The organism is Corynebacterium phocae, assembly GCF_008693075.1.
Lineage (GTDB): Bacteria > Actinomycetota > Actinomycetes > Mycobacteriales > Mycobacteriaceae > Corynebacterium > Corynebacterium phocae.
The window spans coordinates 112,375-170,045 of sequence record NZ_VXKJ01000043.1; the positions used below are offsets into that span (position 1 = coordinate 112,375).

Consider the following 57,671-nt stretch of genomic DNA (forward strand, 5'->3'; position numbering starts at 1 on the left):
TTAAAATTCCGCTATCCGAGGTCATCTTGGAAAACCGCTACCAGAAGGTCACCCACGCGGCACCGCCGCTGGAGCCAAAGATGTTTGCTGTTGTGCGCTTCCTCTGGGACCGCCCGAAGCTCTGGGATGCGGTCACCGGGATGGTTTCCCTTGGACGTATCATGGGCGGCTTCAACGGAACCATTGAGCACCTCCCGTTGTTCCTCTCCGGTTGGTCCGACGGCCGCGACACCGCCATCCCCCCAAAGCAGTCCTTCCGCGACTGGTTTGAATCCGAAGACGCTCAGGACCTACTGGCACAAGCCCGCGCCGAAGGCCTTCCCACCAACGCTCTGAAAGAGGAGAAGTAGATGTCCGCGAAACAAGAAATCCTCTCCCGTATCCGGTCCGCCCAAAAACAGGCTGGGCTTCCAACTCACGTCGATGTACCCCGTGAATACATAACCGAGGGAACCCTGGGGCGCGAAGAACTCAAAGAAATGCTCATCGACCGCCTGGAGGACTACAAAGCAGACGTCCGGGTCACCGATGAGGCGGCGCTGCCCCAGGCAATCGCGGACGTCCTCCGGGACCGGGATTGCCACGTAGTGCGCTACGCCCCGGGTATGGATCCAGGGCTCCTCGGTGAGTTTTCAGGCGACGTCAAGCCCGACGACGTGGAAGCAGACCCGCGCTTGCTTAACGAGGTTGACGCCGTGGTCACCGAATCACATGTCAGCTGCGCCCAAACTGGCACGATTGTCTTGGAATCAAACGAGCTCTGTGGACGCCGCGCCTTCACGCTAGTGCCAGACCGGCACGTAGTCATTGTCCGCGCTGAGTCCGTAGTCTTTGGCATTCCAGAGATGGTCTCCCGAATTGACCGCGTACGCCCCGCCACGTGGATTTCCGGTCCGTCCGCCACCTCCGATATTGAGCTTTCTCGTGTCGAGGGCGTACACGGCCCCCGTGACCTCATCTGCATCTTGGTCTACTAAGCCCCGGGGTCTTCCAAAGGCCACACCAACATTGTTGGCGTTTGAGGGGAATTTTACGCAAAAGCGCAGCCACTGATTTCCGGTGGCTGCGCTTTTTCGGCGTTAATCTCCACCGGTGTTGCAGCTAAGACGCTAGGAAACACCGGCTAACCGGTGATGAGTTTAAAACCGCTCCCAGGGCAATTGTAAATTTTGGAGTCCTTTGCGTTATGATAAATACTCGTTGCAGCAAACGCTAGCAGCTGAGCCCCCGTAGCTCAGAGGATTAGAGCATCGGTTTCCGGTACCGAAGGTCGCAAGTTCGAATCTTGTCGGGGGCACATTTTTATGTCTGAGGCCAGGTCCTAGGTCAGGTCCCGGCCAGGTCCTGGTCAGTGGTGTATCTAGCCCTATCTCCCGCTTCATGTACTCAAGACCATAACCCGCAGCGCTGGGGTAAAAGCAACGGGAAAACCACAAACAAACCCTCCAGCGCACTGGCTGGCGGGTTTGTTGAAAGAAAAGATACTCTCTAACTGAGTGAAGATAACCTCAGTTAGAAGAGGGTTCCCCACTCAATGTAGTGCATGCCCATTAGAGAGGCTATCCACACAACGGCGGTAATGAGAACCATGGGAACCGCGAAGATGAACTCGGATACCCAGCCGTCATCGGAATTGCGTACAGCGGCTTCCCTTTTTTCGATTTCTTGACGGTCGCGCATAGCTGTCCCGTGTCCTTTCTTAGAAAATCCTCATGGAAAAATGTGCCCGGAGGCCAATAACTTCTTCTACTCTAGCAGGCGGTGGACACCTTGACCCCCCAAATGGGAGCCTTCGAGGTCAAGATCTTTAGGTGATCTAGATCCCTGGATCCTCACCGGAAATTAATGCTTCAACAAAGGCCTCCCTTTGCGCAAACATCTTCTCAATTTCTTCTTCCGGCCCAGTAATCCACACATCTTCATCAGGGTCAAAGGTCAGCACGTTGTCCGGGTTGTCGTCTAAAACCTTTTCCACAGCCTCGATCTGTTCCTCAGTGAGGAAATCTGACTCCAGGAGATTTGGGGACTCCACCACAGCCCGTAGTTCGTCCTGCGGGGTGATCCCAAACAAGGGATACTGCCGGCGCGGGTGTTCAAAAAGTTCTTGACCTATCATGTCTCTAGATTCTAGCCCACTCCAGCGGCCCGCCACGTCCGGCCGGCAATTCAATGCCGGGCCAAGTAGTAAAATGAGCACCGGGTCAGTGGCTAGCAGGGTTCAACTGGGCCCCGCTGAGGCTGGTTATCCACCGGTTTATCTCACCGGGTTATTTACGGTAACCGGCCACGTTGTCCACGCTCATTACCCCGCTAAGAAAACGCTCCAGCGAAGCCTTATCGCTTTGTTCCATGTGGTCGAAGACCAGCCGCCGGACGGATTCCACGTGGTCTGGGACTGCCGTTTCCAGACGCAGTAATCCCTCCTCTGTAATCTGAACCAAGACACCCCGGGCATCGGATAGTGACTTAGTCTTGCTCACCAGGCCGCGGCGGGTCATGCGGGTGATCTGATGAGAGGCCCTGGATCTGTCCCACCCCAGCGCCGAGCACAAGTCACGGAGGCGGAGCTTTTGCTGTTCCGCCTCAGAGAGCGCTACCAGCACGGAGAACTCCGAGATTGTCAGCTCGCTTACTTCGAGGAGGGTTTCATCCATCCCGCGGTTAATCTTTCGCATAGCTCCTAGAAGCAAACGCCATAGAGCCTGTTCATCATCGTCGAGCCACCTGGTGCCGGAAGTCATGTAAACAACATTAACTGTTTCCCTGAGCCAAACAAAAAATAGGAGGTTTGGGGATAAGAATCCGCCCCGCAGATTGTTACTTGTTCCCCCAGGAAAGTTGGACTCAAAAGAACCTGTACTGACTTTTAGGCTATTTTGGGGAGTTGTTTCTGCAGGGCGGATCTGCCACAACAGGGCCTAGCTGCGGCTAGCTTTTAAGCGTCTCAATATCTAGGCTCACCCGCCCCGGAATCCGCTCGTAACGCTCCGGCATACAGGTCAGCACAATGACCTGGGAGGCTTTGCCCACGTCGTGGAAGAGCGTGGCCATCAAATCCAAGCGGTAGGAGTCCGTGGAACCCAGGGCGTCGTCGATAACAATGGGCACCGACTCCGCCGTACCGCCCGCCGCCTTGGTACCGTCCGGGTCCGCCACCAAGGAAGCAATGGCAAACCTTGTCAGCAAAGAAAGCTGCTCCTTGGCACCACCGGACAAGTCACCCAATTCCACCGTGGCACCCGCGCGGGTGCGGCTTTCCACCTCCAAGTGCTCGTTCAAGTTGAAGGAAACATCACTGCCAAAAACCACTTGGGCAAACTGGCTGAGCTTGGCTGCAAAGGGGGCGGCGTACTTCTCCCGCGCGGCCGTGCGGTGGCGGTCCAAGACCTCAGCTAAGTAGGCCACCGCCTCCGCGCGGCGGGTGACGTTGTGCAGCTGGTTCTCCGCCGCCTCCAGCTCGTTTTCCGCAATAGCCAGCTCTTCCTCCGCACCTTCGGCTTGGTCAATGTAGGACTGGTTGGATAGCAGCTTACGCTCGGCGTCCTGGATGGTTTCCTGGATGGACTTCAGGGCAGCTGCAGCACCGTCGCGCAGCTTGCTAGCTACCTCCGGATTTGCGGCCTTGACCTCCGCTTGCCGCTCAGCGACGGCGGACTTGTGTTCTTGGTATGCCTCCCGGGCGTCCTCGACTGCCTGCGCCAGGGCCTCGCGTGAAGCCTCTGCGTCAGCGCGGTTGATAAGCTCACGTGCCCGGGCCACGGCGTCTTCTGCGCCACGGAGTTTCTGCGCGACCTCTGCACGTTTTAGCTGCGCCTGGTTATCACTGAGCGCCTCAACGGATATTTGGGCGCGGTCAAAGGCGGCATCGGCAGCAGAAAGCTCTTCTTCTGCCGCCGCCAGGGCCGTGGTGGCGTCTTCTACTGACACCTGGGCGCAATCACCCGAGTCCGCGGCGAACTTCTCATCCAACGCCTGCAAGACCGCGCGCAGCTCTTCCAAGTCCTCCCCGCCCAAAGCCGAGCGAAGCTCCGCCTGCGCGCGGGTTAGTTCCTCTTCCACCGCGCGGTGGTTATCCCGGCGCGAACGCACATCCTCCAAGTCCTTAGTTCCCAGCTGGTCCATGAGGGAATCAAAAACCTGCTGCGCGGAGTCAACCTTTTCATTCCAATCCACCTTGATTCCGGCGGCCTGGACAAACTGCGCGGTAACATTGCCAATCTCAATGGTGGTGCCATCTGCTAGCGCGACAGTAGTCTCCGCGTCAGCCAAGACCGTAATCTCCTGGCCGTCCACGCCCACGGCGGTGGGCTCCGTGGCTGTCAGCAGCAGCTTGGCCGCAGCGGTATCCCGCTTGTGCTGGGCCAATTCCAGCTCATTGGCGGCCTTCTCCGCTTCTGTCACGTGGGCGTCCGTAACCACCACCGGCCCGCGACTAGCAGCGGCTGCGCGCTTTTTAACCACCACCTGGTGGAGCTTGTCCAACTGCGCCACCTTGTCCTGCAAGCTGCTGCGCTTTTCCCAATCTTTGGCTACACCCAGCTGCCTCTTGGCCTCCTGGACGTCCAGGCGCGCGGTGTCGCGGGCCTTACGCGCGGCCGCCAGCTTGTCCTTTGCCGCGGCCACGGACTGGGCTTCTTCCTTGGCTGATTGTTCAGCCTGCGCGTGTTCGGTAGCGAATTTGGTCTCTAGCTTCTGGGCTTTTTCCAGCTCCGTGTCCAACTCGTCACGGCGGGTGAGGTCTTGCTGCGCGCGGTCAAGGTCTTCTTTGGCCCGCTGGTAATCTAGTTGCGCTACCTCCAGCTTCTTCTGCACCTCCGCAGCGGCCTGCGCGGCCGTGGTCTTGGTGGCCAGGTCCTCCTCCGCCTCCGGAATCCTTGCCTTAGCGTCGCTCAAAGTCTTCTGTGCCCGCTCCACCTCATCTATCCGCGATTGCAGGTTATTGACGGCGTCCTGCGCGTCCGCGAGCGCTTCTTCCGCGTCTTCCACGCGCCCAATGGCCTCGGCGTACTCCTTGGTGGGGGTCTGCCTACTCTTGGTGAAGTACCGCAGATATTCAGCCTGCACCCGGGCCCCAAGCTCAGAATCATCCTCCTCCGCACTGTCGGAATCCAACCCCGTCGCGTGTTGGAGAGCCTGCTCCAAGGTCTTCAGCCCGGCGGCCTGCAGCGCCGCGTCTTCTTCCCCCTGGTGCATAAACAGCGAATCCAGCAGGTTCATCTCCACCGCTTCTTCCAAGATTTCCTCCAGGCGGGCCTCCGCCTGGGCACCGGTGTAGCTCTCCCGCCGGGGCTTATAGATAGTTAGCTCCGCAGCCTTACTCTTTTTAAAGCGCTTGAAAATTTTGAACTCATAGTCCCCCACCGCCATTTGCAGGGTAATTTCCGGGGCCTCATCTACATCCACCGGCGCAAGCCACCCCGCGCCGTGGTGCGCAAACGTCCCCCTGCTCCTTTGCGCTGAGGAATTATGCGGTTGGGTCAAGACAATCTTCAAGGCCTCAAGCACCGTGGATTTTCCGGCCTCATTGCCGCCGTGGATGACAATGACTCCGGTTTCCGGGAGCTCATCCGCACGCAGATGCCGCACGCCGCGGACGTTAGAAAGTTCAATACTCTTGATATGCATATTTCTAGGCTCCTTTGCCGGAAAGGCGGAAAAGTAGGTTGGCGGCGTCACGCGCCACCGGGTCATGTTCCATGTCTTCTACTAGTTCCTCTAGCGCGCTGTGGACGTAGCCGCGCAGCCCGAGGGTCTTAAGCTCCTCCGGCTCCGGCTCCAGCACCAACTCGGTGGTTCTTTCCCGGGGGTTGAGCGCCGCAAAGGTCTCTTTCCAGGACTCTAGGCCGTCCTCCAGCTTCCGCTGGCTGCTGAGGCTAATCGTGCCGGTCAAACCGTATTTGATAACCGTTCTGGACTTATCCGGGTACTTCGCCAGCCTCTCCAGGAAGGTATCTACGTCTTCTTCACTATTGAGGTGGGCGTGGATACTGTCAAAAGTCCACCGGCCAACCACGCGGCGCTCAACCTCCACGGTGGCGCGCCCATCCTCCTTGGTGATGGTTACCACCAAAGCGTTGCCGGAATCATTTTCTCCCTTATCGCCGTCTAACTCGTGGAAATCGGTGGTCTCCGGTGCGCCGGAGAACCACACGGCCCCGGTGTTGCCCAAGCAAACGGTGGAGTGGGTATCCCCCAGCGCTAGGTAATCAATAACCCCGTCCCGTAGCGCCTGTTCTACCGTGGGTAGGTCAATTAAGTCCAGGGGTTTTTCCGAGGACCGAGAAGATACTTGGCCGTGTGCCACCATCACACGGATATCCTCAGTAGGCTCTAGCTCCCGCAGCGCCGCCGCCACGATGTCGTGAGTGGCACGCTTGGTCACATACGGCGCGCCCACCACTTCCACGCCCGGGGATACCGCGATGGGGGTGGCGTCAGTGATGACATGAACATGACCGCCGGCCATCTTTTCCAAGATGGAACCGGCGGTAAGGGGGTCATGGTTGCCGGGCAGCAGGTACACCGGCACCGGAAGCGCCTGGAAGGCCTCCTTGGCGCGGGAAACCGTTTTGCGGCTAAGCGCGTTGTGTTCAAAAACGTCACCTGCCACCACAATAAAATCCGCCCCCGTCTCTTCCGCCAGTGCGCCCACAGCGGCGATGGACTCAATGCGGGCCTCCTCAAAGCGGGCTTGGGCCTCACCCTCTAGGAACCAGCGCTTCATTCCCAGCTGCAAGTCTGATGTATGGATAAAAGTTAGTGATTTACTCATAACCTTCAGTCTATCGCCCGGGGAGGACATTGGGGGACTACTGGCGGGTCAGATGATCGTACAAGTCTTCGATATCACTGATAGCGCGCAGCAGTTCAATATTGGTGTGGGAGACAGTCCGCAGCGCCCTTTTCAGCGCGTCCATGTCCGAATCTTCTAAAGCCGGCGCAACCTTGGGCTCCGGCAAGTCCGGGAGCGTCCGTCCGTTCCAGAAAAGCTCGTTGCGCTCATCAGGATCCACGCTACCGTCTTCCCTCGTAGCGTCCGCGGCTACTTCTGGAGCCTTAGCCATAATTAGTTGCTCTAGCTTGGCAAAGGTTATCCCACGCATCTCAAAAATCACTGCGGGGTCCGCGTCAATCTTTGCTACCAGGCAGTCCACCACAGCCACGATGTGCTTGCATACCCAGGCTGAGTCCGGGCAGTCACACCCAAAGCTAATATCTTGCGAATCTTCGGCCAGTAAGATGTCCACCACCTCGCTAGGGAGCTCCCCTTCCTGGGCGTCCCGGATGGCGTTGGTGGTGCGCGCCAGGATTTCTGCGACCTTGCCCAGCTCGTCATTACTACGGTACGGCAGCCTCACTAGCACCGCGAAGGGGTCATTTTGGGATCCCGCCACCTGGCCGTGGACCGCACCGTTGCGGACATCTATATCAACCACGTGGCCCTTGCGGGCGTAGTCCCGCCCGCGTTTCAGCCTGCCGGCGTCCGTGCGCCCCTCCACCGCAGCAACTAGACGTTGCCCCGCGAGGCTCACCCCGGTGCCCGGGCGGCCAGACTTATCAACCTTGGAAATCTCCTGCGGAGTAGCTCCCCTCCCCCGTGCGCCGAAGTTGACGTAGATGATGTTGTCATCGCGTGTAGCCATGTTTTAGTCCTCCCTTCCGCGGTAACTCATCAAATCAGCCAGCTGATCCGGGGAGAGCTCAGTGAGCCAGCCTTCGCCCTCACCGACCACCGCACCGGCCAGTTCAGTCTTGCCGTCCAAAATATCTTGGATGGATTCTTCCAGGGTTCCCGCCGTAATCATCTTATAGACCGCCACGTTCTTTTCCTGGCCAATACGGAACGCCCGGTCCGTGGCCTGGTTTTCCACCGCCGGGTTCCACCAGCGGTCCATGTGGACCACAATGTTGGCCGCGGTGAGGTTAAGCCCTGTACCGCCGGCTTTGAGGGAAAGCAACATCACTGGCGGTCCGCCCGGGGTCTGGAAATCCTCCACCATGGCGTCGCGTTTAGCCTTTGAGACACCACCGTTGAGAAACGGGATGTCCCTGCCCAGCTGCTCTTTTAGATAAGGCTGCAGAATATCACCGAAGGCCTTGTACTGGGTAAATACCAGGACCCTTTCTCCGGCCTCCGTGGCGGCGTCAATAATGCGCATGAGCTCCGCCACCTTGCCCGAGCGGTGCTTGCCGCGCAGCGTTACTGGGGAGCCGTCGCCTAAAAAGTGCGCCGGGTGGTTACAAATCTGCTTAATCCGCGTCAATGAGGACAGCACCAGGCCACGAAGCGCCATCCCTTGGGCCTCTTCTAACCGGCGCTGCAGGTCATCAACAAAGCCTTTATACAAGGCCGCCTGCTCGCGCGTCATTGACACGGTGACTATCTGTTCGGATTTCTCCGGCAGGTCATCAATGATGGTGGTGTCAGTCTTCAGCCGCCGGAGGATAAACGGCGCTACCAAGGTACGCAGCCGCTCCGCCATCTCCGCGTCATCTTGGCGCTCAATGGGCTTGGCAAAGTGGTTGCGGAAAAAGCTTGCGGAACCTAAGACGCCCGGGTTGCAGAAATCCACGATGGAGCGCATCTCACTCAAGCGGTTTTCCACCGGCGTACCAGTCAGGGCCACCCGATGCCGCGAAGGCAAGGAGCGCACCGCCTTGGACGCCCGCGTGGAGGAGTTCTTAATGGCCTGGGCCTCATCTAGGACCACCCGCTCCCAGTCCAGCTGGCCCAGCATCTGGAAATCACGCCCGGCCGTGCCATAAGAGGTAATGACCAGGTCCGCGCCGCGCGCAGCCGCAAAGAAGTCTTCATCGCGCAAACGCCCGGGGCCGTGGTGGACCACCACCTTGAAGCTAGGCACAAACTTATTGGCCTCACGCGCCCAGTTACCCACCACGGAGGTAGGCGCGATAACCAACGTTGGGCCCAGGCCTGGCGCTGCAGCTCCGGCCTGGGCCCCCGGGCCGGATACTGCGGCGGGCCCAGAGCTGGCCGCGGGTCCACTACTGGCGTCCGCCGCCCGTTTGTGCTCGGCGCGCGTTTTTTCCACCGCCAGCATGGTCAGCAGCTGCAGGGTCTTTCCCAGCCCCATATCATCAGCCAGGACGGCACCAATGTTGTTCTGCGACATCCAGTACAACCAGTCCACACCGCGCCGCTGGTAATCACGCAGCTCCGCGTGGACTATATCCGGGATCTCCACGCGCTCGGGCGCTACCGTGTCCATGCCTCCCAGGATGGAGTTAAACCACCCCGAGCCGGTGAACTCGATGGGCTCGTTGGCCATGGCTTCCAGCGCTAGCTGGCGCAGTTCCTCTAGGGTAACCAGGCCCTCACCGCCGTCTTCGCCTTGGCCTCCGCGGGCGTTAAACGCCTCTACCCGCTCGGAAACCTGGGCAAGCTTAATCTCCCACCCGGGCTCCCCCTGCTCTTTGGCGCGCAAGGCCTCGCGCATGGCTATGTCTAGCTGCTTTTTCTCCCTCGTCCGGGAGGTCTTGGCCAGCTGCTCCATGTATTCGCTGATTTTGCCCAGCGCTGAGGTATCCGCCATGACCCACTCACCGCGCAGCTGGATCAGCCCGGACTTGGACTGAACGAGCCGTTCCATTTCCTCATCGGTAAGCTCAGTGTCTCCCACTGAGAGCTTCCAGTCATAGGCCACCAGCTTGTCAAAGCCCAGATGGGACTTGGTAGCGGACTCCGCTGGGTCGCGGACTTCCCGGGTCTCAAGCTTGGCAGTGGTTTCCATGTGCGCCCACGCCTTGGGCAACATGACCGTAAACCCGGCTTGCTTGAGCGCCGCCACGCCTTGGCCCACGAACTGCACTAGCTGGTCGGTGGTCAGGTAGACATCCCAGTCCCCGGCGTTGTCATAGCGCATGGGTGCGGGCAGGGAGCCTTGCGGGTCCAGGAAACTGGTGATGCTTATTGCTTGCCGGTGCGCCTGGCGCAGACGTTCAGCACTCGCTGAATCCAACTGGCTAATGTTTACCGGCCGTGGGGCGTCCGTGCCTGAGCGCACCTGCACACGAACCGGCCAGGCAACCGCACCGGCGCCCTCCTCCGGCACGCCAGTACCGGATTCTTCTTCCCCAGGTTCATCTTTAGGGGGCTCTTCGACGATAAACACTAACTGTAGATCCACCTGGGTGATGGAATCACGCCATTCGTTTAAGCCACGAAGTAGCGCGGTACGCCCGCGCCTGACCGGGGTGGTGTGCAACACCGACTCAACAAATTCATGCCACGGATAAGGACGCATGGCGGTTTGGAGTTCCCGAAGCTCCGTGTAGGCAATCCAGTGGGTTAGCTCTCCGGCCAGATCATCTGCCAAAGAGCGGTTGTTGATAGACAGGATTCCCGGCGCGGCCGCGGTCATCTCCGCTAGCCATCCGCGTTCCTTCAGCCCTTGGGTCAGCTGCCACATGGGCAGCCACTCCCCGGCCTTGTAGTTTAGGCGCAGCGTCACGCGCCCGGCGCGGACAAAGCGGCACAGGCCTTGGTAGGCGCGGATCAACCACAACAAGTCCGGCGCCAAGGTAGCGCGCTGCTCCGGGCTTACCCCCGGGTTATGGGAATCAATCTGGGCTAGCTGGTGGAAAATCTCCACCGTTTCTTCTGGCCCGAACATGCCCATGGGGACCATGAGGGAGACGTCTTTACCCTTGGGCGTGCGCAGCGACATCCGCGCGCGGTTGCGGAAAGACTTCCTGCTGAGGATTTTCTCCACGGCTTCTGGAAAGATCCCCTCCGGTACCACGGAGGCGGTAATTATTTTGTGCCCGTCTGTTTGCTCGATCCACAAACCCAGGCCGGAGACCGGCAGCCAGACTCCATGGACGAGGTATTTAGACATAAAAGGCATTCTAACATTTACAAGGAATTTAACCTTGTTCGGAAAAACTCTTGCTTGCCCGCGACCAACCAAGGCCCCTGTCCATAATCACCGCCAAAACCCCAGCCACGATCCCCAGCAAGCGTTCCCCGCGAAGCTCCTGGCAGAATACGCCGCCAAAAGACCCTAGCAAGCAATGACAGCGGAGCCACACCCGGGGGAAGCCGCTAGCCGGTTGGCCTATTCCCCCGGAATTTCCCCCCATCTTTCTTCCCTCCATTCCCGGCCCGACGCCAACCCAGCTAACGGCAACGTTTTCTAGCTCTCAACTGGGATTAAGAGTGTACTGCGTCACTGTAAAATGGGACGTTTGGGTACAGAAATTTTTCCGGGAAAGCACACTTTGCGCACCGAACCTGCCCCAATATAGTTTCCGTCAATAAAAGGTTGCAGGTAGCATGACTAACATTCGTTTAACTGACAAACAATCTCTCAAATAAGAAAAGAGTGCACGTGGATTCCTCAACTTGGTACATCGTTGCCATCATCATCTATCTCTTTGCCATGTTGGCCATTGGTTTCTGGTCCTACCGCAAGACCAGTGAGTATGACCAATACGTACTTGGCGGCCGTGGCCTTAACCCCTTCGTTGCAGCCATGTCTGCCGGTGCCTCGGACATGTCCGGGTGGCTGCTCATGGGCCTTCCCGGCGCACTATTCCTCACCGGTATGTCCTCCCTCTGGATTGCCATTGGCCTAACCGTTGGCGCTTGGTTGAACTGGAAGTACGTGGCCCCGCGCCTGCGCGCATATTCAGAGGTGGCCAACAACTCCATCACCATCCCGTCCTTCTTTGAAAACCGCGTGCAGGACAAGTCCCGCCTGCTGCGTATTTTCTCCGCAGCAATCATCATCTTCTTCTTCACCTTCTATGTCTCCTCCGGCATGGTTGCCGGCGGCCGCTACTTTGAATCCACCTTTAATGGCTCCTACCTCACCGGCATGATGCTGGTGGCAGCAGTAACCGTTATCTACACCCTGGTGGGCGGCTTCCTGGCGGTGTCCTACACTGACGCCGTTCAGGGCGTGTTAATGTTCCTTTCCCTGGTCATCGTTCCGGTCATGGCCATCCTGGCTCTAGACAACCCCGGGGACATCTTCTCCTACGCCTCCAACCACCCCTACGGCACCGGCGGGGCCGTGGACAACCCTGATTACTTCAGCATGTTCTCCGGCGTTTCCCTAGCCGTTATCGTAGGCAACGTTGCCTGGGGCCTGGGCTACTTTGGCCAGCCCCACATCCTGGTCCGCTTCATGGCACTGCGCACCCCGAAGGACGCCGTAACCGGACGCCGTATTGGCATCTCCTGGATGGCGCTGTCCATCCTGGGCGCAGTATTTACCGCCCTTGCTGGCACGGTGTTTTTCACCAACCAGGACTACTCCATCACGGACCAGGAAAACTATGAGACCATCTTCCTGGATATGGCCCAGATCATGTTCCACCCGCTGTTCGCCGGCTTGGTCCTCACCGCCGTCCTTGCGGCCATCATGTCCACCATGTCCTCCCAGATGCTCGTGGTATCCTCCGCACTCATCGAGGATCTCACCAAGATCGTCTTCAAACAGGACCTGGGCAAAAAGAAGCTCATCAACCTCTCCCGCCTAGCGGTGCTAGCCATTTCCGTTATCGCCGCCGTGTTGGCTATCAACCCATCTGACTCCATCCTTGGCCTGGTGGGCTTCGCGTGGGCCGGTTTTGGTGCCGCCTTCGGCCCATTGGTCATCCTCTCGCTGTACTGGAAGCGCCTGAACTCCACCGGCGCTATCGTTGGCATGGTTGCTGGCGCGGCCGTCACCATCGCCTGGGGCATGTCCCCGCTGGGTGATTTCCTCTACGAGATTGTCCCCGGCTTCATTGTTAACCTCATCCTGACCTACGTGGTATCCGTAATGACCGCGGAGCCTAGCCACTCCGTGAAGAAGGAATTTGACAAGACCCTCGCGCTATTTGAGGTTGTCTCCCACAACGAGGACGTTGCGTTCGAGGAAGTTGACCTCAACAAGGTTGACCCTAAGCGCACCAAGTAGTCTCGACGCTTTTCCATAAGCACCGGCCCGCAGCCACCCACACCGGGTAGCTGCGGGCCTTTGCGTGCGGTGGCCACCCCTAGGGAGACCGGGGTTGGGAAAACCCTAGCGCCAAACACCGCCCGCTCCGGGATCTTCCTGCAGGTCCAACGATTGCCCGCACCCCACGGAACCTATCCTCCACGGCACCTGTCTAAAGGGGCATGGAGAAACACTCAAGAACCATCTTCACCTGGATACTAGTTATTGCCACGGCAGGCTACCTTGCCTACACCTGGCTACCGCCGCTGCGCCCCGTGGCACCGGACCCCCAACTCCCCGCCCTTGAAGTATCGCTTGGCTCAGTAGCAGTAATTGCCCAACGCCAGCGCGTGCTGGGCTATCAGCGTGAGAATTACGGCCAAGGCTGGGGGCCGGCACGCATACCAGGGATAGAGCACTGCACCGCGCGCGAGGCGGCGATTATGTCCCAAACAAAGTCCGGGATACCGTCCGTTGCGACCTCCCCGCCGTGCCAGAACGGGAGCCTTTACCTTTTTGATCCGTATTCGGCCTCGCAGATAGCTCTTAGAGACCGGACCCAGTGCGTAGAGATTGATCACGTCTTCCCCCTTTCGGCCAGCTGGGACATGGGTGCCTGGGCCTGGGATGAGCGCACCCGCAAAGCCTTTGCCAATGACCCGCTAAATCTTGTAGCAACCGGGAGCAGCCTCAATCAGGACAAATCAGACCAACTTCCCAGCCAATGGATGCCCCCGGAAAAAGCCACGAGGTGCTGGTACGTCCAACGGGTGGCTGCGGTGGCCGCAAAGTACCGACTCAGCCTTACAACTTCGGATGTAAAAACCATGCGGCGCGCGTGCCGGTTGGTCATGGGGCCTCCCTTATCACTAGGCTAAGGCGTTGACTCCAACGCCCGGGCAGCCAGACATTGCCCCCGGCGGTTATCATAACAATTTCCTAGCAACAGAAAGGCGTGCGTTTAGACACTATGTCATCGCTGCTAATCACCATCCACGTCATCGCGGCTATCGCCCTAATTGGCCCCGTGATGGTTTCCACGTCCATGTTCCCCGCCCGGATTGCCGGTGCCCAGGACGCCAGCCATGGCGGCTTAGGCTCCCTTCACACCTTGGCCACCATCACCAAGTCCTACGGTATGTTCTCCGCGCTAGTGCCTATCCTGGGCATCGGCGTTTTCTTGTCCGACCTTGACTACTATGGCAAGCAAGGACAATTCCACGCTTCTATCCTTCTGGCAATTATTGCCTGGGCGCTGCTGTTGTTTGTCATCGTGCCACGCCAGCAAAAGGTCCTTGAGGCTATCAAGGGCACCGCAACCGCCTTTGACTTCGAAAAATCCCGCAAACAGCTAGCCATGTTTGCCGGAATCTTCAACCTTCTATGGGTCATCTGCGCCGTCTTGATGTTCCTCTAGACAGCTGACAGTTCTTCACCAATCCGCGTTTCTTACCCCAGGTAAGGACGCGGATTTTTTGCCACATCCCGGGCCTCGCCCCTGAAACAGCGCCGGCAACCCAGGGGTGTACGCCCCTTCCCGCGCTTGGCGAAAAACCGGGCAGCCAAACCTCTTCCTTGCCCCGACTGGCTGGAAACACCCGACGCTAAGGCCCGGGCGTTAACCTACAAGCTGTGGTTAAATCGTTGACGCTTGATTAGGAATCTGCTTATGTTGTTTTTGGATTCAGATATCAGGGTGGAATATCAGGCTGGTTAAAGAAAGTGAGGATCCCATCATGCGGGGCTCCGGAAGTCAACAAAATAGCGAAGACAAAATCCGCAAATCTAGGTCTACCAACTCGACCGTGATGATGGCCGCGGCCATGCTCGGTCTTCTCTTCATGGTTATCGGGCTACCACCGCTAGGCGGCGTCTGTTTCATTGTGGCGTTCATTTGCGCATTGACCGAAGTCTTTAAAGCAATACCAGGCGTTGGTCGGTGAGGACTCACCCCTTTTGCCTGCAGCCAGCTCGACAAAGCGTAGAAGCCGTCTAAACGCGAGTTAAGTAGGCCGCCCAGGCGAAACCGCAATAGCTTTCCGGCGGGCGGGCACCTGCCTGGTCACCGGTTAAACAAAGCGACGGTTCCGAACAAAGGGACCCGAAACCCAAAAATCCCGCTTGACTGCCAGTATTTACTAGCAGTCAAGCGGGATTTGGTTTTTAGGGCTTAGTCGCGCCAGCCACCACGGCCGCCGCGTCCGCCACGGTCATCACGGTCACGCCCGCCACGGCCACCAAAGCCGCCACGTCCACCGCGATCATCACGGTCACGCCCGCCACGGCCACCAAAGCCGCCACGTCCGCCACGATCATCACGGTCACGCCCGCCACGGCCACCAAAGCCGCCACGTCCGCCACGATCATCACGGTCGCCGTCGCGTGCGGGGCGACCGGTGTCCTTAGCGATGTTGATGAGCTGCCCAGAAATCCGGGTGTCCTTCAGACGGGAAAGCACTGAAGCATCCAGGTTCTTAGGAAGATCCACCAGGGTGTGTCCAATCGCAATAGTAATGCGACCGAAGTCCTTGGCGGTCAGGCCACCTTCGTTGGCAAGGGCACCAACGATAGCGCCGGGGCGCACGTTCTGGCGCTTGCCAACATCCAAGCGGTAGGTATCAAAGTCAGCGTCGGAACGGTGTTCGCGGTCACGGTCACGCCCGCCGCGGTCGTTGCGTCCACCACGGTCACGTCCGCCACGGTCGCCACCAAAGCGGTCGTTGCGTCCACCGCGTTCGTCACGGTCAAAGCGCTCGCGCTTCTTGAACTGAGGCATGTCTTTGAGAAGGAAGTCATTGCCACCCTGCAGTTTAACCGCAAGTGCCGCCGCAATATCGTCCATAGCCACGTTGTGGGTTTCGGAGTACTTGCGCAGCATTCCACGGAACATTTCCATCTGCGAGTCGTCCATGGACTCACCGATGGAGGCTGCAAAGCGCTCTTTGCGTTTTGCGTTTACCTCGTCAATGCTTGGCAGGTCCATCTCTTCGAGACGCGCGTTGGTAACACGCTCGATGGAACGCAGCATACGGCGCTCACGCGGGGTGACAAACAAGATTGCCTCGCCCGTGCGGCCCGCGCGGCCGGTACGGCCAATACGGTGCACGTAGGACTCAGTGTCATTAGGAATGTCGTAGTTAACCACGTGAGTGATACGGTCCACGTCCAAGCCACGGGCAGCCACGTCGGTAGCAACCAGGATATCCAGGCGGCCATCCTTGAGCTGGTCAACGGTGCGCTCACGCTGTTGCTGAGCGATATCACCATTGATAGCTGCGGCGTTGTAGCCGGCGGACTTGAGGTTGGTGGCTACGTCTTCGGTTTCATGCTTGGTGCGACAGAACACGATGATTGCGTCGTATTCAATAACCTCAAGGATGCGGGTGAACGCGTCCATCTTCTGGCGGTGAGCAGTCAGGAGGAAACGCTGGGTGATGTTGTCATTCGTACGAGTCTCAGACTTGACAGTGATCTCAGCGGGGTTGTTGAGATACTGCTTCGACAAGCGACGGATGGCGTTAGGCATGGTGGCGGAGAACAGTGCGACCTGCTTCTCTTCCGGGGTGTCTGCCAGGATGCGCTCAACGTCTTCTTGGAAGCCCATGTTCAGCATTTCATCTGCTTCATCCAGAACCAGGTACTCCAGCTGGGAAATATCCAGGGAACCCTTTTCCAAGTGGTCAATGACGCGGCCCGGGGTACCAACGATGATCTGCGCACCACGGCGCAAACCGGAAAGCTGGATGCCGTAGGCCTGACCGCCGTAGATAGGCAGAACTTCAATCCGGCCAAGATGGTCGGCGAAGGACTGAATAGCGTCTGCTACCTGCAGGGCTAGCTCACGGGTAGGTGCAAGCACCAATGCTTGTGGGTGACGCTTTTTGGGATCTATCTTGGACAGAACCGGCAGCGCGAAAGCTGCGGTCTTGCCAGTACCAGTCTGGGCTAGGCCCACGACGTCGCGGCCTTCCATCAAGACGGGGATGGTCTGCGCCTGGATCGGTGAAGGCTCGGTGAAACCAATCTTGGTTACTGCCTTTTGTACCTCTACGGGCAGACCAAGGCTTGCAAACCCCTGGGTATCATTGGCTGAATCCTTAGATTCAGCGTCGGTGTCCTCAGAAGTTGCCGCAGCCCTGGTGTCATTTTCATTGACCTGTGAAGCTTCTTGAGCCTCACTACCTTGCGAGTTTTCCTGAGATTCCGACTGTGTAAAGTTTTCTTCCGGCTTATTTTCGTCGCCGTTAACGTTATCGGTAATGCTCATTGCACTAACCACCCTACGTTACCGCTACAGATTTATCCATTCCTGACGGAAGTATTTGGCAATAGAGCCAACAAACACTCTCCCGGGCTTTTAGTGAAACAAATCACAGCCACTTCCCCTGTCGCCGCACGCCGGGCTCCCGGGACTACCTAGCAACCCCCCACTACCCTCATCCCACCCCCGGGCCTCCAAAAGTTACACGAAGCCTCCGGAGAAAGGGTACTTTATGTTATGTCATATGAGTTTCAGCGCAACGATGAACGGAGAGTTCAATGCCAACCCCTTCCCAGTACTACCTTTTCGGCTCCAAGGCTCCCGTCGACAAAGACCGGATGGTCCCGGACACCTTCCCCACGCCCACCATCGACCCGGTGACCGAAATTTTCGCCGGCAGGAAATCCAAAAATCCGCGCATCTCCATGCGGGCATGGCTGGCTCCCGAAGGTGATGCAGTTACAAGGAAGACTCATAACCCGCGCCTCGGTGACGGCATCCCCCTACGCTTTTTCTCCATCACCACCGAAGGCGGGATGTTTACCTTTTTCAAAAATAAGGACAAGCAGATGTTCGCCGAGGATCAGATCAAAAAGCTTGATGGAGCTGAGCTCAAACTCACCGACCGCAGGTTTGGTATCAATCCCGTATTTCGGATTAAGCATTGCCATGTGTTTGTTGACTGCTTCTTCATGGAGTGGGAACCCATTACTTTCCACGAGGTCACCTACGCGCACCGGGACCGCGTGGTTTACTTCGGTAACAATCCCCGGCCTAGCGCCCAATCCCTGTTCACTGTCTCAGAAATCGACGAACACAGCGCGGTGTTTTCGGCCGCAGACACCCGTGTTGTGCCTGGGCAGACCGTGTGCTTCAAAGTGAGCACCCCAAAGGCCTGGGTGCTGTTTAACATTGTCGCGGTACATAAATACGAAGACGACTATCCCTACGTGGAGGTTGACTGGTTTTTGATGAACGGCGAAGACGAAGCAGTGGAGGCTGGCTTCAAGGCGCTTCCCGAAGCGACTAAGGAAAGCCTTCAGGCGTATATCAATCGCTGGAATCTCCGTTATGACCCAGTGATGACTAATAAGGAATACTCCACCATGATGGTGGAGCTTGACACCCAAATTTGGGCGGTAGCTGGGGATGAAAACACGTCGTATTTCCGCTCGCTTTCGGACGCCCGCACTTTCGCCAGCAAACTAGCTGGCCGGCAGCTTTACGAGGGCCGATGGATGCCTCTGGGCAACCATCTCGACATGCCATAGAACATAGAACCCTGTCTACGGCCGGCTGGTCAGCGGCGGTAGTTTAGAGGTTTGCCGTCTATTTCCGGGAGTTTCACGAGGCGATATTCGCCACAAAGCGTGGAGAACGCAGGTAAGGCTCACTTAAACTGGGGAGTATGATTGCGCTCAAGAAAATCCTGCTCCCACTGTGTATAACGTGTCTCATCGCCGGAGTCGCCGCAACTAAGCTGCCCTCAGCTAACGCGCACCCGGCTACCGCACCGATAGCTACCTCAGTTGACCTCAGCCAAGCACCCACCCTGGCCGTCACTGACCAGGACGGCAATCCCATCATCGGATCCGTCCAACGCGGTGATGTCCTCCTAGTTCACGGCAAGGGCTTTGATCCCAACGCCAACCGTGAAGGCTTCCCCATGCCCATTCCCAACGGTGTTCCCAACGGACTCTTTGTCCTATATTCGGGCCTAGAACCGCACTGGGAACCTTCGAAGGGGGCCTCCCCGGAGTCCCGCAAACATCCCCACGACCGCATGGCCTGGGTCATGCCGGCCGGAAGCTTGGAGACCATCCCCAAATTCCCCGTTAATATGCACCGGGTAATCCGGAAGGTAGCCCAGCCCATGAACGCCGACGGGACCTTTACCGCAAGGCTAGTGGTGGATCCGCCCGAGAAGCCGGCTGGCCAGCAGTGGGGTGTTTACGTCTATCCGGCTGCGGGCAGCGTCAATGCTCGTGAAGAAGTATTTGTCCCCATCCCCTTCAACCCGGAGCCAGGGCCAAACACTGAGATAGAATCCGCTGACCTTTTGCTTGATGCCCAGCTGATGCACCAGGTGACCGGGGTTCTTCGTGGCAGCGTCAACCCCAAGAATGGGGCCATGTCGCAAGGAACGCAGACCGTAAGTTTCACCCGTCAGCCCGACGAAGCAGACCCCCAGGACAACGTAGTGCGCTACCGCGGCACAGTCATCTTGGGAGCTAAGTTCAACGCCGTTGAATTTGCCATCGCGGATCCGTGGTTCCGCCCACTGCCGCAGGGTGGATACGAATTAAGCGCCAAGGTAACCGACAACCCCCTCATGGGAGTTGATTCCATGCACCGGCGCGTAATTGGAACCATACCGGCGCTGGAGGGGCGACAACAGGTCAGCGCCGGATTCGTACCCCTCGGCCACGTCAGATTTTCTTAAAACACGCGGGAAAAGCGCCAACTGTCGGGGGTTTGGCATCTACTCCCGCGCTTGGAATACCTTTTTCCCACCCACATAGGTGGCATAGGTCATGGGCATGCCCGGCCGGTACGCAAGATCGATGGCGTTCGCGGTATCTAGGACGTGCAAGTCGGCGGCCGCGCCCGGTACCAGCGTGCCTTTGGCCGGACGTCCGGATCCGTCCTTGCCCAAGCCCACGTCGTGACGGCGCAGCGCCTTGGCACCGCCCGCAGTGGCGGCCGCTATCGCCTCATCCAACGTGAGCTGCTGCTGTAAGACCGCAGTGGTCACGCAGTAATTCATCGAAGACGTATAGGAAGTCCCCGGGTTGAGATTTGAGGCAATAGCAACGGTGGCGCCAGCGTCAAGCAGCTGACGGGCCGGCGCTAGAGGTTGCCGCGTGGAGAGATCACAAGCCGGCAAAATGGTGGCCACGGTATCCGAGCCGGCAAGGAGCGCAACATCCCCACCGGATAAGTAATTAACGTGATCCACACTGGCCGCACCCATCTCCACCGCCAAGGCCACACCGGGGCCCTCACCGAGCTGGTTTCCGTGTACCCGCAACCCCAGCCCGGCCGCTTTCCCGGCCGCGAGAACCCGGCGCGACTGCTCCTCGTTGAAGGCCCCACGCTCGCAGAACACGTCTATCCAATCCACATGGGGTGCCACCGCGTCAAGCATGGGGCCTACTACTTCCTCCACGTACTGCTCCGCATCCGACCCCGGCGGGACCAGGTGCGCGCCAAGGAAGGTGACGTCATCGGTGAACTGCTTGGCCACCTTGGCGGACTCCAGCTCAGAGTCAACGCTGAGCCCATATCCGGTTTTGGTTTCAAAGTGGGTGGTCCCGCCGGCATGGGCAGCCTGCACGCGTTGGCGGACCAGCTGCTCAAGGCGGTTGGTGCCGGCTTGGCGCGTGGCCTCCATGGTCACCGCTATACCGCCGGCCGCGTAATCCTGCCCTGCCATGCGGGCCTCAAACTCTTCGCTGCGGTCACCGTCAAAGACCATGTGGGTATGGGAATCCACCCAACCCGGAAGCACCGCGCGCCCGCCAAGGTCGATAATCTCACCGAAGTCCGCGTCCAGCTCAACCAGTCCGGATTGGGGCCCGACCCAGCTGATTTGACCATCTTCCACCACAATGGCGGCGTCCTTGATGGTGCCTCGTTTAGAAACAGTCCGCAGCTCTGAGATACCGGTGAACAGCGTTGACAGTGCTTGTGGTGCTTGTGGTGCTTGCGGTGTCGGCTGGTTAGACATCCGTATTTCCTCCTTCATCTGCAGGCCCTAATCGCGGGCTTTAAATTCCATCGGAATTCGCACGCCGCGCGCGTCAGCTACTTCCTTGGCGCGGGTATAACCCGCGTCAACGTGGCGGATTACCCCCATGCCGGGATCATTGGTGAGAACGGCGCGCAGCTTGGCGTCCGCGAGCTCGGTGCCATCGGCCACGGAGACCTGCCCGGCGTGGATGGAACGGCCCATGCCCACGCCGCCGCCGTGGTGGATAGACACCCAGGTAGCCCCGGAAGACACGGCGGTCATCGCGTTGAGCAGCGGCCAATCCGCCACGGCGTCGGTGCCGTCCAACATGGATTCAGTTTCCCGGTAGGGCGAGGCCACAGATCCGGAATCTAGGTGGTCGCGGCCAATCACGATAGGTGCTTTGACCTTGCCCTCGCGCACCAACTGGTTAAACAGCAGCCCGGCCTTATGGCGCTCGTTATAACCCAGCCAGCAGATACGCGCCGGCAGACCTTCGAATTCTACGAATTCCTCGGCTGCGTCCAACCAGTTGTGCAGGTGCTCGTTGTCCGGGAAAAGCTCCTTCAGGGCGGCGTCGGTGACCTTGATGTCTTCAGGGTCTCCCGATAGCGCGGCCCACCGGAAGGGACCTAGGCCCTCGCAGAACAGCGGGCGAATATACGCCGGCACAAAGCCAGGGAATTCAAAGGCGCGCTGGTAGCCGGCCTGCCTGGCCTCATCGCGGATGGAGTTACCGTAGTCGAATACTTCTGCGCCCTCATCCTGGAACTCCACCATGGCCTGGACCTGCGCGGCCATGGACTCCCGCGCCTTCTTGGTAAAGGTTGCCGGGTCCGCCTTGGCTTCGGCCTGCCAGTCCTCCACCCGGATTTCAGTGGGCAGGTAACTCAAAGGATCATGCGCAGAGGTTTGGTCTGTGACCACGTCCACCGTGAACTCCCCGGCGCGCTGCCGGCGTAGAACCTCCGGGAATACCTCCGCGGCGTTGCCTACCAGACCAACGGACAGTGCCCGCTTTTCCTCCTTGGCGGCCAGTACCAGCGCCAGCGCCTCATCCAAGTCAGTGACTACCTCGTCGAGGTAGCGCTTGGACTGGCGGCGCTTCATGCGGGCTTCATCCACATCCACGATTAGCACCGCTCCGCCGTTGAGCGTGACGGACAAAGGCTGGGCTCCGCCCATACCGCCACAACCGCCGGTCAGTGTCAGCGTTCCGGCCAGCGTGCCGCCAAAACGCTTACGCGCTACGGCCGCGAAGGTCTCATAGGTCCCTTGCAAGATGCCCTGGGTGGCAATGTAAATCCAGGAACCGGCGGTCATCTGGCCGTACATCATCAGGCCCTCTTCCTCCAGCTCGCGGAAGTGCTCCCAGTTGGCCCAATCCCCCACCAGGTTGGAGTTGGCCAGGATAACGCGCGGGGCCCATTCGTTGGTGCGCCAAATACCCACGGGCTTTCCGGACTGGATGAGCAGAGTTTCATCCTTTTCCAGGTCCTTCAGCGCGTCCACAATGGCGTCAAAGGCCTCCCAATTACGCGCGGCTTTGCCGGTGCCGCCATAGACCACCAGGTCTTCCGGCCTCTCGGCTACCTCCGGATCAAGGTTGTTCATCAACATGCGCAAAGGCGCCTCAGTTTGCCAGCATTTGGCGTTTAACTCGGTGCCGCGCGGGGCGCGGACTTCGCGGGGTTGGGACATGGCGTTGTGGTGTCCTTTCAGGGTGTTCGCGACCAGGTACTTGTAAAAAAGCCTCGACCGCCTCCCTAAGTTCCGCGTGCGGCTGTACCTAGGGGCCGGTTTCCCGGGGCTGTCCCTTGCTAGATATCCGCACCGTTGCCTAGGGGTAGCGGTAGCTTCTATCCACCGAATGTAAGCCAGGCCACTGGAAGTATCCACAGGCATTAGCGCCTAGGTGTCTCAAATACCAGACTGGGGTGACCTGGTACGAAAAATGCCCGCCGGAGCGGGCACAATTCCTTAAGTTTTAGCTAGCAGGGCACCGGTTAGCAGGCCGTGGGCTGGCACGGCGCCGACTAACGCAGCGCCAACCAGCACAGCGCCAACTAACGCAGCGCCGACTAACGCAGCGGACCCACGGCATCTTCCACGGCGGCAAGGATGGAACCATCCTGGACTAGGTCCACGGTCCGCTCAATTTCTGGAGAAAGGTAGCGGTCAGTACCGGGGCCTTCTACCGTCTCACGGAGTGCGGCAATGGCCGCTGCTGTGCCGGGGGCGGGGGTGCCTTCGCGCATATCGATAGCGCGCGCTGCGGTGAGGATTTCAATGGCCAGTACGCGCTGCAAGCCGTCTACTGATTTGCGCAGCTTCCGCGCGGCGGACCACCCCATGGACACATGATCTTCTTGCATGGCAGAAGACGGGATGGAGTCGGCCGACGCCGGGTTAGCCAAACGTTTGAGCTCACTGACAATGCCGGCCTGCGTGTATTGCGCGATCATGTGGCCGGAGTCCACACCGGGGTCGTCGGCAAGAAAGGCGTTGAGGCCGCGGTTGCGGGAGGCGTCAAGGAACCGGTCGGTGCGACGCTCAGACATAGAGGCTAAGTCCGCAGTAACCACGGCCAAAAAGTCCAGGACGTAGGCCACCGGCGCGCCGTGGAAGTTGCCGTTGGAAACCACGCGACCATCCTTGGCCACCACGGGGTTATCAACGGCGGCGGCCAGCTCCCGGCTGGCTACCAGTTCAGCGTGCGTCAGCGTGTCGCGGAACCCACCGGAAACCTGCGGCGAACACCGCACGGAGTAGGCGTCCTGAACCTGCTTTTTCTTGAACTCATCAAAGGCAGCGGCCAGGATTTCCGAGCCTTGGGCGATGGTCAAGATATTAGCTGCGGAATCCGCTTGCCCCGGGTGTGGGCGCAGCTCCTGCAGGTCGGGGGCAAAAACCAGCAGGGAACCCAGCAGGCCCTCCACGGTCATGGCGGTGGAGACATCGGCCAGCTTGGCAGCCGCCCGGAGGTCGGTAATTGCCAGGCACAGCATGCCCAGCATGCCGTCGGTGCCGTTGATAAGCGCCAGCCCCTCCTTTTCGCGCAGCTCAAGTGGCGCAATCCCGGCTGCGGCCAGCGCTGCGCCGGCGGGTTGGATATCCCCGCCGGCAACCCGCACCTCGCCTTCACCCAGCAAAGCCAGGGCGCAGTGCGCCAGCGGCGCCAAGTCCCCGGAGCATCCCAAGGAGCCGTACTCGCGTACCACCGGGGTTATTCCGGCGTTGAGAACTTCAGCGTAGGTCTGCGCCACCACCGGGCGCACACCAGTGCGTCCGGTACACAAGGTCGATAGCCGTAGCAACATCAACGCGCGGATCACTTCTTGTTCCACCTCTGGCCCGGACCCGGCGGCGTGGGAGCGTACCAGGGAGACCTGGAGCTGTGCCCGCAGGTCATCGGGAATATGCCGGCGCGCCAGCGCCCCAAAACCGGTGGAGATGCCGTAGACCGGCGTGGGATCAGTGGCTAGTTCTTCAACGCGCTTCCTGGTGGTAGCAATCTCAGCGAGCGCGGCTTCGGAAATCTCTACTTTTGCGCCGTAGCGCGCAACGGCTACCACTTCATCGATGGTCAGCGCGCCGATATCCACGGTTACCGTGCTGATTTTGACGGCGGTGGAAACGGATGGATTGGGATGGTTAGGCATGAATACTCCTTGTAAAACAAGCGTGCAAAAAGCACGAGGGTAAATGGTATTCGCGCGACAGCCTAACGCGGTTGCCAGTCATGTTACAGGAAAATGCTCCCGGGGCAATCAGCGGGGAGGAGTTTCCCTCCGGCCCGGCGGTCTTTTTTAAGAGCCGTACATCTTCCTTCCCGCGGACTGTGCGGCTGCTTGGAGGCGGTGCAGGACTTCCGCCTTGTGCGCCTCCGCCACGCGGCTGATGGGATAGGTCACGGCCACTGCGGCGGCTGGGCGGCCCAAGTGGTCTTTGATAGCCACGGCAAAGGAGGCCTGACCACGGGAGACCTCCTCATTTTCCATCTCATAACCTGCCGTGCGGACGGCGTCTAGGCGCTCGCGCATGGCGCGCCAACCGGCACCCTCGCCGTTAAAAGCGAAGATGGCCCGGGCCTCTTCGGTGGGAAGCAACGCCATCATACTTCGCCCGGAGGCCGTCTTGTGCGCCTGCAGGCGCACCCCCTTTTCCGTCACCAGGGACATAGCGCCGGGTGCCCTAACTTCTTGGAGGTAGACCACCTCGGACCCTGCCAGGCGGGATAGGTGCCCGGAGCCTGATACCATCTCCGCGATTGCGCGCAGCTCTTTGCTGACCATCCGCACCAACGGCTGCTGGGTGGAATACGCCTGCGCCATGGAATAGGCAGCCAGCCCCAGCCCGTAGGTCTGATTTTCTGGGAGGTGAACCACAAATCCCTCATCGACCAGGGCGTGCAGGAGGTGGTAGGTGGTGGATCTGGGCAACTCAAGTTCCGCACGGATCCGGCTGGCGGAGACCGGCACGTCAATCGTAGACAGCAGTTTGAGGATAGCCAGCGCGTTGCGCGCGGCGGGGACTTGGGCAAAGCTCACGGTTTTCAAGTCTAATACCGGCTACGCTTGGAGACCATGAACTCAACTTCCGATGCCCCTGCCTTCGCCCCTGCCCCCACGTGGTCCGGCCGCAACGACGGCCCCGGGAAGGAGCACGCGCGCTGGTTTAGCCAAGTCAGCAGGACTGCCCCCGATTCCCCGGGTATTGCGCTGCTGGGATTTGCCTCCGACGAAGGCGTAGCGCGCAACGGCGGGCGCCAGGGCGCGGCCGCAGGACCGCAGGCTCTCCGGGACGCCCTAGGGTCCCTAGCCATCCACGATGACCGCGTGCTCTTTGACGCCGGTACCGTGACCACGCAAGGTGAGGATCTGGAAGGCGCCCACGCGGAGCTTTCCGCGCAGGTAGAAAACCTTCGACTGGCCGGACACCTGGTGGTGGTGCTAGGCGGCGGGCATGAAACTGCCTTTGGGTCCCACCGGGGAGCCTTCCAGGCTGGTGGCGGCCAGCCGCTAGCCATTATCAACCTTGACGCACACTTTGACCTACGTTCTGCGCCGCAAGCTACCTCCGGCACGCCGTTCAAGCAGATCGCCGAGCTGGTGGGACCGGATAACTTCGACTACACGGTGTTAGGAATTTCCGCCCCTAATAACACCCGGGTGCTTTTTGATACAGCGGATGACCTGGGCACTAAGGTGGTCCTGGACCAGGAACTTTTGGCCTTAACTCCACCGGAGGCAGCCAGCCTGGCCCGCGATTTATCCGCAGGAGACAAGCCTATCCACTTGTCTATTGACCTGGATGTCCTGCCGGCCAGTGAGGCTCCCGGCGTCTCCGCCCCGGCCGGCCTGGGAGTGCCCCTACTACACATCCGGGCTATCGCCTTGGCGGTAGCCGCCACCGGGCGCTTGGCCTTGGTAGACGTGGTGGAGCTTAACCCGAAGTTCGACGTAGATTCCCACACCGCCAAGGTGGCGGCCCGGTTAATTGATGACATCACGGCCACGCATTGGGCCGCTATCTCCGCTTAAGCGACCCCGCTTAAGTGACCGCCGCTTAGGTGGCCGCCGCTTAGGTGGCCGCCGGGGCAGCCGCGCTGGTTCTGGCAGCATCCAAGGTTTCCCGGGCACACCACCACGCAGCAAGCCCCACCGCAGCGATTACCGCGCAGAAGCCAAAGGCCACCGCAAACCCGTAGCGGTCCGCGAGGATTCCCACCACAATGGGCCCCAGGATTTGGCCGAAGTCACCGGCCATCTGGTAGGTAGCCATGACCTGTCCACCGGAGCGTTTGCCGCCCACGATATCCGCCAACGCCGCCTGTTGCGCCGGGTTAATCAGCCCCGAGGCCGCACCAGCTAAGACTGACACCGCGATGAGAACCACGGCGTTGCGGGATAGCCCCAGCACGCCCACAAAGATCCCGCACGCGAGTAACCCGGCAATGAGCGGGGGCCTTCGCCCCACGGAGTCTGCCAGCTTGCCGGAGAACTGCAAGACCACCGCGGTTCCGGCCGCAAATGCGGCCAGCGCCACGCCCGCCATGGCCGCCCCGTGGTGGAAGATAGCTGCGGCGAACAGCGGGAGGATGGACACGCGTACTCCCATGTTTATCCACCCGTGGGCAAAGTTTGAGGTCAGTGCCGCGCGGTAGGCCGTGTCCTTCCATGCCTGCTTCAGGGTCATCCGCGGTTGAACGCCGCCGGCGCGCATGCTCTCATCGATGGCCGGCATCAGAGACCACACCACCACTGCAGCTAGTGTCACGCCCACGCCGTAGATGACAAAAGGCCACCGAAACCCAAGGAAAGACAAGGAGGCACCAGCCAGCGGACCAACCACGTTGCCCAGGAGGAAAGCCGTCCCGTACAGCGCAGAGCACCTGCCCCGGATGGTGGGCGGGGCAAGTTTGACGATGATCCCTATCGCGGAGACCGTGAACATGGTCGAGCCCACCCCGGCCAATCCGCGCAGCACCACAATGTGCCAATAGCTGCTGGCCACTGACACTAAACCGGTGGTCACGGCCACAATCAGCAACCCAGTAATGTAGACCCGGCGGGAGCCTATGCGGTCAATAAGCCCGCCGGCGGCCGGCGCGAACACCAGCCGGGAGGCCGAAAACACAGATACCACTAGCCCCGCCGCCAGCATGGAAACGTCAAAGCTCACGACAAACTGCGGCAGCAACGGCGCGATGAGCCCGTAGCCCAAGGCAATGATGAATGCTGCGGCCACCATCACCCAGATCTCCCGCGGGACGGCAGCAGGGGCGGGTAGGCGAGGTTGCTGTGTCATATCCCCGTTATTTTAGCGTGGAGACCTGCAAACACCACAAGTTCGAACAAGTATTCGAACTATTCTGGAGGGCATCCCCTCTCATGTCGCACACCGGTTCTATATTAAGGGGCATGAAAAACATCTCTAAGAAACCAGCACCACAGAAACCGGCCACCCTGCACGCTCTTCCCGGAAACTCCCCCGCCCACAGGCGGATACTGGCCACCCTGGATACCGCGGTAAGACATCCCCGTTCCCTAGCCCGCCCCGGGGGCGCGTGGCGCCCACCCAAGCAGATGCTATCCAAGACGTTGTGCGCCACGGTTACTCGCTACCGGGTGGGCCCGGTGGTCAGAGCCCGGATCCGGGGTTTTGGACAAACCCGCGTTCCTACGTACTTGGTTTCCTTGCGCATAACTGACACCCGTGGGCACGTGGTGGAGCAAGCCACGGCAGAGTCTTGGGTGCGCGCTCTATTCCGTGAAAAAGATATCCGCGCCGTCCACCAGCTCACTGAAGAAACCGCGGCCACCTTCGTCTGGCTGGTTGATCACCACTTCCAGCCGGTGTTGTCCCCCGCTTCCCTTTTCGAGGACTTCTACGCAGCAGCCTAGGCAAACCGTTTACTTGCGGTGCTTGCCTTCGGGGGGCTGAGTCCGCAGCCGCGGCTTGGGCGTGGCGGGCGCACGCATTGCGGGGCCCGGCTTAGAAGAACTAAGTTTTGGTGACGATTTGCTTGCCGCCATGGGTTTCCCCGCAGCGGCGCTCCCCGTTCGGCGCGGTGCGGAGGGGGCCGGGGCATCTTCCACATCTAACTCGCAGGGCCGGCGCAAAATCAGGTCGAGCACCAGCTCGTTTTCGCGCGCGGTGAAAATTTTCCGGATGGCCTCCGGACCAAACCTGACAGCCAACGCCGCGACGATAAGACTGAAGGTTTTGTCGATCGGGTCGGAGATAAAAGACTGTAACAGCAACGCCACCGGCTCGGAGAAATGCAGCAGCTCGAAGAATCTCATCAAGGAAAAGGCTCCTATCGCGGAGCCCCCATTGAGAACCATCAACACGGTGAGCCAAGAAACGCCCGCTGCCACCAACCCGGCCACAGCTCCCGTACCCATCACCCGTTCCAGCGTGGTGAGGTGCTTTCCCTTAGCAGCTACGGACACAATCAACGTCGCGAAGATAGCCGCCATGACGTGGGGAAGCACGTCCGGTGAATAGACGCCCCACATCATCGACGTCAGCCCCGCCGTCAACGCCCCCAACGCAGGCCCCCCAACTATTCCCACGAGCATAGAACCAACTGTATCCATGTAGAAGGGAAGCCCAAACGCTGCCATAGCAGCACTGCCGACGGAGTTAATCATCACCCCGATTGGAACCAAGAGCAGGAAAATATCCGGTTTGGAGCCGTAGAACGACAGGAAGAACAAAATGTTCGCCACCCCCAGCACCACCCACAGGACGAGAACCTCGGGTGTGGAAAAAGCACTGCCCTGGGAGACAAAAAGCAGGGGGTTTCCGGCCATAGCCATTCCCCACATACCAAGAACGGAAAGCACTCCGATTATCAGGACTACCCGCCGCCACTGCACCTTTGGTTCCAAATCCATGCCCCCAACACTAGTCCATATTTTTCAAAACAAACCGCCACCGTCAGAATGTCCACGGTGGCGGCTAACTAAGTAATTTTCTTTCTACAGCAAGCGCTAGGCTTATTCCCCGCTTTTGACGTCTGCTTCCTCATGCCCATCAGTTCCTTCGGAAACCGCGTCATCTTCGAGTTCCACGGAGTCCTCGTCAAAGTCGAGGCGGTATGAGTCATCCCCGTCGCCGTCATCTTCACCGAAGATGTCGTAGACGTCTGGCTCGTCGTACTCATCACCATCAAAAGCCACCAGCTGGGCTTCCCAGTCCAAAGCTTGATCGAATACCAAAGACAGCACGTCGAAAAGGCGGTCAAAGTCCGTGTAGGTTCCAAGCTCCAAGGTTTCGGCCGGGACTTCAATAACCGGACCTGTAAGGCCCGCTTCACCGGAGGCTGCCAGGGACAGCTGCTCATCACTGCCAATGAGCAGAGCGTCATCTGTCTCCCACAAGTTAAAGATTGCCTCATCCTCAGCGTCTTCGATCGCTTCTTCGTTGAAGTCAAAGGCCACAAACCGGACAACAGCGCTAGGAATCCCGTCCACGGTTTCCACCAGCACCCGCAGCTCGGAATCATTGGCCACTTCCGCCACCACCAGGTTCGGGTTGAAATCATCCTGCGCAAACTCTAGGCCGGCAATACGCTCATCCGTGCCTTCCAAAAGGTCACGGAGAACCGTTACCACCTGGTCCGTAGCAATATGCCGGTCAACAGCTTCCACCGCGTCCTCGACCGAGAAAGCGACGGAAACCAGCACAGCCTCAAAATCCTCGTCGTCCTCATCCACATCTGCCGCAGCGATGTAGACGTTGGCCGCCGGCAAAATTGCGTCAATTTCCACAAACTGGATTTCCAGGTCAGAGGTGATGGGCACAAACATCACGTCATCATTAACGCGGGACTCAATCCCCTCAGCATCCAGAGCGGCTGCAATATCCTCAAAGAAGCTCATGACTGTCCTATCCGCCCAAAGGGGCTTTGTTGCGGGAATTCTATTTTGACTTCCTGCGCCAGCACGGGGCGGCGCAACCTCAAATCTTACCCGCAAATGAAGCCACCGGGGAGAGGAAAGGAACTTTTATACGTTCTTGCAGTCAAGGCGCTAAATCTTGACGGGCTCCATACGTAGCGCAGTCCCGAAAAAGCGCAGTCCCGAAAAGCGCAGTCCCAAGTCCCGAATCTAGGGCGGCGCCCCCCTAGTCCGGGGTGTAGTCCCTAGTCGAGGGTGCAGTCCCTATTCCGGGGTGTAGTCCCTAGTCCAGGGTGTCAAGGATAAAGCCCAGCTCCTCCGCCAGGTCAGGCCGGCCGGCTCCCCACTCCCTCATATCGCAATGCTCCCATGCCCGCCGCCTGAGCTTATGGGGATCCGACTCAACATAGGACTGCGCAGCGAATACCTGGGTCAACCGTTGCCCTTGCACCGCGGGCTGCCCTCCCGGCTGGAGCCCAGCGCCGGCGCGAGGTGCCACCTGGTAGCGGGGCCAGGTTTTCCCGGGCGCCGCCTGATGGATAAACCGAGCCCAGTGGGCCTGCATGAGCTCTGAGAGCGCGTCAGATTGCGCGGTGGATCCCAACCTGGTGAGCACCGACATCCGGGAAGACTCCGGATCGCCGAAAATATGTGACAACTCCAAAGAATGCAGCGCGCCCAGGCCAAGCGCTTCCAAGGCCACCGGGGCAAAGTCAAAGCGGTACATGTAGGTAGGCGCCACTTCAGAGTGCGCGCCGGCGACCGCGACTGCGGGTGCCCAAAACAGGGCATCGGTAAGTAGTTGCGCAAAATCCGCACGCGTGGTTGCGCCGTTATAGGCCTCAACCACAAACTCGGCCCCCTTAGCGTCAAAGGAACTGAGCAGCCGCAGACCGCCGCGACGCCTGGCAAATTGCCGCTGAAACAAAAACTTTCCCACACTTGCCTCATCGGAATTAGTGCCAATCAGCAGCGGCACCGGGTGCTGCCCGCCGCGTTCAAACACGGCTAATGGATGCTCCGGCAAAATATCCCCATCCACCGTTGGGGCGAAGCTGGAATTAAGATTGAGCAACCCCCGGCCGCGCCACATCATCGACTGACCCGCCCGGATGATATCGGCGAAATCCTGCGCCCGAATATCATCAATACTGCTCATACGGGGAAGCTCCAGCCGCTCCACCAGCTTGCGAACCCACAGCGTGGACTGCGTCCGCGAATGCACCGTGGCAATGGGTGGGGATTGCGCAATGGCCTTGTGAAAAAGCCCCTCCGCAGCAGGGCTGGTCATCAACGCCAAGACGGCGGCACCACCGGCGGATTCGCCCATTAAAGTGACGTCATCCGGATCCCCTCCAAAGGCCGCGATGTTGTCCCGGACCCACTCCAACGCCAAAATCTGATCCGCCATCGCGGGATTGGCGCACGCATGCCCGTCCAGACTGCGCATATCCAAGTACCCCAGCGCACCCAGGCGGAAATTCACTGATACATACACCACGTCCATCGTGTGGGCCAGTTGGAAGCCCCGCAACATCACCATGTGGGAAGACCCCATAAAGAAGGAACCACCGTGGAAATAAACCACCACGGGCAGGCCACCGGAATGTCCCGGGCGAACAACATCCAGGTTGAGACAGTCCTCGCTGCCCACGACCTTATCCGTCCAGGAATAGGTGGACTGCGGCGCAACGGGCCCAAACTCCGTACAGTCACGTACCCCATCCCAAGCCTTCGGCGGGTGTGGACCACAGAACCTACGCGCACCAGAGGTATCCGCCCCAAAGGGTACGCCGCGCCAGGATCGGACCGAAGCCCCGTCGCCCAGGGGTTCTTTCACTCCCCTTACCCAGCCAGCGCGGGTACGGACCGTCAATGCGTCATCCCAATCCTTGTCTTTCATGCAAACCACAATAATTGCGTAGAATAACTAAAGCGCTAATTAGACAAAATCAGAAAGGTTAAAAACCAGAAATGAAAATTCCATTCTTCGGAAGCAACGACAACCAAGCCGAGGTCGTAGAAAACGTGGAACCCGGGGCCGCCGAGAAACTCAACAGCTCCCTGCGAACACAATGGGCCGAGGAGCAAGGCGAAGGAGACAGCTTCAACACCACCGTGCTCAGTGCGTTGGACAAAGCGGTTGCTTTGCAGTCCGGCACCATTGTCAAGTACGTGGAGGGGGTTAAAAACCGCAACCCACAGGCCTCCCACCAAGAGCGCCAAGCTGAAATTGATGACCACTTCCTAAAGGTTGTCACCGGTACCGGCGCCACGGCTGGCGGTGCCTCCGCCATTCCCGGCGTTGGATTCATTACCGGTGCCGCAGCTATCGCCGGCGAATCCTTCGTGTTCCTAGAAGCCGCCACGTGGTACATCCTGGCCTCGGCCAACCTGCGCGGGATTGACATCACTAACAAAGACCTGCGCCGCGCACTGGTCATGCTGGTGCTCTCCGGAGCCCGCGGCGTAGCCGTTGTAGACACCTTCTTCGATGAGGCCGGTGACTCCAGTGACAAAGGTGCGCTCAACTCCGTCACCGCCCTCACCCGTTTTTCCGGTCCTAGTCTCAGCGGCGTGAACAAACGGCTGTCGAAGATCTTCACCAAGCAGATAGCCAAGCGTTTCAAGTGGGCGTGGGTTGGCAAACTCATGCCACTGGGAATCGGTGCCGTCCTGGGGGGAATTGCCAACCGCAAGCTAGCCCGCATGGTCATGGACAACGCTCATAGGCAGCTAGACAGTCTTTAAACTGGGAGCGGGATCTACACCTCGCACTACCCCCGTTTTTTCACTAGTTTCCCAAGAGTCAAATTATTTCCCCAGGACATGACGGCTAAGCCGCGTCCGTTTAATTTGAATCCGCAATCCACCCCCCTTCTGCGACTGTTTTCACAGTCAAGGCTTTATTATGGGGGAAGGCGTTTAGGGGCCTTCTGTTTGTCGTGCGTACGCCAGGAGGCCCCAACCGCAATAACTTACTTATTAATCTAGAGTTTTAGCAAGGAAATGAGGCGAGCATCTGCCGTGAGCAACTCGAACATCTTTGGCCCCAATGCGTGGCTGATTGACGAACAGTTCCAGCAGTATTCCGAAGACCCGAATTCGGTCGACAAAGAATGGCGCGAATACTTTGAAGCCAACGGAGCCCCGAAGTCTCCTGAGTCATCCCCAGCCAAGGACGCAGCTACTTCCCCGGCCGCTGTGAAAAAGACCGAAGGCTCCACGATTGCTAAGAAGCAACAAGTGCGGAAAACCGAGGTTTCCGAGGCCGCCAAGGAATCCAAGGTAACAACCGAGAAATCCCAAAAGAAGGCCGCTGAAAAACCGGCCCGCAAGGACCAGCCCGCGTCTCCACTCGACCGCATAGGTGACGCACCGAAAGCCGGAGCCTCGCAGCTCAAGGGCATGTTCAAGGCCATTGCCAAGAACATGGACGAGTCCCTGACTATCCCGACCGCAACCACCGTCCGCGACATGCCGGTGAAACTGATGTGGGAAAACCGTGCCCTCATCAACGAACACCTCAAGCGCACCCGCGGCGGCAAGATTTCCTTCACCCACATCCTGGGCTACGCAATGGTTAAGGCCTCCCAGATCCACCCCGGCATGAACGTGCGTTACGAGGAAAAAGACGGCAAGCCCCACGTTGTCCAGCCCGAGCACATCAACCTAGGCCTGGCCATTGACCTTCCCCAGAAAGACGGCAGCCGCGCCCTAGTGGTGGCAGCCATCAAGGAATGTGAAAACAAGTCTTTCACCGAGTTCATTGACGCCTACGAAGACATTGTTAACCGTTCCCGCAAAAACAAGCTGACCATGGATGACTTCACCGGGGTCACCATCAACTTGACCAACCCCGGCGGTATTGGCACGCGCCACTCCATCGCCCGGCTGACCAAGGGCTCCGGCGCCATCATCGGCGTGGGCTCCATGGACTACCCCGCAGAATTTGCCGGCGCCTCCGCAGACCGCCTGGCAGAACTAGGCGTTGGCCGCCTGGTCACCATGTCCTCCACCTACGACCACCGCGTCATTCAGGGTGCGGAGTCCGGCGAATACCTGCGCACTCTCTCCCAGCTCATCAACGATGACAAGTTCTGGGACGAGCTATTTGACTCCATGCAGGTCCCTTACCAGCCTTTCCGCTGGGCACAGGACGTCCCCAACACCGGAGTGAACAAGGACGCCCGCGTCCTCCAGCTCATCGAGGCCTACCGTTCCCGTGGTCACCTGCTGGCTAACGTCAACCCCCTAGGCTGGAAGCAGCCTGGCCTGCCTTGGCCAAATCACCGGGACCTGGACATGCAGACCTACGGCCTGACCATCTGGGATCTGGACCGTTCCTTCAAGGTCGGCGGATTTGGACACAAAGAATCCATGACGCTGCGTGAGGTTCTCTCCCGCCTGCGTGCCGCCTACACCCAAAAGGTGGGCTCCGAATTCATGCACATCATGGACCGTGATGAGCGTGAATGGCTGCGCGAGCGCCTGGAGGCCGGCCGGCCAAAACCCACCAATGCTGAGCAGAAATACATCCTGCAGAAGGTCAACTCCGCAGAAGCTTTTGAAAACTTCCTCGGTACCAAGTACGTAGGACAAAAGCGTTTCTCCCTTGAGGGTGCGGAGTCCATGATCCCGTTGATGGACGCCATCATCGACACCGCTGCCGGCCAGGGCCTCAAGGAGGCCGTGATAGGTATGCCACACCGTGGCCGTCTCAACGTGTTGTTCAACATCGTTGGCAAGCCACTGGCAGACATCTTCGGTGAGTTTGACGGCAACTACAAGGGTGGCCAGCAAGGCGGATCCGGTGACGTGAAGTACCACCTGGGCGCTGAGGGCGAGTACCTGCAGATGTTCGGTGACGGAGAAATCAACGTCACGCTTGCCGCCAACCCATCCCACCTCGAGGCCGTCAACCCGGTACTCGAGGGGCTGGCCCGCGCCAAGGAAGACCTCATCGCCGAACCCGGCGAGCACCCCGTTATCCCTATCACCCTGCACGGTGACGCCTCCTTCGCCGGCCTAGGAGTAGTCCAGGAGACCATTAACCTCTCCCAGCTGGACGCCTACACCGTGGGCGGTACCGTCCACATTGTGGTCAACAATCAGGTTGGGTTTACCACCACCCCGGATTCCGGCCGCTCGACCTTCTACGCCACCGACCTAGCCAAGGGCTTTGACTGCCCAGTCTTCCACGTCAACGGCAATGACCCGGAGGCCGTGGTATGGGTTGGCCAACTAGCCACCGAATACCGCCACAAGTTTGGCAAGGATGTCTTCATCGACCTCATCTGCTACCGCCTCCGCGGCCACAATGAGGCTGATGACCCCTCCATGACGCAGCCATTGCTCTACGACGTCATCAAAGACCACAAGGGCGTACGCGAGTCTTATACCGACGAGCTCATCGGCCGTGGCGATCTTTCGGATGCAGAGGCAGAGGCAGCAGCGCGCGACTTCCACGACCAAATGGAATCCGTCTTTGCTGACCACAAGGAAGCCGAAGAGCAGGCACCACGTGAACAGTTCGGTATCACCGATTCACAGGAACTGCCACACGGCTTGGACACCTCCATCACCGCCGAAGAACTAGCCGCGCTGGGACAGGCCTACTTGGATACTCCAGAAACCTTCCAGTACCACAAGCGTGTTCACAAGATTGCGGAAACCCGCGCCAAGAACGCCATCGAAGGTGGCATTGACTGGGGCTTCGGCGAACTAGTGGCCTTTGGATCCCTAGCCAACGCCGGGCGCCACGTGCGCCTAGTCGGTGAGGATAGCCGCCGCGGCACATTCACCCAGCGCCACGCAGTGGCGTTTGACCCCACCGACGCTGAGGAATTCAATCCGCTCAACGAGCTTGCGCTCAAGCGCGGCAACGGTGGCAAGTTTGAGGTCTACAACTCCGCTCTCACCGAGTTTGCTGGCCTTGGCTTCGAGTACGGCTACACCCTGGGTAACGAGGACGCGGTTGTGGCCTGGGAAGCGCAGTTCGGCGACTTCGCCAACGGCGCCCAGACCATCATTGACCAATACATTTCCTCGGGTGAGGCCAAGTGGGGCGAGCTCTCCTCGCTCATCCTGCTACTGCCCCACGGCTACGAGGGCCAGGGGCCGGACCACTCCTCCGCACGCATCGAGCGTTTCTTGCAGCTGTGCGCGGAAGGTTCCATGACCGTTGCCCAGCCAACCACGCCTGCAAACCACTTCCACCTCCTGCGCCGTCAGGCACTTGGCTCATTGAAGCGCCCACTGGTGGTCATCACTCCGAAGTCCATGCTGCGTAACAAGGCCGCTACCTCACCAGTTGAAGAATTCACCGAGGTACCCAAGTTCCGCTCGGTCATCAACGACCCCCGCTTCTACGACATGTTTGGCAACAAACTCGCTGAAGGCGACAAGGTCAAGACCATCATGTTGGTCTCCGGCAAGCTGTACTACGATTTGGAGAAGAAGCGGGCTGACGACGGCCGCGATGACATTGCCATCGTTCGCGTTGAGATGCTCCATCCGATCCCGTACAACCGCTTGGGTGAAGCCTTTGCCGCCTACCCCAACGCCGAGCAAATCCGCTTTGTTCAGGATGAACCTGCCAACCAGGGCCCGTGGCCGTTCTACAACGAGCACCTCCCTGAGCTCATCCCGGATATGCCAAAGATGGTGCGGGTCTCCCGCCGTGCACAGTCCTCTACCGCCACCGGTAACACGAAGGTGCATGCCCGTGAGCACGAAGCACTACTCAAGGAAGCTTTTAACGTCTAAAAGATAGCTCTCCTGCGGCGCCGCCGCCCCCGCGCGGGGGCGGCGGCGCTGTTTTTTGCCCAAGTCATTGCGGACCACTTTCAGGCGGCCACGGCACGCACGCACCCAGAGGGGCTAGAACGTGGCCGGATGCTGGCCTGGTGGCCCGGAAAGCGGTGGGAAAAGTAGCTTAGCTTCCACCCCTGGGTATGCAGCAGCATGAGGTAGCGCGGGAAGAAGTACTAGCTAGCTGGGTCTAACTCCGCGTCTTCGTGCGCAGTGTCACCAAGCTCGCCGTTATTATCAAAACCCTCTTGATCAATGGTGTGATTTTTCGACCATTTCTTCACCACACGTGCCGCTGAACCGGTTTCCTTGGTCTGGGCGGTCAACCAGTCCAAGTCGCGGACCGCTAGGAACTTGGTAACCGAAGAGACAATGCCTGTCTCCGCCCTGTCGAAGAGATCCTTGCTAAAGATTGGTACGTAATTTTGAGGAAGGTCTGTGGTTTCCTGGCCCAGGCAGCCCTGCGCCGTAGAGGGTTCGACTGTCATCAAATTAGGTGTGAGCGCGCCCATCATAGCTATGTGCGTTTCAGCTAGGAAATCTTTCCCTGATTGGACTTCCGGCTCGTTGCGGAGCTCTTCCTCAATTTCCCCGGCCCGTACGGGATCCAAGTAATCCAAGAAATTGCCGGTACACCCAACCACCAGATCCACTTGGCCGTTAAGCAAGGCTTCAATGCGCTTTTCTGGGGTAGGTTCATCGATCGGAACTAACCGCACGGAACGGTTGCTAGCCTCCAGGGACTGCATGTAAATCTCACCGATAACCAGTTCCCTCTCCGAGTCGGGATTAACCAAGATCCGTACCTGGCTATCGGAGATTGGATTGGTCTGCGAACTCGGTTGAGCCGACTGACATCCACTCATGGTAAGGGTGATAGCCACGGCGGCACCTGCTCCGGCTACCGCGCGTGCCTTCCGGGCAAAAACGGTCATCTATTGTCCCACAGTTCCTCAATCGTTTACTGGCTGGATAGTGATTCTACTACGCTGCCTACCCTCCCACTACTTCCCGGTTCTTACTAAGGACTAGAATGGAAGCCGTTATGACCAATACATTCACAGAAGCCGATATCCGCAGCGCCCTATCCCGTGTCGAAGATCCGGAAATTGGGCGCCCCATCACCGAACTTGACATGGTCAAATCGGTTTCCATCACCGGCAATGACGTGGCGGTGGAACTTTTCCTCACCATTGCCGGTTGCCCGATGAAAAACACCATCGAAAAAAACACGCGCGCCGCCGTCGCAGACGTCCCCGGTGTAGGGGAAGTTCAGGTCACTATGGAGGCCATGAGCGATGAGCAGCGCCGAGCGCTAAAGCAAAAGCTAAGGGGTGGCCAGGCGGAGGCGGAGATTCCCTTCGCGAAACCGGACTCCACCACTCGCGTTATTGCGGTAGCTTCTGGCAAGGGTGGCGTTGGAAAATCGTCTATGACGGTCAATCTAGCCGCCGCGCTTGCCGCTAAGGGGCTCAAGGTAGGCATTGTTGATGCGGATATCTACGGCCACTCCGTACCCGGCCTGCTGGGCAATACGGATGGCCCCACCGTGCTCGATGATGAAATGCTCATGCCGCCCATTGCTCACGGCATCAAATTCATCTCTATTGGCCAGTTCGTGGAAGGAAACGCCCCCATCGTCTGGCGCGGGCCCATGCTGCACCGGGCCATTCAGCAATTTTTAGGCGACGTATTCTGGGGCGACCTAGACTTTCTTCTCCTGGATCTTCCGCCGGGCACCGGTGACGTGGCACTGTCAATTGCCCAACTTATCCCCAACGCAGAACTAGTGGTGGTCACCACCCCGCAGGCGGCAGCGGCGGAAGTTGCCGAACGCGCCGGCTCCATCGCGCAGCAAACCCGCCAGCGAGTCATTGGCGTTATCGAAAATATGGGGGCCATGGTCCTGCCCGACGGCACCACGGTGGATGTCTTTGGCTCCGGCGGGGGCCAGGTAGTAGCAGACCGGCTCAGCGCCATTCTGGGCCACGAAGTACCGCTGCTGGGACAAGTACCGCTAGACCCTTCTCTGCGTAGCAAAGGCGACGAGGGCATCCCGCTAGTATCCGCTGCTCCCGCTTCAGCTGCCGCTAAAGCGATCACGGAAATCACCGACAAGCTAGTCGTGCGTGGCGACTCCCTCAAGGGCAAGCCATTGGGGCTAGACGTCCGCCGTTCTTAGGTAACGTCCGCCCAGGAAAAGCTGGGCTGGCCGTCTTCCCCGCCGGTATCGCGCTCCTGCTTAGCGTCACTGTGAAAGCCCCCTTGCTTGAGCGGCCGGGCAACTCCCGGACCGGGGTGGTTGCGAGGCTCAGCGGTCACTGGGGACTCCGGCTGGGCATAGATTTGCGAGTAGTCAAACCCACCCCCCGCTTGCGGCTCGTTAGCGGGTGGCTGGGCGGGTGGCTGGGCAGGCGCTTGTTGCGGCGCCGGTTTGCGGGGATCGAAGTCATCCCACGCGGAGTCATCTCCGTCGAATAACGCTTTGGTTAAAGCGGCGCGCGGTCCCATTTTGGACCATTGGGCTGCTGTGCTAATTGGGCCACGTAGAGATTCGAACTCCTGGCTTACTTCCCCGATTTCGCCGTTGAGTTCGGCTTTGGCGTTATTGATGGCTTTCCGCGCGGCGAAAATAGCTGCCCGGACGTCCTCTATCACTCCCGGGAGCCTCTCCGGCCCCACGATGATGACGCCCAGAATAACAATGACGAAGATCTCGCCCCAACCGATACTTGAAAACACTTCTTTACTTTAACCCCTCGCGGCAGTATTGGCAGTTTTTAGGATTGATGACCGCGCCTAAGCGCACGCCCAATCATCTCAATCTTGTCCAAGAGATCCTGTTCTGAGGCGTAATGGCGTTCTGGTTCCGGTGGCACGGGCGGATCCTTGGTAGCAGCAATCCCGTTTAATCTCTCCAATAAGTCAGTGGGAGCCCGTAGGCCCTGAGTGTCATCTTCGGAGCGCACCCACGAGGCCGCTAGGCGCTGGCGATGAACCTCTGCCAAGCACTCCGCGCAGTTCACCAGGTGCACGCGGACGCGGTGCATGGCTTTGGCCGGCATCTCTCCGTCAACGAAAGCGACAACCGCTTCCGGCCCCAGGTGGCCGATCCCGTCTAGACGACGGGCCTGGGATTTAACTCTTGCTACGAGCCTTTTTCGCTTTTTGTCACTCAAAGGCTGCACATTCTGCGAAGGGAATCCTGAATCAGCGGAAGATAGTCGATGGTCATGCATGAATATCGGTACACCTCGCACTTCTTATCGGTTCGTTACCCACCAGCCTAGTATGTTTCCCGGTTGTGGATCATTAACAGCCTCCGCAGGAAAAACTTAGCGGGTACGCAAAAGTTCACGCACGGAATCATCCTGCGTAGCTGCGGCTTCCAAACTAGCCCTCAATTGACTACGTCCGCGATGAATGCGGGAACGCACGGTGCCCATCTTCACGCCCAGAGTTTCAGCGATTTCGTCGTAGCTCATGCCCACCACGTCGCACAGCACAATGGCCACGCGGAAAGTTGGGCTCAATTCATCAAGCGCGCTTTGCAGGGCCGGATCCAAATTGGAAATCTGGTAGGCCTGCTCAGGGGATACGTCATTTCCGGGAACACGGTCATAGTCTTCAGGAAGAGCTTCCATGCGAATCTTGGCCCGGTGCCGCACCATGTCTAAAAATAGGTTGGTGGTAATCCGGTGCAGCCATCCCTCAAAAGTACCAGCTTGGTAGTTTTTCAGAGACCGGAAAACTCGCATGAAAGTCTCTTGGGTCAAATCTTCCGCGTCATGTTGGTTACCGGAGAGCCGATATGCCAGGCGATAAACGCCGTCCGCGTGTTCTGCCACCAACTCAGACCAAGAGGGCATTTCCCCCTGGCCAGCGTCATAGGCTGCAGTTCCGGAAAGTTCCTGGCCCGCCAGACCGTGCTCTGAAGACGTCAAGGCCTCATTGGCTGGAGCGGTGTCTAAGGGGGAATGCGCTACGACGGTGTGCGAGCCTGTTTCTTCCATGCGTGTCATTGTGCTACATTTTCCTGCTTTCCGCCAGGAGCTCAACTGTCAGTCTCCTGTGAGAACTTCCATAGAAAACTCCCCCTTCCCCACGGCCCCCCTTACCCCGCTCAGCCACTTCAAACACACACGTAACAATTTCACCGGATAGCTATGTCAAAGCGGTGTTTATCACCTATTTTGCTCCGCAATTACCTATTGTAAAGACCGTGACTACAACATCGAACTTCTCCCTGGATTCCTACATTGAGGCTTCCGGGTCCAGCCAAGATACCGACGGCAGCCCTTTTTCCATGGCGCTACGCGCTGCGTATGACCATGCCCAGGAATATTCCCTCCCGGCACCGGATGTCGCCACGGGGCAACTCCTCACCACTTTGGCCGCGGTCTCCACAGCCCACGGCGTAGAAAAACCCCAGGCCATAGCGATCACCCCAGCGGCTTCAGTGGCAGGTCTGTACTTGCTTCATGGTCTTCCGGATTCCGGAATCCTGTCCTGCATTGACCCTGAGGCGGAGCACCAGGCTAGCGCCAAAGCAGCTTTCCGCACCGCTGGCTACAAGCCGGCCCACATGCGCTTTTTGCCCTCGCGCCCGCTGGACGTCATCGACAGATTAGCGCCGGAGTCCTACCAAGTCATCTATGTTGACGTGCCAATCCTAGATACCTTGGCTGTAACCAAGGCTTGCTGGCCGCTACTGCGCCCGGGAGGAACGATTGTTCTGGCCAACGTCCTACTGGACGGAACACTGGCGGACAGCTCCCGCACCGACCGCTCAACCAATGCCGCCCGCGAACTGGATAGTTACGTGGATGAAATCCACCACGCTCTGGTAACCAGGCTTCCCCTAGGCGCTGGTACGACCCTGCTTAGCAAACGCTGAGTCCAGCAAGCAGTAGTAAGAGTAGACAACCCCGTTCCCAGCCTCACATCAGCAGGCCAGGGACGGGGTTTCTAGTTAACGGAAGCTTGGGCTAGACGGTGTCGTTCTTTCCCACTACAACTACGCCACCATCGGAGACTACAAACCGCTTCTTATCAGCATCAGGGTCAACGCCGATAATTGCGCCTTCGGAGACGATGACATTCTTATCGAGGATAGCGTGGCGGACCACAGCACCTTTACCAACGCGCACCCCGGGCAACAGGACTGAGCCTTCGACCGTGGCGCCGTCAGCTACTCGTACGTCAGTAGCCAAGACGGAATTGCGGACGGTACCGCCGGAGATAATGCAGCCGGCAGAAACCATTGAGGACTGTGCAATTCCGTTTTCCACGAACTTAGCCGGTGGCCAATTCGAGGTGTCAGTGGAATTAATTGGCCACTTGGAGTTGTACAGGTTGAAAATCGGGTGCACGGAGATGAGATCCATGTGCGCCTCGTAGAAAGAGTCGATGGTACCAACGTCGCGCCAGTATCCGTGGTCGCGTTCGGTGACACCCGGGACCTTGTTTCCCACGAAGTCATACACATGGGCCTGGTTCTTTGCTACGAAGTAGGGGATGATGTCCCCGCCCATGTCATGCTCTGAATCCTCATTCTTTTCATCTTCTAGCAGAGCCTTTTTCAGGGCACTCGCAGTGAATACGTAGTTACCCATAGACGCGTAGGTCTTTTCCGGGTCGCCGGGAATGGTAGGCGGATTCGCTGGCTTTTCCACGAACTTGGTAATTGAGCCTTCATCGTCTGCTTCGATGCAGCCAAAGGCCGAGGCCTCTTCACGGGGCACCCGGATTCCGGCCACGGAACAATCCTTGCCGGTAGCAATATGCTCTTCGACCATCTGGGAGGGGTCCATACGGTAGACGTGGTCTGCGCCGAAGACAATCACGTAATCGGGTTCTTCGTCATTGATCAGGTTGATGGACTGCACAATCGCGTCTGCAGAACCGCTAAACCAGCGTTTGCCGCGACGTTGCTGGGCAGGCACTGAGGCAATGTATTGCGAGGTAGGGCCGGCCAGGTTCCAGGCTTGGGAAATGTGGCGGTCGAGGGAGTGGGACTTGTATTGGGTAAGCACGGCAATCTTCATATAACCGGCGTTGACCAAGTTGGATAGAACGAAATCTATCAAGCGGTAGGACCCGCCGAAAGGCACGGCGGGTTTGGCGCGGTCTTCGGTCAAAGGATGCAAACGCTTTCCTTCACCGCCCGCAAGGACAATTGCTAAAATGTTGGGCTGTGTTCTCACCCCACCTAATTTATCCCTTAACTGGCGGTTTGTCAGTGGGTTTCCAACTATTTGTAGCAAAATTACCCCCACCGGCCCTGCAGCGCGACCTATTTGTCATTATCCTGGGTAATTATGAAAGCCGGAATATTTTCCAAGGAATACCCACCCGAAATCTACGGTGGCGCAGGTGTCCACGTAGCAGAGCTCACCCGCTTCATGCGGGAAAAAATTGACGTGGACGTCTTTTGCATGGGCGCACCTAGGCAGGAAGATGACGTCTATGTTTTTGGCCCCGACCCTGAGCTAGATAACGCCAACGGCGCACTCCAGACCCTATCCACCGGACTGCGCATGGCGCACGGCGCAACGGGCCTGGACGTGGCGCACTCCCACACCTGGTACACCGGCCTGGCCGGCCACCTCAATGCCCAGCTCAACGGCATTCCCCACGTGGTTACCGCCCACTCCTTAGAGCCGCACCGCCCCTGGAAGCGCGAGCAGCTGGCCGGAGGCTATGACGTTTCCTCGTGGTCGGAGCGCAACGCTTTCGAATACGCTGACGCAGTCATTGCGGTCTCCGCAGGGATGAAAAGTGCCATCCTCGAGGCCTACCCCAATGTGGACCAAGACAAGGTTCACGTGGTCCTCAACGGCATTGACACTGAGTTGTGGACCCCCGGTACTTCCGACGTCCTAGATGAAATTGGCGTTGACCGCACTAAGCCCGTTGCCTCCTTCGTGGGCCGAATCACGCGCCAGAAGGGCGTCAAGCACTTACTCAAGGCCGCCCGGGACTTTGATACTGACGTCCAGCTGGTGCTGTGCGCAGGGGCCCCGGATACCCCCGAAATTGCCGCCGAAACCCAGGAGCTGGTTGACACGCTCCGCGCCGAGCGCGAGGGAGTGTTCTGGGTTGAGGAGATGCTTTCCCGCGAAAAGATCCAACAGGTCTACGCCGGATCAGATCTCTTTGTCTGCCCGTCCATCTATGAGCCCCTGGGCATTGTCAACCTTGAGGCCATGGCCTGCCAGACTGCGGTTGTTGCTTCCGATGTTGGAGGTATTCCCGAGGTGGTCGTGGACGGCCACACCGGCACTCTGGTCCATTACGACCCAAACGATGAGGAAACCTTTGAAAAGGAACTTGCCGCTGCGGTCAATGAACTCATCGCGGACAAAGCAAAGCTCGCTGCCTTTTCAGCGGCCGGACGTAAACGCACGGTGGAGAAATTTAGCTGGGCAGCCATCGCAGACCAGACAATCGATATTTACCGGAGCCTGATTTAGATGACCTTGCGCCCTGAACTGCACTTGCTGCCCGAGTCAGGAATTCTCCAAGCCCCCGCAGGCGTGCTCTTCGAAGAAGACGTATGGCACGTGTTCTATCAATACAAACCGGACGCCAACCAACCCGCCCGCTGGGGGCACTCGTATTCCGAGGAAGATCCTTTTTACTGGCTGGAGTGTGATGACGTCCTAGCACCTGTGGGAGGAGAGGTTGAGCTCCGCGCAGGCGCTGTAGCTCATGGCAGTGACGGAACAAACCTATACTTCACGTCTGTCACCAACTCTGATTCGGCCATCGCACTGGCAAAATTGGAAAATACCGACACCTGCGAGGTTTCCGATGATCCGGGGGCCTTGGACCCTTCCGTGGTGCGCGTCGACCGCGTGATCAAGCAAACCCAAGACCACCAGCGTTTCCGCTCGCCTTGTGTGGTTCCTGACTGGGCAGACGGGAACAGGGAAGAAGATCACGAGGGCTGGTTGATGTTGGCCCTAAGCGGCACTAGTGATCACCCCACGCCGGTTATCTTCCGCAGCCTTGACGGCGAAGACTGGCAATTCCACGGAGACTTGACGTTCAAGGGGGAAACGGGTCTGGGAGAGGATCTTCCGCGCCTGGTGGCTCCCCGTATCCTGCGTCTTTGTGACAACGTTAGTAAGGAAATTTTTGACATCCTTTGCGTGACCATCGAGGGCGAGCACGGTGAGTACGCTGGGTACTTTGTGGGCCAACTGCACGGGACAGAGTTTGAGATCTGCAAAAGTTTCCGCCGCCTAGATTTTGGCCATGATTTCACCCGACCGCGGGGTACCACTGTTACCCACACGGGAAAATGGTCACCGGAGCACTACCGCAAGGCCAGCCTCATCAGCTTGCTCAACGGCAGGGGCCGCACCGACAACCCGCTGCTACACCACACGTGGACCGAAGAGGGGTGGGCCAATGTGCTATCTCTTCCCCGGGAAATCACTTTGCACGACGGAGTGTTGTACCAAACCCCGCCCAAGCACCTACCAAGAGCTGTTGAGGACTCCCAGCACGCACGCATGTGGACGGGCCTTATCAATGTCTCCGAAGGGGCCTCTTTGACCGTGTCCCTCTTAGACGGCAACGGGGACGTGGCGGCAACCGTTACACACTCCGGCAACAAGTTGGAGTTCGACCGCAGTCCTACCAAAGCTTTCTCTAACACCTACGCGAGTGAAAAGCCCGCAGTGGCCGACATCGCGGAAGGGGAGGAAAATTCCCTGACCATCATCGTGGATGGTTCTACCGTTGAGATCTTCGCGGATTCCGGCTTGGTAGCCATGGCTTCCCGGATGTATTTCACCAACCGTTGCTCCGGCTTCCAGGTGGAAACCTGCGACGGCGCGGAAGTCATCCAATCATTTGAATGCTCAGGAGCCCAAGCAAGCTAAACCCAGGCGAGCTTAACCAGCTAGCCCGGGGTTAGGGGTTTGTTTAGAGCTGCGTGCGGGAGCTAAAGCTGCGTGCAGGACTATTTGCTCACCGCACGAAAGCGGTCAAGCCTTGCCCGTGCGGTCACCCGCATGGTCTCTGGCAGCTCCGCCATCCGCCTGGCTAATTCTTCCTGGCTGATGTGGCGGGCAGACGGGCTCATGCCCACCTGTGCGGCGATGGAGGCTCGGTCTAGCTCCATGGGGAATGATAACTCCACCGGCGCGGCGCTTTGCTCCAGGAAGCCGGCAGCTTGCTCGTACATGCGCTCGACTTTGCCGGTTTCTACCCCCACAATTCCCAAAGGCTCACGGAGCTCATCCAAGTGACCAGCCTGCGGCGTAAGAACCACAACTTGGCCTTTCGGTGCGAGCACCCGTTGAAACTCAGCCGGGTTGCGCGGAGCGAACACCACCGAGATGGCGTCAATGCTCCCGCTGCGCACAGGCAACCGGTCCCACACATCCGCCACAACGGCACCTGCCCGGCTATGGCATTTAGCCAGGTGCTTGGCGGCGTGGACGGAAATGTCCAGGCCAATACCGCGGGAGTTATCAATCGAATCTAGCGTGTGCGCCAGGTAAAAGCCGGTGCCGGCCCCCACCTCAAGCAACGCTGGTTGGGCAGCGTCAGAAAGATCAGCCTCATCAACAATTTCGATCATGGAATTGGTGACGGCCTCCACGAAAGGAGCGAAGTGCCCGAGCGACAAGTACGTCTCACGCGCCTGAACCATCTCCAAAGAGTCACCGTTGTGCTTGAGGCCGGCACCGCCAGCCAAGGTCACGTACCCCTGACGGGCAACATCGAAAGAATGCCCCGATTCTGACACGAGGCGTGAAAAATCATCCTTACCGGCTAGCGCGGTCCCGTCATTGGGATCAGCTAGCAGGTCTATTACATCCTTGAGCACTTAAGCAGAAGCCTCCAAGAGCAGGGTCCCCAGCTCGTGAGCCTCTTCCTTGTTGAGCTCAACGACAATCCGGCCGCCGCCGTCTGATGGGATTCGCATCACGATTTTTCGTGATTCTTTGACGGCCTCCATTGGCCCACCGGTGGTACGCGGTTTCATCGCTGCCATGCTGGTTACAGCTCCTTAATCTACTTCTACTAAGAGGATACTTCCTCCAGTTTACGCTAAAGACCGGCACAGTTGACCGGGTTGGGAGGTTTTTAACCCCTAAAGCCCTACTCCGCCAGGTGACGCGGAACGCAGACGCCCATCCGTAGAGGGAGTCTCGGTGGGGGCAACATCGTCCGGGGTATAAGAGCCTGCGGTTCCCGCAACCGGACTCCCGGTTGGTGAAACTGGCGCTTTTGCAGCCACGCGGGAGTTGGTTGACTGGTTCTCCTGCAGGGCTGCAATCAGGTCATCTACTTGGTCCTGGCGGTATCCGTGGGACACTACGTCGAAGGCCACGGCGTCAAGGTTTCCTTCCGCTGCCGCTGCGCGATTGGCCTGCATGCGTTCTTTGGTTCCGATCTTGGAGTCCGGGGCGGTCAACAACGAGCCGCGACCAAGGGTTTTAGCGCTCAAGGGCACAGCCACAATGACTATGCCCGCCAGCAAGACAATCAAAACAATCCACGAAAACATGTAAGTTATCCTACCCTGTCCAGTGGTTCACGGTGCGCACCCGGCTTAGTTCTCAGCACCCCGGCGCGCCACAAGATGGTGCGAGCCACGGTATGCGCCATGGGTGCCAATTGGTGCAAGGGGCGGTTGCGGTGCACGCGTGCGGGAAGACCTACTTGCGCCAGTGAGTCCACGCCAAAAGTTTCCGCGCAGTCTATAAGTAGTGCTATGTCCACCCCGTATCCGTCCACGAAGGGTAGCTGGCGGGCGGCACTGCGGCGCAGGGCGTACTCACCTCCCAAAGGCTGGTCAATGAACATCAGGTGAGGGAAGAACTCCCGGATTAAGGGCTTAGCGCTAAGTTCCGTCACCCGGCCTCCGCCGGTAGGTTTTCCGGACAGAGTACGCGGATAGGTAGCTTTGACCAGCTGCACGCGTGGCTCCGCAAACGGGGCACTCAGCGCGTTGACCATGCCCGGGGTAGCCGAGGTGAGGTCTGCGTCGATAAAACAAACCACGTCACCTCGTGCGGCTGCCACCCCGCGCCACAGCGACTCCCCCTTGCCCGGGCGCGGTGTGACGCCGGGCATAACCTCCCGCCAATTGACCACCCGTGCTCCAGCTTCCCGGGCGCGGATGGCAGTAGCGTCCGTAGAATCAGCGTCTATCACCAAGACTTCCACGGGATTATCCGCCAAGCACGCGCGGACCACTGTGGCCACGGTTTGCTCCTCGTTGAGGGCCGGGATAATGACAGAAACGTTCACGCCAGCCCCCGCGTGGTAGCAAGCGGCCTAACATAACCGGATATAGCCGCCGTCATCCGGATAATATCTACTGTCTCTTTAACCTCGTGCGCGCGGAACGCCGCCACTCCCCTGGCTGCGGCCCACGCGGTGGCGGCCAGCGTCCCTGCCACGCGCTGGTCCACCGGGCGGTCAAGCGTCTCACCCACGAAGTCCTTGTTAGACAGCGCCATGAGCACCGGCCAGCCGGTGGCCACTAGCTCATCGACGCGCCGGAGCAATTCCAGGCCATGAAAAGTATTCTTACCAAAGTCGTGGGTCGGATCAAGGTAAATGAGCTCCTGCGCGCAGCCGGCAGCGGCGGCACGTTCGGCCAAGGCAGTTGTCTCAGCAATGACGCTAGCCACCACGTCGTCGTAGTGCACGCGGTGGGGCCGGGTGCGCGGCGTGGCCCCGCCGGTATGGGAACATACGTAGCCCGCGCCGTAATGCCCGGCCACTGCGATGAGCTCCGGCTCATAACCGGCCCAGGTGTCATTGATGAGGCCGGCTCCGGCCGCCAAGGCGGCGTCAGCAACTTCTGCGCGCCAGGTATCTACGGAGATGAGGACCCCCGGATGCTTGTCGTGTACCGCCGCGATAGTGGGCACCACGCGAGCTATTTCTTCCCCGGCGCTCACATCATCACCGGGGCCGGCCTTCACCCCGCCAATATCGACTATCTCCGCTCCTTGCGCAATCGCCTCATCCGCCTGCGCCAAGGCCAGCTCGGTAGACAAATCTTCCGACCACGTTTTGCCTTGGTCATAAAAAGAGTCCGGAGTGCGGTTGATGATGGCCATGACCTGGGCCAGCGGTTTAGCGCTCAAGGTCTTGGGGGGACCTATCCTGTGCGGTGGTGTTAGTGCCCGAAATCCGGCCGTCAGTCATAACCTCATGACGGCGAACGATGTGCGCCACCGCTTCTTCGACATCATCAGTAATCAGGAAGAGCTCCGTGTCCTCAGCGTTGATAAAGCCACCGGCCGCCAGAGTGTTGTTAATCCAATCCACTAAGCCACCCCAGTACTCAGAGCCCATGAGCACGATGGGATAGTTGGTCACCTTCCCGGTCTGTACCATGCACAAGACCTCAAAGAACTCATCCATCGTGCCGTAGCCGCCGGGCAGACACACGAAAGCCTGGGAGTACTTGAGGAACATGGTCTTGCGCGCAAAGAAATAGCGGAAGTTCAAGCCAAGGTCAACGTAGTCATTGAGGCCTTGCTCAAAAGGCAGTTCGATGCCCAGACCAACAGACAGCCCGTTGGCCTCACTAGCGCCCCGGTTGCCGGCTTCCATGGTGCCCGGACCGCCACCGGTGATAACGGCATAATTTGCTTCCGTGAGCTTGCGGCCTAAGTCCACCGCCAGCTGGTAGTACGGATCATCTTCCTTGGTGCGGGCAGAACCAAAGACGGTGACGGCCTTGGGCAGCTTGGACAGCGCGTCAAAGCCAGCCACAAACTCCCCCTGGATGCGCAGCACACGCCACGGATCCGCGTGCATCCAGTCATGATCCCACCCGGATTCCAACAAGCGCTGGTCAAAGGTGGATTCCTGCTGCCCGTCGGTACGCAAAAGCAGCGGGCCGCGAAGGGTGCGTTTTTCAGAATTAGACATAATTTTTCTCCTAAGTGGTGAGGTAAGCAATCAGGGCTTTGGATACCTGAGTTATCTGCTCTAGTGGTACTTGTTCATCTTTTTTGTGTGCGTAACCGGGGTCCCCGGGGCCAAAATTCACCGCAGGAGTTCCCATCTCCGAAAAGCGCGCTACGTCCGTCCACCCAAACTTGGGGCGAACCTGCCCGCCCACGGCCTGGATGAGGGCAGCAGCGCCCGGCTGAGAAAGCCCAGGCTTTGCGGCAGAACAGGCGTCGTCTACTTCAATGTCTACGCCGTGGTGCTGGCCCACCACCTCCCGGACATGTGCCATGGCATCTTCAAGGCTACGGTCAGGGGCGAACCGGAAATTAACAAACAACCACGCCTCATCGGGAATGGTGTTGGTGGCCACGCCGGATTCCAAGTGGACAATGTTTAGTCCCTCCCGGTAGCTAAGGCCGTCAATATCCACGGCGTCCCTGGGGCGATAGTTGGCAATGTTGGAAATAACCGGTGCGAGCCTGTGCGCGGCATTATCACCCAGCCAGGCCCGGCCCGAGTGGGCGCGCGTGCCGCGTGCGGTCACCCGTAGGCGGATGGTCCCCTGGCAACCCGCTTCGATGATGGCTCCGGAAGGCTCTCCTAATAGCGCGAGGTCGCCGCGCAGCCACTCCGGGTGATCTTGCTGCAAATGCCGCAGCCCGTTGTACTCGTCCGCTACTTCCTCCGCCTCATAAGCGATGACCGTTAAGTCATGTTTAATATCTTCCCGCCCGGCTAGTTGCGCGAAGGCGTGTAAGTAAACCGCCAAGCCCGATTTCATGTCCACGGTGCCGCACCCGTGCATGACGCCGTCTAACGTGCGGGAGGGCACGTTATCAGCAAGAGGAACGGTATCTAAGTGCCCGGCCAAGATTATCCGGGATTTGCGGCCGAAGTTGGTCCGCGCACACACGGTGTTGCCGTAGCGAAATACCTCAACTGGCAAAGCCGCCAGGGCAGCTTCTACCGCGTCCGCGATTTCTTCTTCATGGTGGGACGGGCTGGGGATATCCACCAACGCCCGGGTCAATTCAATAGGGTCTGAGCATAGATCTAGAGTCACAATTGGCAATGCTACCTTTCGAACGGTCTATATGCCCGGGGGTGCTACGCTTTGGAGGTTATTTTCTACTTCTGCGATGAAGGTTTGTCCTCTCTATGACTTCTACAAGTTCTAATTCCAACCAAAAGTTAAAAACCCGGCACCTGACCATGATGGGTCTGGGCTCCGCCGTGGGCGCGGGCCTATTCCTGGGTGTAGGCGTGGGTATCCAAGCCTCCGGTACCTCCGTGCTGCTGTCCTACATCGTGGCCGGCATTGTGGTTGCTGCAGTGATGGCCATGCTCGGAGAAATGGCCGCCGCCCGGCCCTCATTAGGTTCCTTTGCCACCTATGCCGGCCAAGCCTTTGGCAACGAGGCCCGGTTTGGCCTGGGCTGGTTGTACTGGTTCATGCTGGTCATGGTGATGGGTTCGGAAATCACCGGCGCTTCTGCCATCATCAGCGCCTGGTTTGACATCGCGCCATGGATCCCGGCATTTATCGCTGTGACCTTCTTTGCGGTGGTTAACTTCGCTGCAGTACGCGGCTTCGGTGAATTTGAGTTCTGGTTTGCCATCATCAAGGTCGCGGTTATTTTGGCGTTTATTGTCTTAGGCATGCTCATCGTCGTGGGGCTATGGCCTACCGACATCCCGGTGCGGCTGGGCAATTTCTCTGAGAACTTCCTTCCTCATGGAGCCCCCGGGTTTGCCGCCGGCTTGTTGGCAGTGGCCTTCGCCTTCGGCGGTATCGAGCTGGTGACCATCGCCGCAGCGGAGTCCGAAGACCCCGCCCGCAACGTGGCCACCGCCGTGCGCGCCGTCATCTTCCGCATTCTGGTCTTCTACGTTGGCGCAGTAGCCATCATCTCTTTGCTGCTGCCCTTCGCCCAGATCCAGGGCGCGGACGTAGCCGCGCAGTCCCCTTTCACCTTGCTGCTTGAATCAGCCGGCATCCCGGGTGCCGCAGGCTTTATGGAAATTGTCATTGTTATTGCCCTGCTGTCTTCTTTCAACGCCCAGATCTACGGCACCTCGCGGCTGGTGTACAACATGGCCAAGGAAGGCAACGCGCACCGCGCCTTCCTTAAGATTGGCTCCACCGGCTCCCCCATCAATGCGGTTATCCTGTCCGTGATTTTCGCCTTCGGCTCCGTAATCCTGCAGTGGTGGAACCCACCAGGGTTGCTGGCGTTCCTGTTTAACGCTGTGGGCGGTTGCCTGCTGGTTATCTGGATGATGATTACGTTGTCCTACTTGAAGCTGCACCCAGAGCTAGAACGGGGTGGGGAAACCACCGCGCTGAAACTTCCGGGTTACCCCTACATCCCGTGGTTGGTTGTGGCGGCCATGATTTCGCTCATCATCCTGATGGTCTTTGACCCGGGCGCACGCGGCCAGGTTGTCTCCGTGTTGGTACTCTGCGGTGCTTTGGTTATATTGGCAAAGGTGCTACCTCTCAAGCGAGCAGAGAAAAACCGGTAAGCGTGAAATCGCTTACACCTGCCGGTGAATTACCTGCGCGGGTTGGAGGCACCCCAGTGGGAAAGCCGGGCTTTCCTGAAAATTACTTAAATTTTAGTATAGAGTAACGTATGTTCACACGTACCCACCAACGAAGGCGACACCTGTTATGACAACTGCTTCCGCGCGCGGACTAGCCACCATCACCCACGACGGCACCATCCTTGACGCTTGGTACCCCGCCGTTCACCTGGACAAGGCCGCTGGCCCAGCGGGCACCACCCGCTTGGAAGAAACCCCCCAACAATTTGCCAACCTGGTGGGCCCAGATGAAGAACGCGGCGTAGCCCGCGTGGCCGTGGAAACGGTAATTGCGGACCTAGACGCCGCCCCCGTGGACGCCTACGACGCCTACCTGCGCCTGCACCTGCTGTCCCACCGCGCGGTCAAACCCCACGGTCTCAACATGGACGGAATCTTTGGCCTACTAGCCAACGTCGTGTGGACCAACTACGGCCCCTGCGCGGTAGCCGATTTCCAGATGACCCGCGGACGCCTGGCCTCCCGCGGCCCGGTAGTGGTCTACTCCGTAGACAAGTTCCCCCGCATGGTTGACTATGTGGTCCCCACCGGCGTGCGCATCGGTGACGCAGACCGCGTCCGCCTAGGTGCCCACCTGGCTGAAGGCACCACCGTCATGCACGAAGGCTTCGTCAATTTCAACGCCGGCACACTGGGCGCCTCCATGGTTGAAGGACGTATCTCCGCAGGAGTCGTGGTGGGAGACGGCTCCGACATTGGCGGCGGCGCCTCCATCATGGGCACCCTATCCGGCGGCGGCAAAGAAACCATCTCCATTGGCCAGCGCTGCCTGCTAGGCGCCAACTCCGGCGTGGGCATCTCCTTGGGCAACGATTGCGTAGTCGAGGCCGGCCTGTACGTCACCGCCGGCACCAAAATTGTTTGCCACGGCTCCGTGGCCGCAGCCGCCGGTGTGGAAAGTGGCACCCCCGTCAAGGCCTCCGCCATCTCCGGCGCGTCCGGGGTGCTACTGCGCCGCAACTCCGTCACCGGGGCTGTCGAGGCCGTTGAGTGGGACTCCGCAGCCGTGTGCCTTAACGAACACCTGCACAAAAACTAGACCCCACCGGCCAATGGCCGGGGTGCGGAAACTATTGTTAAAGAGGTGAAACCACAAACCTCTCCCGCCGCGCTTGGCAGCGGCCTTAAAGTCAGACACCTCACTATGATGGGCCTGGGCTCCACCATCGGAGCCGGGCTCTTCCTCGGTACCGGCGTGGGCATTTCTGCCGCAGGCCCCGCCGTACTGCTCGCCTACCTCATCGCCGGCGGCCTAGCCATCCTGGTCATGCAGATGCTGGGCGAAATGGGCACGGTCATCCCCGCGTCCGGATCCTTCTCCGAATACGCCGAGCACGGCATAGGCCGCTGGGCGGGATTTACCCAAGGCTGGATTTACTGGCTAGCCACCGTGGCGGTTCTGGGTGCCGAAATCACCGGTGCGGCCAGCTTCATTGGCGCCTGGTTTGGCGTGGCCCCCTGGATACCGGCGGCCATATGCGTGGCCTTCTTCGGGGTGGTCAACCTCCTCCACGTCCGGATCTTCGGCGAATTCGAATACTGGTTTGCCGCCATCAAAGTCCTGGTCCTCATCGGATTCCTCATCATCGGAGCCCTGCTAGTCTTCGGATTGTTGCCGGGACACCCCTTTGTGGGGGCCTCGGTATTTCTCGAAGATGGATTCATGCCCAATGGGATAGGCGGAGTAGCGGCCGGCCTGCTGGCCGTGGCCTTCGCCTTTGGCGGTATCGAGGTCGTGGCCATTGCCGCCGCAGAATCCGACGACCCGGAAAAATCCCTGGTCAACGCCGTTCGCTCCACCATTACCCGTATCTCCATCTTTTATCTGGGCTCCGTCCTGGTCATCACCTTCCTGCTGCCCTACTCATCCGTGGGCGGCGCGTCCTCCGCAGCCGAATCCCCCTTCACCATGGTCCTAGAGCGCGCCGGTATTCCGGGGGCGGCGGTCTTTATGGAGGTCATCATCGTACTCGCGCTGTTGTCGGCATTTAACGCACAGATTTACGCCTCTTCGCGCATGATGCACTCCCTGGCCACCCGCAAGGAGGCACCAAAGCTTTTTGCCCGCACCAATGACGCCGGGGTGCCAACCACCGCCATCGCTCTATCCGTGGGGCTTTCCACCCTCATGGTGGTGCTCAACTACCTCAACACGGGCTGGTTGCTGGGCTTTATGCTCAACGCCGCCGGCGGCTCCCTGCTCATTGTTTGGGTGTTCATCGCGGTATCCCAGCTGCGGCTGCGCCCAGAGCTTGAAAAGACTCACCAACTACCGGTGCGAATGTGGGCTTTTCCCTACCTCACCTGGTTTGCGCTGGCCATCTTCGCGGGAATTGCCATACTGATGCTTACCGACGCCTCCGCCCGCGTCCAGCTATTTTCCGCAGCCATGATCTTTGCTGTTTTGGTTGTGGCCGGAACCATCAACGCCCGGATGCGCGGGATTTCCCCTACCTCACGCCTGCCGCTGCCGCGCCGTGAGGCCCCACCTGCAGCCTAGCTGCCAGCCGTATTACGGTGATTCACTGACTCCGGGTGCCCCGCCGTATGGGGTGCCCGGAGTTGCCGGTTTTTGCGCTTAGCGGGCCAGTCCGCGCTTGCTGTGGCGTGAGTTGAGCAACCGGAGACTGCGCCGCCTAATCCAGCGTCTACTCCGGTACCCCAGGCTGGGTGTCCGGGGTGGCCGGTGAGGTCGGGGAGGCTGGAGTGGCCGGGGAGGTGCGAAACGCCCACAGTTTGTTGATAACAAAGTTCAGCGGCATGGCAACCACAATGGAGACAGCGTTGGCCCAGTAGAACTTGGTGCGTAGCCCAGTGCTGTTGTCAAAAATATCGCTGGGAAGGCCCACGGGGGACTCGGGGTTCATCAGCAACGTCATGGTAATTAGGCTGACCATCAACGCGCCGATACCAGTGAGCAGGAACGGTAAGAAACCCCGCAGCCAGGAAACTTTATTCACAGACCTGAAAGTCCACATGCGATTGAGCTGGTAGTTCCAGATGTTGGCCACTACGAAAGCGATGGTAACAAAAACGTGGTACCACCGAATGTGGAAGGCAGTGCCAAAGAGGTTCAACACGGGATCTTGTTCCGAAATCTGCGCGGTCCACCAGGCTAGCTTCTTGCACAAGACTGCAACCGCCAGGTTTACCAGAGTGCCGGAACCGCCCACCAGTCCGAATTTCACGAACTGGCCCATATTGGTACTCAAACGGCTCATGTGATCTCCATATGCGGGTAACGGTTAACTGTTATAGCTTAGTCCCCAAAGTGCTCAGGGAGGAAAATTGCCGGAGTTTCCCGGACAGCGGATCCACAAACTCCACGCGGCTGGCCAGCAGCTGTAGGGGTGCGGAGAAGTCGTAAAGGTCTAGTCCCTTGTCCACCGGGTAGGTATCATCTCCCACTATCGGCGCTCCCAGATAGTTAGCAAGCACGCGCAGTTGATGGGTGTGCCCGGTCACGGGGCGGAAGGTGGCCGCCACGCCGCGGGCATGGACGTGGGTTTCGGTGAGCGTGCCGTTGGGGTCAACGCTGACCTGCCGGGTGCCCTTGGCCTTTCGCATCCCCAGCCGTACGGTATCTGTGATTTCCAGTGGCGCGGTGAGCGTGGCCTGGTAAGTCTTTTCCACGGCGCGGGCGGCAAAGAGCTGTTGGTAGGCCGCGCGGGTATCCGGGTTAACTGAACACACCACCACCCCGGCGGTCAGCCGGTCCAGGCGGTGCAAAGGCACAGCGCCTTGACTGGCCACCCGGGTCTGCAGGGTCTCGCGCACCAGCCGGCCGTTGGACGTAGTGGGCAAGAAATGAGGCTTGTCCACCACCAGTAGGTGGTGGTCCGCAAAAATTACCCGGTGAGTGAAGGGGATGGGTTTTTCCGGTGGGACCTCCGGGTGAAACCACGCCAGTACCGGCTTGGCCAAGAACATACCGGCGGGAATCCGCGCGCCGAAGGAAAACGGGGAGTCCCCCGCCCGTCCGGCGAAGTACTCCGGTGAGTCGGGTACCAGCCCGCTAAGCATGATTTTGCGGGGCGGTATGCCTTCCCGCGCAGGGAGGGGGGAACGCTTAGGAGGCAAGGCGGGCTACAGCGGCGTCCACGCGTTCGTCAGAGCCGTTAAGACCCATCCGGATATACTTTAGCCCGGCCGGGCCGTAGAAGTCCCCTGGCGCCACCAAGATACCGCGCTGGGCCAGCCAGTCAACGGTGGCACGGCAGTCTTCGCCCCGGGTGGCCCACAGGTAAAGCCCGGCCTCGGAGTGCTCTATCTGAAAGCCGGCGTGGTTAAGCGCGCGGATGAGCTTGGCGCGGCGCACGGCGTAGCGTTGGCGCTGCAGCAACTCAGAGTCATCATCTTCCAAGGCCGCCACCATGGCCGCCTGCACCGGACCGGGAACCATGAGCCCCGCGTGCTTGCGGATTTCCAACAACTCCCCAATCAGTTCCGGGTCACCGGCAAAGAAACCAGCCCGGTACGAGGCCATGTTGGCGGACTTGGATAGCGAGTGCATGGCAATAAGCCCGGTGTTATCACCGTCAGAGACGCGGGGGTCCAAGATGGATACCGGCGGGTTGTCATCATCCCAGCCCAGCCCTAGGTAGCATTCGTCCGATGCAACGATGGCGTTGTTGGCGCGTGCCCACGCGACCACCTTGCGCAGGTGCTCCACTCCCCACACCCGACCAGTGGGGTTGGACGGGGAATTGATAAAGGCCAAGGAGGCGTTGCCAAAATCTGCGGGGTCATCGTGGCGCACCGGGGTGGCCCCGGCGATGAGCGCGCCGACCTCATAAGTAGGATAGGCGACCTCCGGAATGACAATCTTTCGCCCGCGCAACCCCAGGAGGGTGGGCAGCCAGGCGATGGCCTCCTTGGTGCCTACCACGGGGAGGACGGCTCCCGGTTCCATGCCATAGCGCCGGCGCAGCGAAGCGGCAATCGCCTCCTGCAGC

The 57,671-nt window shown here is 59.2% G+C and carries 49 protein-coding genes and 1 tRNA gene (2 of these 50 only partly in view); 19 read left to right on the top strand and 31 right to left on the bottom strand.

Annotation, left to right across the window (positions count from 1 at the left end):
• From F4V58_RS07165 to F4V58_RS07175, 3 genes are all read left to right on the top strand, one after another.
• On the top strand, positions 1 to 350 hold the end of the coding sequence (locus F4V58_RS07165) for a LutB/LldF family L-lactate oxidation iron-sulfur protein (RefSeq protein WP_075734641.1). Its footprint begins 1,168 nt before the window's first position; 350 of the gene's 1,518 nt are visible here — the last part of the coding sequence; the start codon falls outside the window, past its left edge; the stop codon is at positions 348 to 350.
• A complete protein-coding gene (locus tag F4V58_RS07170) occupies positions 351 to 977 on the top strand; it encodes a LutC/YkgG family protein (protein WP_075734643.1) in 627 nt (208 codons plus the stop codon). It abuts the gene before it with no gap.
• Between the two features lie 246 nt (positions 978 to 1,223).
• Positions 1,224 to 1,297, top strand: a tRNA-Arg gene (locus tag F4V58_RS07175).
• Positions 1,298 to 1,512: 215 nt separating this feature from the next.
• On the opposite strand, the gene F4V58_RS12500 is transcribed toward F4V58_RS07175, so the two are convergent.
• The 7 genes from F4V58_RS12500 to F4V58_RS07205 all read right to left on the bottom strand — a co-directional run bounded on the left by F4V58_RS12500 (position 1,513) and on the right by F4V58_RS07205 (position 10,859).
• Positions 1,513 to 1,680: a hypothetical protein gene (locus F4V58_RS12500; RefSeq protein ID WP_157105768.1), complete on the bottom strand. Its 168-nt coding sequence runs from the start codon at positions 1,678 to 1,680 to the stop codon at positions 1,513 to 1,515.
• 136 nt (positions 1,681 to 1,816) lie between these two features.
• The gene (locus F4V58_RS07180; protein ID WP_075734645.1) at positions 1,817 to 2,116 is read right to left on the bottom strand and encodes a molecular chaperone GrpE; all 300 of its coding nucleotides are present in this window, start codon (positions 2,114 to 2,116) and stop codon (positions 1,817 to 1,819) included.
• A 151-nt stretch (positions 2,117 to 2,267) separates the two neighbouring features.
• The gene (locus tag F4V58_RS07185) at positions 2,268 to 2,741 is read right to left on the bottom strand and encodes a MarR family winged helix-turn-helix transcriptional regulator (RefSeq protein WP_075734647.1); all 474 of its coding nucleotides are present in this window, start codon (positions 2,739 to 2,741) and stop codon (positions 2,268 to 2,270) included.
• A 187-nt stretch (positions 2,742 to 2,928) separates the two neighbouring features.
• The gene (locus F4V58_RS07190; RefSeq protein WP_075734649.1) at positions 2,929 to 5,625 is read right to left on the bottom strand and encodes an AAA family ATPase; all 2,697 of its coding nucleotides are present in this window, start codon (positions 5,623 to 5,625) and stop codon (positions 2,929 to 2,931) included.
• Between the two features lie 4 nt (positions 5,626 to 5,629).
• Positions 5,630 to 6,772 carry a metallophosphoesterase family protein gene (locus F4V58_RS07195; protein ID WP_075734651.1) on the bottom strand — a complete coding sequence of 381 codons (1,143 nt, stop codon included), beginning with the start codon at positions 6,770 to 6,772 and terminating at the stop codon, positions 5,630 to 5,632.
• Between the two features lie 37 nt (positions 6,773 to 6,809).
• Positions 6,810 to 7,643, bottom strand: a complete 834-nt coding sequence (locus tag F4V58_RS07200; RefSeq protein ID WP_075734653.1) for an SWIM zinc finger family protein — start codon at positions 7,641 to 7,643, stop codon at positions 6,810 to 6,812.
• A 3-nt stretch (positions 7,644 to 7,646) separates the two neighbouring features.
• Positions 7,647 to 10,859 (bottom strand): DEAD/DEAH box helicase, encoded by a 3,213-nt coding sequence (locus F4V58_RS07205; protein WP_075734655.1) that lies wholly within the window; start codon positions 10,857 to 10,859, stop codon positions 7,647 to 7,649.
• Positions 10,860 to 11,351: 492 nt separating this feature from the next.
• Here F4V58_RS07205 and putP point away from each other — a divergent pair, with 492 nt between their 5' ends.
• From putP to F4V58_RS07220, 3 genes are all read left to right on the top strand, one after another.
• On the top strand, positions 11,352 to 12,929 hold the full coding sequence (putP, locus tag F4V58_RS07210) for a sodium/proline symporter PutP (protein ID WP_075734657.1): 1,578 nt from the start codon (positions 11,352 to 11,354) through the stop codon (positions 12,927 to 12,929).
• A gap of 203 nt (positions 12,930 to 13,132) precedes the next feature.
• Positions 13,133 to 13,828: an HNH endonuclease family protein gene (locus tag F4V58_RS12875; protein ID WP_075734659.1), complete on the top strand. Its 696-nt coding sequence runs from the start codon at positions 13,133 to 13,135 to the stop codon at positions 13,826 to 13,828.
• A 92-nt stretch (positions 13,829 to 13,920) separates the two neighbouring features.
• Entirely contained in the window at positions 13,921 to 14,367 is a 447-nt protein-coding gene (locus F4V58_RS07220; protein WP_075734661.1) for a DUF2269 domain-containing protein, read from the top strand.
• Between the two features lie 753 nt (positions 14,368 to 15,120).
• Here the strand turns inward: F4V58_RS07220 and F4V58_RS07225 are convergent.
• The gene (locus F4V58_RS07225; protein ID WP_075734665.1) at positions 15,121 to 17,217 is read right to left on the bottom strand and encodes a DEAD/DEAH box helicase; all 2,097 of its coding nucleotides are present in this window, start codon (positions 17,215 to 17,217) and stop codon (positions 15,121 to 15,123) included.
• 272 nt (positions 17,218 to 17,489) lie between these two features.
• Here F4V58_RS07225 and F4V58_RS07230 point away from each other — a divergent pair, with 272 nt between their 5' ends.
• Together F4V58_RS07230 and F4V58_RS07235 are read left to right on the top strand one after the other, a co-directional pair.
• Positions 17,490 to 18,482, top strand: a complete 993-nt coding sequence (locus F4V58_RS07230; protein WP_075734667.1) for a hypothetical protein — start codon at positions 17,490 to 17,492, stop codon at positions 18,480 to 18,482.
• Positions 18,483 to 18,619: 137 nt separating this feature from the next.
• Positions 18,620 to 19,654, top strand: a complete 1,035-nt coding sequence (locus tag F4V58_RS07235) for a hypothetical protein (RefSeq protein WP_075734669.1) — start codon at positions 18,620 to 18,622, stop codon at positions 19,652 to 19,654.
• 39 nt (positions 19,655 to 19,693) lie between these two features.
• Here the strand turns inward: F4V58_RS07235 and hutI are convergent, their stop codons facing one another.
• From hutI to F4V58_RS07255, 4 genes are all read right to left on the bottom strand, one after another.
• Positions 19,694 to 20,896, bottom strand: a complete 1,203-nt coding sequence (gene hutI, locus F4V58_RS07240; RefSeq protein WP_075736596.1) for an imidazolonepropionase — start codon at positions 20,894 to 20,896, stop codon at positions 19,694 to 19,696.
• A gap of 72 nt (positions 20,897 to 20,968) precedes the next feature.
• Positions 20,969 to 22,645: a urocanate hydratase gene (gene hutU / locus F4V58_RS07245; protein WP_075734671.1), complete on the bottom strand. Its 1,677-nt coding sequence runs from the start codon at positions 22,643 to 22,645 to the stop codon at positions 20,969 to 20,971.
• A 380-nt stretch (positions 22,646 to 23,025) separates the two neighbouring features.
• Positions 23,026 to 24,606, bottom strand: a complete 1,581-nt coding sequence (gene hutH / locus F4V58_RS07250) for a histidine ammonia-lyase (RefSeq protein ID WP_075734673.1) — start codon at positions 24,604 to 24,606, stop codon at positions 23,026 to 23,028.
• 147 nt (positions 24,607 to 24,753) lie between these two features.
• Entirely contained in the window at positions 24,754 to 25,494 is a 741-nt protein-coding gene (locus tag F4V58_RS07255; RefSeq protein ID WP_075734675.1) for an IclR family transcriptional regulator, read from the bottom strand.
• A 36-nt stretch (positions 25,495 to 25,530) separates the two neighbouring features.
• Here F4V58_RS07255 and hutG point away from each other — a divergent pair, with 36 nt between their 5' ends.
• The gene (gene hutG / locus F4V58_RS07260) at positions 25,531 to 26,487 is read left to right on the top strand and encodes a formimidoylglutamase (RefSeq protein ID WP_075734677.1); all 957 of its coding nucleotides are present in this window, start codon (positions 25,531 to 25,533) and stop codon (positions 26,485 to 26,487) included.
• A 40-nt stretch (positions 26,488 to 26,527) separates the two neighbouring features.
• Here the strand turns inward: hutG and F4V58_RS07265 are convergent, their stop codons facing one another.
• Positions 26,528 to 27,754: an MFS transporter gene (locus F4V58_RS07265; protein ID WP_075734679.1), complete on the bottom strand. Its 1,227-nt coding sequence runs from the start codon at positions 27,752 to 27,754 to the stop codon at positions 26,528 to 26,530.
• Between the two features lie 113 nt (positions 27,755 to 27,867).
• Here F4V58_RS07265 and F4V58_RS07270 point away from each other — a divergent pair, with 113 nt between their 5' ends.
• Positions 27,868 to 28,350, top strand: a complete 483-nt coding sequence (locus tag F4V58_RS07270) for a hypothetical protein (RefSeq protein WP_075734681.1) — start codon at positions 27,868 to 27,870, stop codon at positions 28,348 to 28,350.
• A gap of 9 nt (positions 28,351 to 28,359) precedes the next feature.
• Here F4V58_RS07270 and F4V58_RS07275 read toward each other — a convergent pair whose 3' ends face one another.
• The 3 genes from F4V58_RS07275 to F4V58_RS07285 form a co-directional block, all read right to left on the bottom strand.
• The gene (locus F4V58_RS07275; RefSeq protein WP_075734683.1) at positions 28,360 to 29,349 is read right to left on the bottom strand and encodes a hypothetical protein; all 990 of its coding nucleotides are present in this window, start codon (positions 29,347 to 29,349) and stop codon (positions 28,360 to 28,362) included.
• Between the two features lie 102 nt (positions 29,350 to 29,451).
• On the bottom strand, positions 29,452 to 30,336 hold the full coding sequence (locus F4V58_RS07280) for a DNA primase (RefSeq protein WP_075734685.1): 885 nt from the start codon (positions 30,334 to 30,336) through the stop codon (positions 29,452 to 29,454).
• 301 nt (positions 30,337 to 30,637) lie between these two features.
• Positions 30,638 to 32,257, bottom strand: a complete 1,620-nt coding sequence (locus F4V58_RS07285; protein WP_075734687.1) for a carboxylesterase/lipase family protein — start codon at positions 32,255 to 32,257, stop codon at positions 30,638 to 30,640.
• Positions 32,258 to 32,328: 71 nt separating this feature from the next.
• On the opposite strand from F4V58_RS07285, the gene F4V58_RS07290 reads away from it, so the two are divergent.
• Both F4V58_RS07290 and F4V58_RS07295 read left to right on the top strand, forming a co-directional pair.
• On the top strand, positions 32,329 to 33,105 hold the full coding sequence (locus F4V58_RS07290; protein WP_075734689.1) for a hypothetical protein: 777 nt from the start codon (positions 32,329 to 32,331) through the stop codon (positions 33,103 to 33,105).
• A 276-nt stretch (positions 33,106 to 33,381) separates the two neighbouring features.
• The gene (locus F4V58_RS07295; protein ID WP_425429759.1) at positions 33,382 to 37,122 is read left to right on the top strand and encodes a multifunctional oxoglutarate decarboxylase/oxoglutarate dehydrogenase thiamine pyrophosphate-binding subunit/dihydrolipoyllysine-residue succinyltransferase subunit; all 3,741 of its coding nucleotides are present in this window, start codon (positions 33,382 to 33,384) and stop codon (positions 37,120 to 37,122) included.
• 221 nt (positions 37,123 to 37,343) lie between these two features.
• Here F4V58_RS07295 and F4V58_RS07300 read toward each other — a convergent pair whose 3' ends face one another.
• Positions 37,344 to 38,102 (bottom strand): type 2 periplasmic-binding domain-containing protein, encoded by a 759-nt coding sequence (locus F4V58_RS07300; protein WP_075734693.1) that lies wholly within the window; start codon positions 38,100 to 38,102, stop codon positions 37,344 to 37,346.
• Positions 38,103 to 38,212: 110 nt separating this feature from the next.
• Here F4V58_RS07300 and F4V58_RS07305 point away from each other — a divergent pair, with 110 nt between their 5' ends.
• A complete protein-coding gene (locus F4V58_RS07305; RefSeq protein WP_075736598.1) occupies positions 38,213 to 39,349 on the top strand; it encodes a P-loop NTPase in 1,137 nt (378 codons plus the stop codon).
• Here the strand turns inward: F4V58_RS07305 and F4V58_RS07310 are convergent.
• The 3 genes from F4V58_RS07310 to sigE form a co-directional block, all read right to left on the bottom strand.
• Complete coding sequence (locus tag F4V58_RS07310) at positions 39,346 to 39,909, bottom strand: twin-arginine translocase TatA/TatE family subunit (RefSeq protein ID WP_150385742.1); 564 nt, start codon at positions 39,907 to 39,909, stop codon at positions 39,346 to 39,348. The genes F4V58_RS07305 and F4V58_RS07310 overlap by 4 nt on opposite strands.
• A gap of 38 nt (positions 39,910 to 39,947) precedes the next feature.
• Positions 39,948 to 40,346, bottom strand: coding sequence for an anti-sigma factor family protein (locus tag F4V58_RS07315; RefSeq protein WP_245802962.1), 399 nt, complete (start codon positions 40,344 to 40,346; stop codon positions 39,948 to 39,950).
• 156 nt (positions 40,347 to 40,502) lie between these two features.
• Entirely contained in the window at positions 40,503 to 41,180 is a 678-nt protein-coding gene (sigE, locus tag F4V58_RS07320; RefSeq protein WP_084559829.1) for an RNA polymerase sigma factor SigE, read from the bottom strand.
• A 209-nt stretch (positions 41,181 to 41,389) separates the two neighbouring features.
• Between sigE and F4V58_RS07325 the strand changes: the two genes are divergently transcribed.
• Positions 41,390 to 42,064: an O-methyltransferase gene (locus tag F4V58_RS07325; RefSeq protein WP_075736602.1), complete on the top strand. Its 675-nt coding sequence runs from the start codon at positions 41,390 to 41,392 to the stop codon at positions 42,062 to 42,064.
• A 91-nt stretch (positions 42,065 to 42,155) separates the two neighbouring features.
• On the opposite strand, the gene glgC is transcribed toward F4V58_RS07325, so the two are convergent.
• A complete protein-coding gene (glgC, locus tag F4V58_RS07330) occupies positions 42,156 to 43,373 on the bottom strand; it encodes a glucose-1-phosphate adenylyltransferase (protein ID WP_075734697.1) in 1,218 nt (405 codons plus the stop codon).
• Positions 43,374 to 43,487: 114 nt separating this feature from the next.
• On the opposite strand from glgC, the gene glgA reads away from it, so the two are divergent.
• Entirely contained in the window at positions 43,488 to 44,642 is a 1,155-nt protein-coding gene (gene glgA, locus F4V58_RS07335; protein ID WP_075734699.1) for a glycogen synthase, read from the top strand.
• Positions 44,643 to 46,061: a GH32 C-terminal domain-containing protein gene (locus tag F4V58_RS07340; RefSeq protein ID WP_075734701.1), complete on the top strand. Its 1,419-nt coding sequence runs from the start codon at positions 44,643 to 44,645 to the stop codon at positions 46,059 to 46,061.
• Positions 46,062 to 46,141: 80 nt separating this feature from the next.
• Here the strand turns inward: F4V58_RS07340 and F4V58_RS07345 are convergent, their stop codons facing one another.
• The 7 genes from F4V58_RS07345 to dapE form a co-directional block, all read right to left on the bottom strand.
• Positions 46,142 to 47,014: a methyltransferase domain-containing protein gene (locus F4V58_RS07345; protein ID WP_075734703.1), complete on the bottom strand. Its 873-nt coding sequence runs from the start codon at positions 47,012 to 47,014 to the stop codon at positions 46,142 to 46,144.
• A complete protein-coding gene (locus F4V58_RS07350) occupies positions 47,015 to 47,182 on the bottom strand; it encodes a DUF3117 domain-containing protein (RefSeq protein ID WP_075734705.1) in 168 nt (55 codons plus the stop codon). It lies immediately after the preceding gene.
• Positions 47,183 to 47,281: 99 nt separating this feature from the next.
• On the bottom strand, positions 47,282 to 47,698 hold the full coding sequence (locus F4V58_RS07355; RefSeq protein ID WP_075734707.1) for a hypothetical protein: 417 nt from the start codon (positions 47,696 to 47,698) through the stop codon (positions 47,282 to 47,284).
• Positions 47,699 to 47,703: 5 nt separating this feature from the next.
• Positions 47,704 to 48,444, bottom strand: coding sequence for a glucosyl-3-phosphoglycerate synthase (locus F4V58_RS07360; protein WP_075734709.1), 741 nt, complete (start codon positions 48,442 to 48,444; stop codon positions 47,704 to 47,706).
• The gene (gene folP / locus F4V58_RS07365; protein ID WP_075736604.1) at positions 48,441 to 49,265 is read right to left on the bottom strand and encodes a dihydropteroate synthase; all 825 of its coding nucleotides are present in this window, start codon (positions 49,263 to 49,265) and stop codon (positions 48,441 to 48,443) included. Before folP ends, F4V58_RS07360 begins: the two co-directional genes overlap by 4 nt.
• 16 nt (positions 49,266 to 49,281) lie before the next feature.
• Positions 49,282 to 50,085, bottom strand: a complete 804-nt coding sequence (locus F4V58_RS07370) for an LOG family protein (protein ID WP_075734711.1) — start codon at positions 50,083 to 50,085, stop codon at positions 49,282 to 49,284.
• A gap of 10 nt (positions 50,086 to 50,095) precedes the next feature.
• A complete protein-coding gene (dapE, locus tag F4V58_RS07375) occupies positions 50,096 to 51,172 on the bottom strand; it encodes a succinyl-diaminopimelate desuccinylase (RefSeq protein WP_075734713.1) in 1,077 nt (358 codons plus the stop codon).
• 95 nt (positions 51,173 to 51,267) lie between these two features.
• Here dapE and F4V58_RS07380 point away from each other — a divergent pair, with 95 nt between their 5' ends.
• From F4V58_RS07380 to F4V58_RS07390, 3 genes are all read left to right on the top strand, one after another.
• Positions 51,268 to 52,635, top strand: a complete 1,368-nt coding sequence (locus F4V58_RS07380; RefSeq protein WP_075734715.1) for an amino acid permease — start codon at positions 51,268 to 51,270, stop codon at positions 52,633 to 52,635.
• A gap of 148 nt (positions 52,636 to 52,783) precedes the next feature.
• Entirely contained in the window at positions 52,784 to 53,755 is a 972-nt protein-coding gene (gene dapD, locus F4V58_RS07385) for a 2,3,4,5-tetrahydropyridine-2,6-dicarboxylate N-succinyltransferase (RefSeq protein WP_075734717.1), read from the top strand.
• Positions 53,756 to 53,860: 105 nt separating this feature from the next.
• Complete coding sequence (locus F4V58_RS07390) at positions 53,861 to 55,216, top strand: amino acid permease (protein WP_084559725.1); 1,356 nt, start codon at positions 53,861 to 53,863, stop codon at positions 55,214 to 55,216.
• 148 nt (positions 55,217 to 55,364) lie between these two features.
• Here F4V58_RS07390 and F4V58_RS07395 read toward each other — a convergent pair whose 3' ends face one another.
• The 3 genes in view from F4V58_RS07395 to dapC are tightly spaced (at most 46 nt apart) and all read right to left on the bottom strand, a layout consistent with a single transcriptional unit that may run on beyond the window.
• Positions 55,365 to 55,937, bottom strand: coding sequence for a GtrA family protein (locus F4V58_RS07395; RefSeq protein WP_075734721.1), 573 nt, complete (start codon positions 55,935 to 55,937; stop codon positions 55,365 to 55,367).
• 31 nt (positions 55,938 to 55,968) lie between these two features.
• Positions 55,969 to 56,739, bottom strand: coding sequence for a pseudouridine synthase (locus F4V58_RS07400; RefSeq protein WP_075734723.1), 771 nt, complete (start codon positions 56,737 to 56,739; stop codon positions 55,969 to 55,971).
• A 46-nt stretch (positions 56,740 to 56,785) separates the two neighbouring features.
• On the bottom strand, positions 56,786 to 57,671 hold the 3' portion of the coding sequence (gene dapC, locus F4V58_RS07405) for a succinyldiaminopimelate transaminase (RefSeq protein ID WP_075734725.1). The gene runs 206 nt beyond the window's last position; only the last 886 of its 1,092 coding nucleotides appear in the window; its start codon lies off the right edge, out of view; it ends in the stop codon at positions 56,786 to 56,788.

What these genes read in the sequence shown, in the direction of transcription:
- F4V58_RS07275 (WP_075734683.1), bottom strand. Translation starts at nt 29,349, where the DNA reads ATGGATTTGGAACCAAAGGTGCAGTGGCGGCGGGTAGTCCTGATAATC.
- F4V58_RS07300 (WP_075734693.1), bottom strand. Translation starts at nt 38,102, where the DNA reads ATGACCGTTTTTGCCCGGAAGGCACGCGCGGTAGCCGGAGCAGGTGCC.
- F4V58_RS07280 (WP_075734685.1), bottom strand. Translation starts at nt 30,336, where the DNA reads ATGAGCTTCTTTGAGGATATTGCAGCCGCTCTGGATGCTGAGGGGATT.
- F4V58_RS07230 (WP_075734667.1), top strand. Translation starts at nt 17,490, where the DNA reads ATGCCAACCCCTTCCCAGTACTACCTTTTCGGCTCCAAGGCTCCCGTC.
- F4V58_RS07305 (WP_075736598.1), top strand. Translation starts at nt 38,213, where the DNA reads ATGACCAATACATTCACAGAAGCCGATATCCGCAGCGCCCTATCCCGT.
- glgA (WP_075734699.1), top strand. Translation starts at nt 43,488, where the DNA reads ATGAAAGCCGGAATATTTTCCAAGGAATACCCACCCGAAATCTACGGT.
- sigE (WP_084559829.1), bottom strand. Translation starts at nt 41,180, where the DNA reads ATGGAAGAAACAGGCTCGCACACCGTCGTAGCGCATTCCCCCTTAGAC.
- F4V58_RS07400 (WP_075734723.1), bottom strand. Translation starts at nt 56,739, where the DNA reads ATGCTTAGCGGGCTGGTACCCGACTCACCGGAGTACTTCGCCGGACGG.
- F4V58_RS07200 (WP_075734653.1), bottom strand. Translation starts at nt 7,643, where the DNA reads ATGGCTACACGCGATGACAACATCATCTACGTCAACTTCGGCGCACGG.
- F4V58_RS07270 (WP_075734681.1), top strand. Translation starts at nt 27,868, where the DNA reads ATGAAAAACATCTCTAAGAAACCAGCACCACAGAAACCGGCCACCCTG.
- hutG (WP_075734677.1), top strand. Translation starts at nt 25,531, where the DNA reads ATGAACTCAACTTCCGATGCCCCTGCCTTCGCCCCTGCCCCCACGTGG.
- F4V58_RS07195 (WP_075734651.1), bottom strand. Translation starts at nt 6,772, where the DNA reads ATGAGTAAATCACTAACTTTTATCCATACATCAGACTTGCAGCTGGGA.
- F4V58_RS07340 (WP_075734701.1), top strand. Translation starts at nt 44,643, where the DNA reads ATGACCTTGCGCCCTGAACTGCACTTGCTGCCCGAGTCAGGAATTCTC.
- F4V58_RS07205 (WP_075734655.1), bottom strand. Translation starts at nt 10,859, where the DNA reads ATGTCTAAATACCTCGTCCATGGAGTCTGGCTGCCGGTCTCCGGCCTG.
- F4V58_RS07185 (WP_075734647.1), bottom strand. Translation starts at nt 2,741, where the DNA reads ATGACTTCCGGCACCAGGTGGCTCGACGATGATGAACAGGCTCTATGG.
- F4V58_RS12875 (WP_075734659.1), top strand. Translation starts at nt 13,133, where the DNA reads ATGGAGAAACACTCAAGAACCATCTTCACCTGGATACTAGTTATTGCC.
- F4V58_RS07390 (WP_084559725.1), top strand. Translation starts at nt 53,861, where the DNA reads ATGATGGGCCTGGGCTCCACCATCGGAGCCGGGCTCTTCCTCGGTACC.
- F4V58_RS07370 (WP_075734711.1), bottom strand. Translation starts at nt 50,085, where the DNA reads ATGTCTAATTCTGAAAAACGCACCCTTCGCGGCCCGCTGCTTTTGCGT.
- hutH (WP_075734673.1), bottom strand. Translation starts at nt 24,606, where the DNA reads ATGCCTAACCATCCCAATCCATCCGTTTCCACCGCCGTCAAAATCAGC.
- F4V58_RS07350 (WP_075734705.1), bottom strand. Translation starts at nt 47,182, where the DNA reads ATGGCAGCGATGAAACCGCGTACCACCGGTGGGCCAATGGAGGCCGTC.
- F4V58_RS07265 (WP_075734679.1), bottom strand. Translation starts at nt 27,754, where the DNA reads ATGACACAGCAACCTCGCCTACCCGCCCCTGCTGCCGTCCCGCGGGAG.
- dapD (WP_075734717.1), top strand. Translation starts at nt 52,784, where the DNA reads ATGACAACTGCTTCCGCGCGCGGACTAGCCACCATCACCCACGACGGC.
- F4V58_RS07355 (WP_075734707.1), bottom strand. Translation starts at nt 47,698, where the DNA reads ATGTTTTCGTGGATTGTTTTGATTGTCTTGCTGGCGGGCATAGTCATT.
- F4V58_RS07395 (WP_075734721.1), bottom strand. Translation starts at nt 55,937, where the DNA reads ATGAGCCGTTTGAGTACCAATATGGGCCAGTTCGTGAAATTCGGACTG.
- F4V58_RS07170 (WP_075734643.1), top strand. Translation starts at nt 351, where the DNA reads ATGTCCGCGAAACAAGAAATCCTCTCCCGTATCCGGTCCGCCCAAAAA.
- F4V58_RS07220 (WP_075734661.1), top strand. Translation starts at nt 13,921, where the DNA reads ATGTCATCGCTGCTAATCACCATCCACGTCATCGCGGCTATCGCCCTA.
- F4V58_RS12500 (WP_157105768.1), bottom strand. Translation starts at nt 1,680, where the DNA reads ATGCGCGACCGTCAAGAAATCGAAAAAAGGGAAGCCGCTGTACGCAAT.
- F4V58_RS07290 (WP_075734689.1), top strand. Translation starts at nt 32,329, where the DNA reads ATGAAAATTCCATTCTTCGGAAGCAACGACAACCAAGCCGAGGTCGTA.
- F4V58_RS07225 (WP_075734665.1), bottom strand. Translation starts at nt 17,217, where the DNA reads ATGAGCATTACCGATAACGTTAACGGCGACGAAAATAAGCCGGAAGAA.
- hutU (WP_075734671.1), bottom strand. Translation starts at nt 22,645, where the DNA reads ATGTCCCAACCCCGCGAAGTCCGCGCCCCGCGCGGCACCGAGTTAAAC.
- folP (WP_075736604.1), bottom strand. Translation starts at nt 49,265, where the DNA reads ATGGCCATCATCAACCGCACTCCGGACTCTTTTTATGACCAAGGCAAA.
- F4V58_RS07180 (WP_075734645.1), bottom strand. Translation starts at nt 2,116, where the DNA reads ATGATAGGTCAAGAACTTTTTGAACACCCGCGCCGGCAGTATCCCTTG.
- F4V58_RS07190 (WP_075734649.1), bottom strand. Translation starts at nt 5,625, where the DNA reads ATGCATATCAAGAGTATTGAACTTTCTAACGTCCGCGGCGTGCGGCAT.
- F4V58_RS07285 (WP_075734687.1), bottom strand. Translation starts at nt 32,257, where the DNA reads ATGAAAGACAAGGATTGGGATGACGCATTGACGGTCCGTACCCGCGCT.
- F4V58_RS07235 (WP_075734669.1), top strand. Translation starts at nt 18,620, where the DNA reads ATGATTGCGCTCAAGAAAATCCTGCTCCCACTGTGTATAACGTGTCTC.
- F4V58_RS07380 (WP_075734715.1), top strand. Translation starts at nt 51,268, where the DNA reads ATGACTTCTACAAGTTCTAATTCCAACCAAAAGTTAAAAACCCGGCAC.